The 45,770-nt window shown below is 52.9% G+C and carries 50 protein-coding genes; 25 read left to right on the top strand and 25 right to left on the bottom strand.

Annotated features, from left to right (window positions below; translation table 11 throughout):
- Window positions 1-243: 243 nt before the first annotated feature.
- The 10 genes from LMED105_RS14080 to LMED105_RS14035 all read left to right on the top strand — a co-directional run bounded on the left by LMED105_RS14080 (window position 244) and on the right by LMED105_RS14035 (window position 8,717).
- Window positions 244-1,110: a flagellin gene (locus LMED105_RS14080; RefSeq protein WP_008252527.1), complete on the top strand. Its 867-nt coding sequence runs from the start codon at window positions 244-246 to the stop codon at window positions 1,108-1,110.
- A gap of 258 nt (window positions 1,111-1,368) precedes the next feature.
- Window positions 1,369-2,232 carry a flagellin gene (locus LMED105_RS14075; protein ID WP_008253010.1) on the top strand — a complete coding sequence of 288 codons (864 nt, stop codon included), beginning with the start codon at window positions 1,369-1,371 and terminating at the stop codon, window positions 2,230-2,232.
- Window positions 2,233-2,476: 244 nt separating this feature from the next.
- Entirely contained in the window at window positions 2,477-3,343 is an 867-nt protein-coding gene (locus LMED105_RS14070; protein WP_008252525.1) for a flagellin, read from the top strand.
- A 175-nt stretch (window positions 3,344-3,518) separates the two neighbouring features.
- A complete protein-coding gene (locus LMED105_RS14065; protein ID WP_008252524.1) occupies window positions 3,519-3,863 on the top strand; it encodes a flagellar protein FlaG in 345 nt (114 codons plus the stop codon).
- 22 nt (window positions 3,864-3,885) lie between these two features.
- Window positions 3,886-5,535, top strand: coding sequence for a flagellar filament capping protein FliD (gene fliD / locus LMED105_RS14060; protein ID WP_008252523.1), 1,650 nt, complete (start codon window positions 3,886-3,888; stop codon window positions 5,533-5,535).
- Between the two features lie 98 nt (window positions 5,536-5,633).
- Entirely contained in the window at window positions 5,634-6,026 is a 393-nt protein-coding gene (fliS, locus tag LMED105_RS14055) for a flagellar export chaperone FliS (protein WP_008252521.1), read from the top strand.
- A gap of 26 nt (window positions 6,027-6,052) precedes the next feature.
- Entirely contained in the window at window positions 6,053-6,400 is a 348-nt protein-coding gene (locus LMED105_RS14050) for a flagellar protein FliT (RefSeq protein WP_008252519.1), read from the top strand.
- Window positions 6,401-6,431: 31 nt separating this feature from the next.
- Complete coding sequence (locus tag LMED105_RS14045; RefSeq protein WP_008252517.1) at window positions 6,432-7,688, top strand: flagellar hook-length control protein FliK; 1,257 nt, start codon at window positions 6,432-6,434, stop codon at window positions 7,686-7,688.
- Window positions 7,678-7,965 carry an EscU/YscU/HrcU family type III secretion system export apparatus switch protein gene (locus tag LMED105_RS14040; RefSeq protein ID WP_008252515.1) on the top strand — a complete coding sequence of 96 codons (288 nt, stop codon included), beginning with the start codon at window positions 7,678-7,680 and terminating at the stop codon, window positions 7,963-7,965. The genes LMED105_RS14045 and LMED105_RS14040 overlap by 11 nt, the downstream gene beginning before the upstream one ends.
- Window positions 7,962-8,717, top strand: a complete 756-nt coding sequence (locus LMED105_RS14035) for a flagellar brake protein (protein ID WP_008252513.1) — start codon at window positions 7,962-7,964, stop codon at window positions 8,715-8,717. Before LMED105_RS14040 ends, LMED105_RS14035 begins: the two co-directional genes overlap by 4 nt.
- 13 nt (window positions 8,718-8,730) lie before the next feature.
- Here LMED105_RS14035 and LMED105_RS14030 read toward each other — a convergent pair whose 3' ends face one another.
- Complete coding sequence (locus tag LMED105_RS14030) at window positions 8,731-10,269, bottom strand: helicase HerA-like domain-containing protein (RefSeq protein WP_008252511.1); 1,539 nt, start codon at window positions 10,267-10,269, stop codon at window positions 8,731-8,733.
- 82 nt (window positions 10,270-10,351) lie between these two features.
- Window positions 10,352-10,675, bottom strand: a complete 324-nt coding sequence (locus LMED105_RS14025) for a flagellar hook-basal body complex protein FliE (RefSeq protein ID WP_008252509.1) — start codon at window positions 10,673-10,675, stop codon at window positions 10,352-10,354.
- 224 nt (window positions 10,676-10,899) lie between these two features.
- Between LMED105_RS14025 and fliF the strand changes: the two genes are divergently transcribed.
- The 13 genes from fliF to fliR all read left to right on the top strand — a co-directional run bounded on the left by fliF (window position 10,900) and on the right by fliR (window position 22,165).
- Window positions 10,900-12,627 carry a flagellar basal-body MS-ring/collar protein FliF gene (gene fliF / locus LMED105_RS14020; protein WP_008252508.1) on the top strand — a complete coding sequence of 576 codons (1,728 nt, stop codon included), beginning with the start codon at window positions 10,900-10,902 and terminating at the stop codon, window positions 12,625-12,627.
- A 36-nt stretch (window positions 12,628-12,663) separates the two neighbouring features.
- Window positions 12,664-13,665, top strand: a complete 1,002-nt coding sequence (gene fliG / locus LMED105_RS14015) for a flagellar motor switch protein FliG (RefSeq protein ID WP_008252506.1) — start codon at window positions 12,664-12,666, stop codon at window positions 13,663-13,665.
- A complete protein-coding gene (locus LMED105_RS14010) occupies window positions 13,652-14,389 on the top strand; it encodes a FliH/SctL family protein (protein ID WP_008252504.1) in 738 nt (245 codons plus the stop codon). The genes fliG and LMED105_RS14010 overlap by 14 nt, the downstream gene beginning before the upstream one ends.
- Complete coding sequence (gene fliI / locus LMED105_RS14005; RefSeq protein ID WP_008252502.1) at window positions 14,390-15,796, top strand: flagellar protein export ATPase FliI; 1,407 nt, start codon at window positions 14,390-14,392, stop codon at window positions 15,794-15,796.
- Window positions 15,797-15,811: 15 nt separating this feature from the next.
- Window positions 15,812-16,261: a flagellar export protein FliJ gene (fliJ, locus tag LMED105_RS14000; protein WP_198006864.1), complete on the top strand. Its 450-nt coding sequence runs from the start codon at window positions 15,812-15,814 to the stop codon at window positions 16,259-16,261.
- Window positions 16,258-17,769 (top strand): flagellar hook-length control protein FliK, encoded by a 1,512-nt coding sequence (locus tag LMED105_RS13995; protein ID WP_008252498.1) that lies wholly within the window; start codon window positions 16,258-16,260, stop codon window positions 17,767-17,769. Before fliJ ends, LMED105_RS13995 begins: the two co-directional genes overlap by 4 nt.
- Before the next feature lie 106 nt (window positions 17,770-17,875).
- The gene (gene fliL / locus LMED105_RS13990) at window positions 17,876-18,394 is read left to right on the top strand and encodes a flagellar basal body-associated protein FliL (RefSeq protein ID WP_008252496.1); all 519 of its coding nucleotides are present in this window, start codon (window positions 17,876-17,878) and stop codon (window positions 18,392-18,394) included.
- Between the two features lie 16 nt (window positions 18,395-18,410).
- The gene (gene fliM, locus LMED105_RS13985; RefSeq protein ID WP_008252494.1) at window positions 18,411-19,457 is read left to right on the top strand and encodes a flagellar motor switch protein FliM; all 1,047 of its coding nucleotides are present in this window, start codon (window positions 18,411-18,413) and stop codon (window positions 19,455-19,457) included.
- A gap of 22 nt (window positions 19,458-19,479) precedes the next feature.
- The gene (fliN, locus tag LMED105_RS13980) at window positions 19,480-19,929 is read left to right on the top strand and encodes a flagellar motor switch protein FliN (RefSeq protein WP_008252492.1); all 450 of its coding nucleotides are present in this window, start codon (window positions 19,480-19,482) and stop codon (window positions 19,927-19,929) included.
- Window positions 19,930-19,992: 63 nt separating this feature from the next.
- A complete protein-coding gene (gene fliO, locus LMED105_RS13975; protein ID WP_008252490.1) occupies window positions 19,993-20,331 on the top strand; it encodes a flagellar biosynthetic protein FliO in 339 nt (112 codons plus the stop codon).
- Window positions 20,328-21,098 (top strand): flagellar type III secretion system pore protein FliP, encoded by a 771-nt coding sequence (fliP, locus tag LMED105_RS13970; protein ID WP_008252488.1) that lies wholly within the window; start codon window positions 20,328-20,330, stop codon window positions 21,096-21,098. The genes fliO and fliP overlap by 4 nt, the downstream gene beginning before the upstream one ends.
- Window positions 21,099-21,128: 30 nt before the next feature.
- Window positions 21,129-21,398: a flagellar biosynthesis protein FliQ gene (gene fliQ, locus LMED105_RS13965; RefSeq protein ID WP_008252485.1), complete on the top strand. Its 270-nt coding sequence runs from the start codon at window positions 21,129-21,131 to the stop codon at window positions 21,396-21,398.
- Window positions 21,399-21,400: 2 nt separating this feature from the next.
- Window positions 21,401-22,165: a flagellar biosynthetic protein FliR gene (fliR, locus tag LMED105_RS13960; protein ID WP_008252483.1), complete on the top strand. Its 765-nt coding sequence runs from the start codon at window positions 21,401-21,403 to the stop codon at window positions 22,163-22,165.
- Here fliR and LMED105_RS13955 read toward each other — a convergent pair whose 3' ends face one another.
- The 7 genes from LMED105_RS13955 to ectA all read right to left on the bottom strand — a co-directional run bounded on the left by LMED105_RS13955 (window position 22,166) and on the right by ectA (window position 29,389).
- Window positions 22,166-22,618, bottom strand: a complete 453-nt coding sequence (locus LMED105_RS13955) for a response regulator (RefSeq protein ID WP_040513582.1) — start codon at window positions 22,616-22,618, stop codon at window positions 22,166-22,168.
- Window positions 22,603-24,654 (bottom strand): histidine kinase dimerization/phospho-acceptor domain-containing protein, encoded by a 2,052-nt coding sequence (locus tag LMED105_RS13950; RefSeq protein WP_040513580.1) that lies wholly within the window; start codon window positions 24,652-24,654, stop codon window positions 22,603-22,605. The genes LMED105_RS13955 and LMED105_RS13950 overlap by 16 nt, the downstream gene beginning before the upstream one ends.
- A 143-nt stretch (window positions 24,655-24,797) precedes the next feature.
- Window positions 24,798-26,207 carry a sodium/proline symporter gene (locus LMED105_RS13945; protein WP_008252479.1) on the bottom strand — a complete coding sequence of 470 codons (1,410 nt, stop codon included), beginning with the start codon at window positions 26,205-26,207 and terminating at the stop codon, window positions 24,798-24,800.
- Window position 26,208: 1 nt separating this feature from the next.
- Window positions 26,209-27,123, bottom strand: coding sequence for a phytanoyl-CoA dioxygenase family protein (locus LMED105_RS13940; RefSeq protein ID WP_008252478.1), 915 nt, complete (start codon window positions 27,121-27,123; stop codon window positions 26,209-26,211).
- A 21-nt stretch (window positions 27,124-27,144) separates the two neighbouring features.
- Window positions 27,145-27,534, bottom strand: coding sequence for an ectoine synthase (locus LMED105_RS13935; RefSeq protein ID WP_008252477.1), 390 nt, complete (start codon window positions 27,532-27,534; stop codon window positions 27,145-27,147).
- Complete coding sequence (gene ectB, locus LMED105_RS13930) at window positions 27,531-28,865, bottom strand: diaminobutyrate--2-oxoglutarate transaminase (RefSeq protein ID WP_008252476.1); 1,335 nt, start codon at window positions 28,863-28,865, stop codon at window positions 27,531-27,533. The genes LMED105_RS13935 and ectB overlap by 4 nt, the downstream gene beginning before the upstream one ends.
- Complete coding sequence (gene ectA / locus LMED105_RS13925; RefSeq protein ID WP_008252475.1) at window positions 28,862-29,389, bottom strand: diaminobutyrate acetyltransferase; 528 nt, start codon at window positions 29,387-29,389, stop codon at window positions 28,862-28,864. Before ectA ends, ectB begins: the two co-directional genes overlap by 4 nt.
- A 294-nt stretch (window positions 29,390-29,683) precedes the next feature.
- On the opposite strand from ectA, the gene LMED105_RS13920 reads away from it, so the two are divergent.
- On the top strand, window positions 29,684-30,166 hold the full coding sequence (locus LMED105_RS13920; protein ID WP_008252474.1) for a MarR family winged helix-turn-helix transcriptional regulator: 483 nt from the start codon (window positions 29,684-29,686) through the stop codon (window positions 30,164-30,166).
- A 168-nt stretch (window positions 30,167-30,334) separates the two neighbouring features.
- Window positions 30,335-30,496 carry a hypothetical protein gene (locus tag LMED105_RS13915; RefSeq protein ID WP_156799708.1) on the top strand — a complete coding sequence of 54 codons (162 nt, stop codon included), beginning with the start codon at window positions 30,335-30,337 and terminating at the stop codon, window positions 30,494-30,496.
- Window positions 30,497-30,506: 10 nt separating this feature from the next.
- Here the strand turns inward: LMED105_RS13915 and LMED105_RS13910 are convergent, their stop codons facing one another.
- From LMED105_RS13910 to LMED105_RS16935, 16 genes are all read right to left on the bottom strand, one after another.
- The gene (locus LMED105_RS13910; RefSeq protein ID WP_083797218.1) at window positions 30,507-31,556 is read right to left on the bottom strand and encodes a diguanylate cyclase; all 1,050 of its coding nucleotides are present in this window, start codon (window positions 31,554-31,556) and stop codon (window positions 30,507-30,509) included.
- An 89-nt stretch (window positions 31,557-31,645) separates the two neighbouring features.
- Window positions 31,646-32,170: a chemotaxis protein CheW gene (locus tag LMED105_RS13905; RefSeq protein ID WP_008252468.1), complete on the bottom strand. Its 525-nt coding sequence runs from the start codon at window positions 32,168-32,170 to the stop codon at window positions 31,646-31,648.
- A 14-nt stretch (window positions 32,171-32,184) separates the two neighbouring features.
- Window positions 32,185-34,095 carry a methyl-accepting chemotaxis protein gene (locus LMED105_RS13900; RefSeq protein ID WP_008252467.1) on the bottom strand — a complete coding sequence of 637 codons (1,911 nt, stop codon included), beginning with the start codon at window positions 34,093-34,095 and terminating at the stop codon, window positions 32,185-32,187.
- A 20-nt stretch (window positions 34,096-34,115) separates the two neighbouring features.
- Complete coding sequence (locus tag LMED105_RS13895; RefSeq protein WP_008252466.1) at window positions 34,116-36,284, bottom strand: chemotaxis protein CheA; 2,169 nt, start codon at window positions 36,282-36,284, stop codon at window positions 34,116-34,118.
- 3 nt (window positions 36,285-36,287) lie between these two features.
- The gene (locus LMED105_RS13890) at window positions 36,288-36,632 is read right to left on the bottom strand and encodes a lipid asymmetry maintenance protein MlaB (RefSeq protein WP_198006863.1); all 345 of its coding nucleotides are present in this window, start codon (window positions 36,630-36,632) and stop codon (window positions 36,288-36,290) included.
- A 19-nt stretch (window positions 36,633-36,651) separates the two neighbouring features.
- Window positions 36,652-37,017 carry a response regulator gene (locus tag LMED105_RS13885; RefSeq protein ID WP_008252462.1) on the bottom strand — a complete coding sequence of 122 codons (366 nt, stop codon included), beginning with the start codon at window positions 37,015-37,017 and terminating at the stop codon, window positions 36,652-36,654.
- A 22-nt stretch (window positions 37,018-37,039) separates the two neighbouring features.
- Entirely contained in the window at window positions 37,040-38,233 is a 1,194-nt protein-coding gene (locus tag LMED105_RS16530) for a methyl-accepting chemotaxis protein (RefSeq protein ID WP_008252460.1), read from the bottom strand.
- Window positions 38,217-38,405 (bottom strand): hypothetical protein, encoded by a 189-nt coding sequence (locus LMED105_RS16845; RefSeq protein ID WP_156799707.1) that lies wholly within the window; start codon window positions 38,403-38,405, stop codon window positions 38,217-38,219. The genes LMED105_RS16530 and LMED105_RS16845 overlap by 17 nt, the downstream gene beginning before the upstream one ends.
- Before the next feature lie 224 nt (window positions 38,406-38,629).
- A complete protein-coding gene (locus tag LMED105_RS13870) occupies window positions 38,630-38,923 on the bottom strand; it encodes a hypothetical protein (RefSeq protein WP_008252445.1) in 294 nt (97 codons plus the stop codon).
- Window positions 38,924-38,944: 21 nt separating this feature from the next.
- The gene (locus tag LMED105_RS13865; protein WP_008252444.1) at window positions 38,945-39,931 is read right to left on the bottom strand and encodes an alpha/beta fold hydrolase; all 987 of its coding nucleotides are present in this window, start codon (window positions 39,929-39,931) and stop codon (window positions 38,945-38,947) included.
- A gap of 135 nt (window positions 39,932-40,066) precedes the next feature.
- Window positions 40,067-40,762 carry a DUF3299 domain-containing protein gene (locus LMED105_RS13860; protein ID WP_083797217.1) on the bottom strand — a complete coding sequence of 232 codons (696 nt, stop codon included), beginning with the start codon at window positions 40,760-40,762 and terminating at the stop codon, window positions 40,067-40,069.
- Between the two features lie 33 nt (window positions 40,763-40,795).
- Window positions 40,796-42,094, bottom strand: a complete 1,299-nt coding sequence (locus LMED105_RS13855; RefSeq protein WP_008252442.1) for an ABC transporter permease — start codon at window positions 42,092-42,094, stop codon at window positions 40,796-40,798.
- The gene (locus tag LMED105_RS13850) at window positions 42,091-42,774 is read right to left on the bottom strand and encodes an ABC transporter ATP-binding protein (protein ID WP_008252441.1); all 684 of its coding nucleotides are present in this window, start codon (window positions 42,772-42,774) and stop codon (window positions 42,091-42,093) included. Before LMED105_RS13850 ends, LMED105_RS13855 begins: the two co-directional genes overlap by 4 nt.
- Window positions 42,771-43,388 (bottom strand): DUF2796 domain-containing protein, encoded by a 618-nt coding sequence (locus LMED105_RS13845; protein ID WP_050771252.1) that lies wholly within the window; start codon window positions 43,386-43,388, stop codon window positions 42,771-42,773. The genes LMED105_RS13850 and LMED105_RS13845 overlap by 4 nt, the downstream gene beginning before the upstream one ends.
- Window positions 43,389-43,468: 80 nt before the next feature.
- On the bottom strand, window positions 43,469-44,284 hold the full coding sequence (locus LMED105_RS13840; RefSeq protein ID WP_008252437.1) for a mechanosensitive ion channel family protein: 816 nt from the start codon (window positions 44,282-44,284) through the stop codon (window positions 43,469-43,471).
- A 4-nt stretch (window positions 44,285-44,288) separates the two neighbouring features.
- The coding region (locus LMED105_RS16935; protein ID WP_008252435.1) for a hypothetical protein at window positions 44,289-45,770 on the bottom strand (1,482 nt) is incomplete at its 5' end.

Genomic DNA, 45,770 nt, shown 5'->3' with positions numbered 1-45,770 from the left:
ACCCCTCCTTTTTTCTTGCGTCTGTACAAAACCAGAGTGGATTATCTTTTTCTTGATTAAACAGGAAAAAGATAATCCTCTTTTTTTATTACAAATTAATAATTATTTAAAAAATATTTCCACAAAACCCTAAATATTAAAAACCGAAAGTCGATATACAATCATCGGTGAATGATTTACCGAGACGATACAGAAGAAAATCACTTCTGATTAATTTGTCTAGATCTTTTCGGAGTAATTACCATGCTAGGAATTAATACAAACGCCCCTTCACTTGGCGCACAAATGAACCTCAGCAAGTCTGCTGGTTCCCTTGAAACTTCAATCGCCCGTCTGTCTTCTGGCCTGCGTGTTAACAGCGCCAAAGACGATGCAGCTGGCCTGGCCATTGCAGAACGGATGACCGCACAAATTCGCGGCTTCGACGTGGCAGCTCGCAATGCAAACGACGGTATTTCACTGTTGCAAGTGGCCGACGGCGCACTGGGCAAAATTACCGACAACTTGCAGCGTATGCGTGAATTGGGCGTTCAGGCCAAAAACGGCACCTTGAACGACACCGACCGCGTGAACCTGAACCGTGAATTCACCGAACTGGCCAACGAAGTGGGCCGTGTTGCAACAGGCACCACATTCAACGACAACAACGTGTTCTCCGCTGCACAAAAATCCGTAGAACTGCAGATTGGCTCCGGCAACGCGGCTTCCGACACCCTGGCTGTGAACCTGACTGATGATGGTTTGGCTGCCGGTAACGACCTGCAAACCACCCTGGGTGGCGCAACACAAGCTGCAATCGTGACCGCCTTCGGTGGAGTCGATACAGCTGCCAACGCTGAAACCGCAATCGATACCATCGACACCGCGATCGATGACATCACCAACCTGCGCGCTACTGTGGGTGCTGGCTTGAGCCGACTGGAACAAGTGGTCGGTTCTCTTGAAACCACCAGCAGCAACTTGAGTTCTGCACGTGGCCGAATCATGGATGCCGACTTCGCCAAGGAAACTGCGAACCTCACCCGTTCACAGATTCTGCAACAGGCCGGTACCGCCATGCTCGCCCAGGCCAACCAGCTGCCCAACAACGTGTTGAGCTTGCTGCGTTAATGTAAGGTTTACTCCGAGCGACCCCTGGTTTGAAAGTGCAAGCAGGAATACGCACTGGATAATCAGGGGAAGTTTCGAGAGGCTGCGAATTACGGCAGCAAAAATTAAAACTTTAGGGTTCTGAAAAATTCTCTTGAGAAAGTGAATTTTTTTGCATTTTTTTCTAAAGTTCTTGTTTTTCCAAGCGTTAATGAATCATAAGGCAGCGCACAAGATGACGCAGCCAGCTTGAATCAACAAATTGCTTGGAGAATTATCATGCTAGGAATCAACACCAACGTAGCCTCACTGACCGCCCAGAAGAACCTTTCAGGCTCTGGCATGGGTTTGAACAACTCAATTGCCCGCCTGTCCTCCGGACTGCGTGTGAACAGCGCCAAAGACGACGCAGCAGGCCTGGCCATTGCCGAGCGCATGCAAGCGCAAATTCGCGGCTTTGATGTGGCGGGTCGCAACGCCAACGACGGTATCTCTTTGTTGCAAGTGGCCGACGGCGCCATGGGCAAGATCAGCGACAACCTGCAGCGTATGCGTGAGTTGGCTGTTCAAGCCAAAAACGGCACCTTGAACCCCACCGACCGTGTGAACCTGAACCGTGAGTACACGGAACTGGCCAACGAGGTGGACCGCATCGTGACTGGCAGCACATTCAACGGCAACAACCTGTTTGATGCCGCCAACCAAACACTGAGCTTCCAGGTGGGCACCGGCAACGCCGTCTCCGACACCCTGGAGCTGAACCTGACTGACGATGGCTTGAGCACGGGCAACGACCTGACCACCATCATGACCAACGGTGCGGCTGATATTCAGACCAACCTGGGCGCCATTACCGATGTGGCCAACGCCACCACGGCCATCGACACTCTGGATGCCTCGATTGACGCCATCACCGGTATTCGTGCCGTGGTGGGTGCGGGCCAAAGCCGACTGGAGCAAGTGGCAGCTTTTGCCGATGTGTCGAGCACCAACCTGCAGGCCGCACGCGGACGAATCATGGACGCTGACTTTGCCAAGGAAACGGCCAACCTGACCCGCTCGCAGATCCTGCAGCAGGCCGGCACCGCCATGCTCGCCCAGGCCAACCAGTTGCCCAACAACGTACTGAGCCTGTTGCAGTAATGATGTAAAACAATCGCTCAGAACTGAAAACTGAAGATTATCCTCCCTCCGGGGTGGATAATCTTTTTTGCATTTTCTATACCATTAAAATTGATTTAAATTATTTAATTAATTCACTTAAGTTTGACTAAAAACCTCCGTTAAACGAATTGTCAGTAAAAGAAACTGTACAAGGGTTAAATAACCCAAAGCGACATAACCCTTCACACAGGTCATGTCAATTTAAACCGCTAGGAGGTCCTAAATGTTAGGCATCAATACAAACGCCCCTTCACTGGGTGCACAAAACAACCTGAGCCGCTCTGCCGGTTCCCTTGAAACTTCGATCGCTCGCCTGTCTTCTGGCTTGCGTGTTAACAGCTCGAAAGACGATGCAGCTGGCCTGGCCATTGCAGAACGGATGACCGCACAAATTCGCGGCTTCGACGTGGCAGCTCGCAATGCAAACGACGGTATTTCACTGTTGCAAGTGGCCGACGGCGCACTGGGCAAAATTACCGACAACTTGCAGCGTATGCGTGAATTGGGTGTTCAGGCCAAAAACGGCACCTTGAACGACACCGACCGCTTGAACCTGAACCGTGAATTCACCGAACTGGCCAACGAAGTGGGCCGTGTTGCAACAGGCACCACATTCAACGACAACAACGTGTTCTCCGCTGCACAGAAGTCAGTGGAACTGCAGATCGGTTCTGGCAACGACGCAGCCGATACATTGAACGTGAACTTGACTGACGACGGCCTGGCTGCCGGTAACGACCTGCAAACCACCCTGGGTGGCGCAACACAAGCTGCAATCGTGACCGCCTTCGGTGGAGTCGATACAGCTGCCAACGCTGAAACCGCAATCGATACCATCGACACCGCGATCGATGACATCACCAACCTGCGCGCCACTGTGGGTGCTGGCTTGAGCCGACTGGAACAAGTGGTCGGTTCTCTTGAAACCACCAGCAGCAACTTGAGTTCTGCACGTGGCCGAATCATGGATGCCGACTTCGCCAAGGAAACTGCGAACCTCACCCGTTCACAGATTCTGCAACAGGCCGGCACCGCCATGTTGGCCCAGGCCAACCAGCTGCCCAACAACGTGTTGAGCTTGCTGCGTTAATTCAGACTTGGTCTGAACCCTGACAAGAATTTGCCAAAAGCAGGTTCGAATCAAACAAAAAGCCCGGTGAATCAAGCTCACCGGGCTTTTTAACGCTAAAGAAAACCCCTAAACCTGCCGTTAATCAAGACATGGGGGCTTGTCTTGCCCGCTTAGAATTCGGAAGGTGGCGAAAATGAACATTTCAAACATGGCTGATTATGCAACTGCCCTGCAAAAACCGCAGGATGCCAGCAACACAAAACCCGCACCCGGTGTGGTAGCGAAACCTTTGCTGGGCGAAAAAGCCGAACTGAGCGTGAGTGAAGTACTTGAGGTGGTTCAGAAAGCGAATGCCGCATTGACGAGCAACCAGTCGAATTTGAAGTTTCTGGTCGACACCGACAACGGCAAGCCGATTGTTCAAATCGTGGACCGGGAAACCCAGGAAGTGTTGAAACAAATTCCATCGGTTGAAATGCTGAAAATCGCAAAAGCCATCGAGAAAATGCAAGGCGTTCTAATGTCTCGCGAAGCCTAGAACGCAACAAGGGGAATAAATCATGGTAGGAATCTCATCTGCAGGCATTGGTTCAGGACTGGACATTGAGGGCATCATCAGCTCCTTGATGGCGGCTGAACGCATCCCACTGACCAAGGTGAGTCAGGAACGCACAGCGATCAACACCAAGATTTCGATTTACGGCATTATCAAAAATTCGTTTGCAGACCTGAAAGCTGCCGCGGACAAACTCAGCAGCTTGAACAACCTGAATCCCTTGAAGGCCACATCAAGCGACGAAAAAATTGTATCAGCCAGCGCCAGTGCAGCCGGCGCAAAAGGTAGCTACAGCATTGAGGTCAGCCAGCTGGCCAAGGCCCAAAGTGTAGCTGCGCAAGGCGTAGCCACCGCAGACACCACCGTGGGCACAGGCAGCCTGACGATCACCTTGGGCAGCTACGATTCCGGCACCAACACCTTCACCAACAATGCTGACAAAACCCCAGTCACGATCAACATTGGCACAGGGCAACAAACACTGGACGGCATCAAACAGGCCATCAATGATTCAGATGCCGGCGTTACTGCATCTATTGTGAACGACGGAGCAGGCTCGCGCCTGGTGCTGACCAGCAAGGAAACCGGTGCAGTCAACGGTTTCAAGCTCGAAGTAACCGATGCCGATGGCAACAACACCGACACCACCGGGCTTTCCCGATTGGCTTATGATCCCACCGCTGCGGTGGGTGCCGGCAAAAATGCCGACACCCTGCAAGTGGCACAAAACGCCAACTTCACCATCAATAATTTGCCAGTGAGCAAAGCCAGCAACACCGTGACAGACGCAGTGGCTGGCCTGACGCTGAACCTGAAAGCGCAGACCACATCGCCTGTCAATCTGGAAGTGGGCCTGGACGACACCGCATTGAAGACCACACTGGACGGGTTTGTGACTGCGTACAACAAAATACGCGGCAACCTGAAAGACCAGCAACAGAAAGACGCCACCCTGTCGCGTGAAACCACACCATCCACCCTTGAACGGGGACTTCGCAATATTCTGCGCGAACAGGTTGCCCAATACGGCATCGGTTTGAGCGATATTGGCTTGAGTTTTGACAAAGACGGCGTGTTGTCACTGAACAAAACCAAGCTGGATACCGCAGTCGCAGCCGACCCTTCCATTCTCGAGAAGGTGTTTGCCAACACAGCAACCACCACCGATGCGCGCGTGAAGTATCTGGGTGCCAACAACATGACCCAAGAGGGTACTTTTGCGGTCAATGTGAGCACCGCTTACGATGGCAGCAATACTATCGCCGGCACCATCAACGGTGTGGCAGGCACGGGAGTGGGCAATACCTTAACGGGTGCCACAGGCGATCCCAGCGAGGGCCTGCAGTTTTCGGTGGTTCAGGGAGCCAGTGGCAATATGGGCACGATCACCTTCAGCAAAGGCCTGGCCGAGCGACTGAGCGACTGGATCGGCAGCCTGACTGATGAAGGCGGAACGCTGGTGTCGAGAACCGACGGACTGACCAGCAGAAAATCTCGTCTGGACGACCAGGAAGACAGGCTCAACCTGCGACTGGAGCAGGTTGAAAAGCGATACCGCGCCCAATTCTCCGCGCTGGACTCCATGCTGGCCAGCATGCAGCAGACCAGCTCCTATTTGAGCCAACAGCTTGCCGCTCTGGCTCAACAACGGTAAGCGCAGAACTGTGCCCTAAAACCCCTGTTTTTAGTCAGATCAAACAGGGGGAACAAGCCCTACTATTTGTTTAAGACAAATCACCAAGTGAACGCACCATGATGTACGGCGCAAAAGCATACGCACAAGTAGGACTGGAAACAGGCATCAACAGTGCCTCACCCCACGGCCTCATTGTGATGCTTTACGAAGGGGCCATCGAGGCCATTCGCAAGGCCAAAATTTACCTTGAAATGCAAAACATCGAGATGAAAACAAAATCGGTGGACAAGGCCCTGCGCATCATCAAAGACGGCCTTACCGCCTCACTCGACGTGAACGCTGGCGGTGCACTGGCTCAGCAACTGCTTTCCCTGTACGACTACATTGGCAAAGAACTGATTTTGGCCAACGCCCAAAACAATCTGGAACGCATGGACACCTGCATCGATTTGCTGGATGACCTGCGCACAGCCTGGCTGGAAATTGGCCAAACCGCCACCAAACCATAACAACCTACTTAGGACCGCTCTCGACCATGATCTTTGCGACAGACAACAACGGTGCAATCATGAAGCTGTACGCCGCCATAGCGAATCAAAGCCAAGTAATGCTTGATTCGGCCAAGGCTGGCAATTGGGATGAGTTGTGTGCTGCTGAAGAACAGTGCTCAAGGCTGATCCACGAGCTCCAGGCCATCAAGGAAGCACAACAAACCGAATTGAATGAAAAGGAACGCAGTCAGCATATCGGCTATTTGAAAAAAATTCTGGCCGACGACGCCGCGATTCGCGACATCACTGAACCCCGCCTTAAGCAGTTGGAAGAATTTCTTCGCGCAGCCAACAACTCGCAGAAACTCAGCAACTCTTATGGATCCAACTAAGCCATTGCGCTAAGAGCAACGGGTGTGAGACATGACATTAACCCCGGTTAAATCGGCTCCGCCCAACGTCAACTCCGTACTTCAATCCAATCCCGGTGATCGGGTTTCGTCTGGCAAAGGCGAAATTGCGCCCGTTGTTGCCATACTGACCCGCCAACTCCCACTGCCCCAAGCGCAGCAGCTTGCTGGCCAAACCGCCTTGGTGCGTGTGGTGAAAGGTGGGCCTGGTAACGAGGCCGAGCTAGAGTTTGCCGGCCAGAATATTCAGGTCAAATTGCCGCCTGGGCGGCAACTGACTGCGGGCGAAATGGTCACCGTCGCATTTGCACTGTCCGGGAAAGGCGATGATTTGTCCGCAGGTGGCACCAGCGGCGGTAAAAAAATCGCCGATGCCCGCAACCTGCTCACCACACTGCCCACCAGCACCGACGATGGCGAAGCGCAAGACTCTCCCAGTTTCGTAGATCGACTCTCGGGCACCGCACGGTTGATCGGACTTCTTGAACGCTTGGGGCAGGGATCACCAACACAGGTGTCTACCTCGGTGATGACCAGCCTGAAACAATTAAGCACCCAGTTTCAAACACAGGCCGCCCTGCCCGGCGCCTTGCTGGCTGAATCTGACAATACAACGCCCAACGCACGCACACTTGCTCAAACCACGCCGCAAACCCAAATACAGCAAGCCCAGGGCGTTAATACTTTGAACAACAGCCTTGCTGGCGTGTTGGCCAAACAGGTTAGTGCAGCCGTGGAAAACAGCGGTTTGTTCTATGAATCGCACTTGCAGCAATGGGCCAATGGGCAACGCAGCACCGATCAAATTGCGAAAGAGCCCCAAGCCCGTTTCGGGCAAGAGCAGGTGATTTCCGAGAAAGGTTTGAACCCCGCTGCAGTTGAACAATCGGTGAAACTGGTGACCGCTCAACTGGCTGCGCTGGATAACAACCGCATTTCATTGGCGCTCAGTGGCCTGTTGGGCCACCCGGTGCAAATCGACATCGAACCCGATCAGGAAGAACCCACCGAACAGGACAAGCAAAACAATGAAGAAGCCGCACGCCCTTGGGTTGCACGACTGAAACTGGACATGGCTCATTTGGGTGAACTGAATGTTCGGGTGCGCATGATAGGTTCACAATGTGATGTACAAATTACTGGACCGGCGCGCAGCAAACAAGCCATCGACCCGCATTGGCAAAGCTTTCGGCAAGCCATGGATGACAAGGGATTGAAGCTGGTTCATGGCCAGTTCATGGTGCCCACGGGGTTTGAAATTGGCGAATAAACTAAGCCCCCAACAAGCCGTGGCTCTGGCTTACCTTGAACACTCTGGCGCACCAAAGGTAGTGGCCAAAGGTCAAGGCTTGATTGCCGAACAAATCATCCAGAAAGCCAAGGAGTCTGGGGTGTTTGTTCATGAAAGCCGCGAGCTGGTCTCGTTGCTGATGAATGTCGACCTGGACCAACAAATTCCACCTGGCCTGTATCAGGCGATTGCGGAATTGCTGGCCTGGGTGTATCAAATAGAAAACAAAGAATTCAGTACAGAGGGGAAGTCATGAGTCACAACACAAGTATTGCGCCTGAACGCGATCAAAAGCTGCTTGAGGAATTCAGTTTGAGTGCAGTGCCCACCCTGCGCAAACTACTCACCACCATCGATGAGGACGAGCACGAACTTTACGTTTATCTGCAATCTGATCACACCCAGTTTGTGACCGAAATACTGAGCATCGATTGGAGCAGTGGCTTGATATGGCTGGGCACGCCCTATGAAAAAGCGTTGAGCAGCAATTGCAATGCCTCAACATCCTATGTAATGGTGAGCTTTCCCGATGGCGTCAAAGTGCAGTTTGCGGGTGTGGGTATTTTGCAAAGCCAATACCAAGGGGCCGATGCCTTGCGCATTGCCATACCCAAAACCATTGTTCGCCTGCAACGGCGAAATTACTTCCGGGTTATGGCCGATGAGGAATTGAACTCGCAGGTCAAACTTGAAATTCCCTCAGTGAGTAGCCCGATCAGCCTGATCGACATCAGCCTTGCGGGTTGCGGTTTGTCGTTGCAAACATCACCCAGCCTTCATCAGGCTGGAGAAATCATTCCGGACGTTCGCCTGACCTTGCCCGACGGCGAAGGCAGCATGTTGGTCGAATTGGTGGTGCGAAATATCAAACCCATGGCAGACCACCCTGAAATGGTTCAACTTGGGTGCGAAATGAAAACCCTGGAGCGGGGTTCTGAACGCCGCCTGCAGCGCTTTTTGCTGGCCACAGAACGCAGACAACGCGCCAATCTGCACTCAATAGACTAAGGCAAGCACAATTTCAGCGGCGCTTGCTGCCACCCAGCAAAGAACCGAGAATGCCGCGCATTAACTCGCGACCCACTTGTGAGCCGATGCTGCGTGCCGCGCTTTTTGCCATGGTTTCTGCAACACTTTGGCGTTTGCGCCCACCTGCTCCGCTGGTGCCAAACAACATGTCGCCCAAGCCACTCAAAGTGCTTTTTTCCTCAGCGGTTTGAGTGCCTTTTGCAGCAGGTGTTTCTGCAGCATCCTGCGCAGCCATCGCCTGCTCGGTACGCGCCTTCAACATTTCGAATGCCGATTCACGGTCTACGGTTTTTTCGTAAACACCCGCAACCAACGAATTCGCAATCAATTCCTTGCATTGCTCGGGACTGGCCGGGCCAAACTTGCTGGCAGGTGGATACACCCACGCGCGAGATGTGGGGCTTGGCGTGCCTTTGGGGTCGAGAAAACTGACCAAGGCTTCACCCACACCCAACTCAGTAATGGCCGCTTCAATGTCCAAACCAGCATTTGGGCGCATGGTTTCAGCCGCCACTTTCACCGCTTTCTGGTCGCGAGGGGTGAATGCCCGCAAGGCATGCTGAACGCGATTACCAAGCTGCCCCAACACCGAATCAGGAACATCCAGCGGATTCTGGGTTACAAAATAAACACCCACGCCTTTGGAACGGATCAAGCGAACCACCAGTTCAACTTTTTCAATCAAAGGCTTTGGTGCATCCGTGAACAACAGGTGCGCCTCGTCAAAGAAAAATACCATCTTGGGTTTGTCAACATCGCCCACCTCGGGCAAGTTTTCGAACAACTCCGACAACAGCCACAACAGAAAGGTGGCGTACAGCTTCGGCGAATTCATCAACTGGTTGGCCGCCAGAATATTGACAATGCCGCGCCCGTTGGAATCGGTTTGCATCAGGTCGTCGATATTCAACATCGGCTCGCCGAAGAACTTGTCAGCGCCTTGCCCTTCCAGGGCCAACAAACCGCGCTGAATAGCGCCGACTGAGGCAGATGAAATATTGCCGTACTCGGTGGTGAACTGCTTGGCGTTTTCACCCACATACTGCAACATGACGCGCAGGTCTTTTAGATCCAGCAACAACATACCGTTGTCGTCCGCTATTTTGAACACCAGGTTCAACACGCCTTCCTGCGTATCGTTCAAACCCAGCAAGCGGCCCAACAACAAGGGCCCCATGTCTGAGATGGTGGCACGCACCGGGTGGCCCTGTTCGCCAAATACATCCCACAAGGTAACGGGGCTGCCTGCAAATTCCGGCACAGGTATGCCAGTCATCTTCATTCGTTCTTCAAACTTCGGGGAGGTTTTTCCAGGCTGTGAAATCCCGGTCAGGTCACCTTTCACATCAGCCATAAACACGGGTGTGCCAATTCGTGAAAATGCCTCGGCCAACACCTGCAAAGTGACTGTTTTACCCGTACCGGTTGCGCCCGTAATCAAACCATGCCGGTTGGCCAGCTGAGGCAACATCACCAGGTCTGTTGCGGTTTCAGCGCGGTTGTCACGGGCAATCGGGAAAGGTGCAATCATGGGCCAGGCTCCAGTTCATCAATGGGATCGATGAACTGGATTGTGCCACAGCCTGTCTGGAATTCAGAACGAATTCAGAACATTACACAGGCATGTTCATGATGTCGTTGTAGGCCTGGAGAATTTTGTTTCGGGCCTGAACCACCGCTGTGAATTGCAGCGATGAAGTATTCATGGCAATCACGGTTTCTTCAACCGAGGCAGTGGGGTCATCCATCTGCAAACGCTTGCCCAGGTCAGCAGCCTTGTCAGCCGACAGACTGGCGCTTTCCAAGGCCTTGGCGATTGCATCCGCGAACGAAGCCTGGTCCAAAGCCTGCGGCTTGCTGGTCAGCGACGGGCTCTTGATTGCATCCGTTACCGCACTGCTTAACAGGCCACTCACGGCCCCCATTTTGTCGATCATGAATTACTCCAACGCGGAATTTTTGTTTCTACCCTCTCTTTGTACAGGCAAGTGGAGCAAGCCATTGCCACAAACAAGGGGCAAAACTCCCCTTATTTTTTAAACACAACCCTCAAGTTTTTAAAATAGGTGCCGTTAAAGCCCCCTTTTTACCGAATTGCTTGCGCACCCCAGCAAGCACAATGCATGGGTAGAACAATATTTAACCCACATGCAGGTATTCCATGGCAGAAGTTCTCAGCAGCCCCGAAGTGATCGGCCCGGTTGGCAACAACCCGATTACCAATATGCAGCAGCGTTTCGCAAAACTGCCCCAGAAAAACAAAATGGGCATACTGATCGGCGTGCCATTGCTGATCGCGGTGATCGCCTCACTGCTAATGTGGGCCAACCAGACCAGCTACCGTGTGCTGTTCAGCGGCCTGAACGACCAAGACGGTGGCGCTATTGTTGAAGCACTGACACAAATGAAAGTGCCTTACGAATTCAACACCGCAGGCACTGCCATTCTGGTGCCTTCCAACAAGGTATACGACACGCGCCTGGCCCTGGCCAGCCAAGGCCTTCCCAAAGGCAGTGTGAGTGGCTTTGAAGCCATGGACAACCAGAAGCTGGGCATTACCCAGTTTCAGGAACAAGTGAATTACCAACGCGCGCTGGAAGGTGAACTGGTTCGTTCCATTCAATCCATTTCAGCAGTGCAAAGTGCACGCGTGCATTTGGCCATTCCCAAACCCTCCATTTTCATCCGCGAAAAGCAAACACCCAGCGCATCGATTGTGCTGAACCTGTTTGGCAGCCGCACTTTGTCCGAACCGCAAATCAACGGCATTGTGCATTTGGTGGCATCAAGCCTGCCAGGCATGAACCCGGAAGATGTCAGCATCGTTGACCAGTCTGGTCGCCTGCTTACCGGCAAAACACAATTGGAAAGTGGTTTGAACCCCACGCAACTGGCCTATACCAATCAAATTGAACAAAGCCTGACTAGCCGCATCGTTGACATTCTCAGCCCGGTCTTTGGCAGCGAGAACGTACGCGCCACTGTCACTGCGAACATGGACTACTCCATGTCTGAGCGCACCGATGAAATTTACAAACCCAACGGCGACACAACACAGGCCACTATTCGCAGCCAGCAAATCAGCGAATCCAACGACGGTAGCAGCAATGCCAACCCACAAGGTATACCCGGCGTGATGGCCAACACCCCCCCTGGAGAAGCAGCCGCCAACATTGGCCAAAACCCGCAACAAGCATTGGCCAACGGAGTGAACGGTGGCACCAGCACACCCACGCAAACCAACAGCAGCACCCGCAAAGACTCCACCGTCAATTATGAAGTGGACAAATCGGTGCAGTACACCAAATCACAAGTGGGCAAAATTGAACGCTTGTCCGCCGCTGTGGTGGTGAATTACAAAACAATCACCGATCCGAAAGGTGAAACACGTCAGGTGCCCCTGACACCCGAGGAAATCACCCAACTAGACAGCCTGGTGAAGCAAGCGATTGGTTTTGACGAACAACGCGGTGACGCCGTGAATGTGGTGAACCAGGCCTTCACCAAAGTGGAAGAAGAAACCATCCCCATGTGGGCCCAGCAGGAAACCATGGACCTGGCGAAATCACTGGGTATGCCAATTGGCGTTGCACTGATCGCCGCCATTCTGGTGTTTGGTGTACTGCGCCCCATGATGAAACCAGCCGAAGTCGATTTGTTCGACGAAGGACCTGAACTGCTGCCCGGGCAACGCATGCCACTTCTGGCCAACCAGGTGGGTGGCGACAACGACGCAGAGTTGCTTGAGCAACTTCAACGCGAAGGCACCCTGCCCGGCATGAATCGCCAGGAAAAAATGGAGAAGCTGCGTCAATTGGCCAAAGAACATCCACAGATTGTCGCCAGCATCGTGAAGAACTGGGTCAACGGCGAAACACAGAACGGCTAAAACCCGCCTGACAAAGCACTACGAGGAATCTACACCATGGCAGAAAGCGAACTTGGCATTCAAAAAGGCGCAATCCTGATGCTTAGCTTGGGCGAAGAAGAAGCTGCAGAAGTATTCAAGTACCTTGGCCCCAAAGAAGTTCAGAAACTGGGGCAACAAATGTCAAAAACCAAAGATGTTCCCATTGACCGCATCGAAGAAATTGCGGGCGAAGTAGTCCACATCGCGCAAAGCCAGAGTGCGTTGGGCCTTGATTCTGACGCGTATATTCGCAGCGTGCTAACCCGCGCTTTGGGTGAGGACAAAGCTGGCTTTTTGCTGGATCGTATTTTGCAAGGCAGCGACACATCTGGCATTGAAGGCCTGAAGTGGATGGACCCGGGCACAGTGGCCGAACTGATCAAAAATGAACATCCACAAATTATTGCGACTATTCTGGTTCATCTGGAACGCGACTTTGCTGCGGCCATTTTGAACCTGTTTGTTGATCGCCTTCGAAGCGATGTGGTGTTGCGCATTGCCACCATTGACGGTATTCAACCCAATGCTTTGCTGGAGTTAAATGACGTGCTGTCCAAGGTGCTGGCTGGCGGGGACAAACTGAAGAAGACGACGTTGGGTGGAGTTCGCGCTGCTGCAGAAATTTTGAACTTCGTGGGCACCACGTCGGAAAAAACCGTGCTCGACACCATTCGCGAATACGACAACGAACTCAGCCAGCGTATTCAAGATGAAATGTTCACCTTCGACAACCTGTTGGACATTGATGATCGCGGCATGCAGAGTATTCTGCGCGACGTACAAAGCGACCTGCTGGTCATCGCACTGAAAGGTGCTGACGAAGCAATTCGCGAAAAAGTATTCAAGAACATGTCCACCCGTGCGGCAGAAGCCCTGCGCGATGACCTGGAAAGTCGAGGGCCCGTTCGTCTTTCCGAAGTGGAAGCTGCACAAAAAGACGTGCTGAAAGTGGCCAGAAAGCTGGCCGATGCAGGCGAAGTTGTACTGGGCGGAGGCGGAGAAGATGCGTTCATCTAACCGCATTATTCGTGGCCTTGATGCCGCAGAACTACCGAACTGGTCGGTCGAGCTGATTGGCTCGCGCTATGAAAACCCGGTTGACCGCATGATGGCGGAAATCAACCGGCATCAAATGGAAAACAGTGCTCCACCGCCAGCCCCCACCGAAGAAGAACTGCGTTTGAAGGAGTGGGAACAGGCACTGGCCCGTCGCGAGAAACAATTGGAAGAGCTTGAGAAAGACACCCTGAAACAGGCTGAAGAACGCGGCCAGCAATTGGGCTATGAAGCGGGCTGGAATGCTGCACACAATGAGCGCGTGGTGTTGGTACAGGCTGCCAGCACCATGGAAGAAGAATTCGAGCGATTTAAAAGCGAACTGTCCGAAAAGCTGCTTGACCTGGCCGTGCTCGTTAGCAAAAAAGTGATTGGCGACACGCTTGCCATGCACCCCGAACATGCAGCAGATCTGTTGAATCAGGTTCTGGACAGCATGCAATTGCACAGCAAAGCGGTCACGCTGCGTGCGCACCCCAATACCATTCGAGTGCTCGAAGCCCAGTTCGGTGATCAGCAAATGCTGGGCAACCTGCGCATGATCGAAGACCCCAAACAACTGCAAGGTGGATTTTTACTGCAACACCCAGAAGGTGAAGTGGACGCAACACTTCAAACCCGCTGGTTACGGGCCATTGAGGCCTTGGGCCGCAACAACCCTTTAAGCCCAGAGGACACTGAATAAATGGCCGACCTGCTGGAATGGATTGACGAATGCAAGTTTCTGGTTGAACACAGCCAGCCCCAAATTGCCACCGGCAAACTCACCCGCGTGGCAGGCCTTGTGATGGAAGCAGTGGGACTGAAACTGCCGGTTGGCAGTGTATGCACCGTGGTGCAAAAAGGTGCTCCACCACTTGAAGCCGAAGTGGTTGGCTTTAACGGCGACAAACTGTTCCTGATGCCAGCCACCGATGTACATGGCATGACGCCCGGCGCCAAGGTAATTGCTCAAGAACCCCCACCTATTGCACCCAAACTGGGTGTCAAAGCCCACCCCTGGCGCAGGCCCGAAGACAAAACCAAACACCTGCCCGTGGGCGACAGCCTGTTGGGCCGCGTCGTGGACAGCAATGGCCGCCCACTGGACACCCTGGGTGAACTGAAATTCGAGAAACGCAGCCCCTTGGCTGCACGCCCAATCAACCCGCTCGAACGCGAACCCATCACCGAGCCACTCGATGTGGGCGTGCGCGCCATCAACGCACTGCTCACTGTGGGTCGAGGTCAGCGAATCGGCTTGATGGCGGGTTCCGGCGTGGGTAAATCGGTGTTGCTGGGCATGATGGCTCGTTACACGAAAGCCGACCGCGTGGTGGTCGGCCTGATCGGCGAACGTGGCCGCGAAGTGAAAGAATTCATTGAACAGATTTTGGGTGAAGAAGGCCTAAAGCGCAGTGTGGTCATTGCCGCTCCGGCCGACGTCAGCCCCCTGCTTCGGATGCAAGGCGCAGCCTACACCCAGGTGGTGGCTGAGCATTTTCGTGATCAAGGCCACAACGTGCTCATGATCATGGATTCACTGACCCGCTATGCCATGGCCCAACGTGAAATCGCTTTGGCCATTGGTGAACCACCTGCCACCAAGGGCTATCCCCCAAGCGTGTTTGCAAAACTGCCCACACTGGTTGAACGGGCTGGCAATGGCAGAAAAGGCGCAGGCTCCATTACTGCGTTTTACACTGTACTGACTGAAGGCGACGACCAGCAAGACCCCATTGCGGATTCAGCCCGCGCCATTCTCGACGGTCACATTGTTCTGTCGCGGCAACTGGCAGAAAGTGGCCACTATCCCGCCATCGATATTGAACAGTCGATTTCACGGGCCATGCACAACATTGTGCCTGCAGGCCACCTGAATGCGGCCCGCGGCTTGAAAGCTGCATTCTCCCGCGTGCAACGCAACCGTGACCTGATCACCGTGGGTGCCTACTCCCCAGGGGCAGACCCACAATTGGACCATTCTTTGGCCCTTTATCCAAAGATTGAAAACCTGCTGCAACAGTCAATGTTAGAGAGTGCAAGTTTCGATGAAGCGCTGGCAGGCCTTCAATCGCTATTTCCGAACGAATTTAAAAACGACAAACACTAAACCGCTTGGATGCCCATGAGCAATGTGCTGCAAATCCTGATTGAACAGGCCAGCGAGAAGGCCGACAACCTGGCCCGTGCGATGGCCAGCACCCAGCAAAAACTGGTTCAAGGCCAGGACAAGCTGAATATGCTGCAAACCTACCGCGATGAATGCGAGGGCGGCATGCACAACAAGGCAAGTACCGGCATGACAGGGCAGCAACTGCGCAACCAACTGGCCTTTGTCGGCAAAATTACCCAGGCAATCGAACAGCAAAGCCGTGAAATTGAATTTCTGAATACCACGCTGGCCCACCAACGCACCCAATGGCAGGAAGCGCTGGCTGAGCAACGAAAATTTGAAGCGCTGGTAGAACGGGAAAAACTCAAACAGGCGAAACTTGAAAACAAGCGCGACCAAAAAATGAACGATGAATTTGCAGCACGCATTTACCGGGTTCACACCGCTGGGGAGCCCTCATGAACACGAGTACCCAAGCCATGAACAATGTGAACAAAGTACAAACTCCCGCAGCGGGCAACAAGCCCAAGCAAGGCCAGCAAGAATCTGAATTGAACTTCACTGAACTGTTTAGTTCAGCCTTGGGCCAATCGGCACCCAAAGCACAACTCAACAGCATTGAAACCCAATTGCGGGAAAGCCTGTACCAGCAAAACAAACCCAAAAAGAACAATGAAAGCACGGCCAATGCCGAGGCTGCACAGGCTGCGCAAGCGGCTGTGTGGGCGCAACGCAACTGGATGCAGACTGCACCAGCGCAACAAGCCATGACAGTAAATTCATCGAACAGCGGTATCAAGAACGCCGAGCCCGCAAAGCAGGCACCGGCACCTGAAAGCACGCAACAGGCTGATTCAGCCAATGCATCGACCACAAGCGAGAACGGCCCGACAACCTCTCGCAATGCAGAGCAAACATCTGCACAAACTGCGGTAGAAACTGCAGACAATAATGTAGAAACCTCCACACTTGCGTCACCTGGCAGCCCTGCAAAAACCAACCCTGCTACCGAGCCCGCACTGAACAGTGCCGCCTACGGCGAACCAGGTGAACTGGCCTCAGGCCAACCACAGCCCGGCAATCAGCAAGGCAATGCCAATACACAAATTACTGTCGACACACCACTTGCCGCCGAGAAAACAGGCTTTGAGCCTAAAACCACAGCCCAGTTAAAAGCCGACTCCGCCCTGGCCAACAGCACAGTGCAAATGCGCACTGACACGGCTCCAGTCGCTGCGCCAGGCAATTCAGGCAACGCAGTGCAGGCACAACTGAACCAGCAACTGGCACCTCAAACAGCAGCTCAAATCGCCCAGCAGGCGCAAGCACTGGGTGAAGGCCTCAGTGAAAGCATCGCAGAGGAAGGTCTGAAAGTTGGCCAGAAAATTCTGGCTGCGGGCAACCTGCAATCAACTGGCACGGCCACAGGCATCACCGCAGGCACCAACGGCCTGACTGGCACAGCAGGCAGTGCGCAACAGGCCCTGATCAAAACACCGGTCAATCAACCCGGCTTTGCCAAAGAACTTGGACAGACCGTGCAATGGGCCATCGGCAAAAACCTGTCCACGGTCGACATTCGAGTGAACCCGGAAAGTTTTGGTCCCATGAACATGCGTCTGGTGCAAAAAGGCCAGCAAGTTCAGTTGGTCATTCGAACACAAGACGAAGCCTCGGCCAACCTGTTGACCCAAGCTCTTGGCGGATTGAAAGAAGTACTGGCCCAGAATGGCCTGCAATTGAACCAAGTGCAAATTCAGCACGGCAACGCCCCCACACCACAAGGCCAGGCCAACAACGGCCAGGCTCAGTTTGATCAAAACCGGAACCAGGGCCAGGGCAATGGACAGCACGCAGCTGGCGGTGACAATTCCCAGACAGAATCGGGCACACCCACCAACACCGCCACCGCCAGAACTCCAGAGGGCAAGCTCGACCTGTTTGCTGACCCACTCAGGCCTGACGAATGAATTGGGTCCAAACAACACGGCTTTTCGGGGGTTTGCTCGGAAACCTTTCAGACACAATAGAGTTTGAAAGTGACACACAACAGCAATTGAACTTACGGAGTCAAGCATGGCCAGAGTCGCCCCGGCACCCGCTGCAGTAGCCCCAGAAGCCGCAGCGCCCGAAAAAGGATCCAAGAAAAAACTGATCCTGATTCTTGCAATCGTATTGACCGTTCTGGCCGCTGGCGGTGCAGCAGCATTTTTCCTGCTGGGCAGCCAAGGTGCAGAAGGCGGCGCGGAAGAAAAAGTTGAAGAACCCGTTGGTCCGCCCACATTCGTGGTGATGGACCAGTTTGTTGTCAACCTGGCTGAGCCAGACACCACCCGTTACCTACAAATTGGCATCACCTACGAGGTGAGTGGCCCGGCACAGGCTGAAGAAATCAAAAACTTCACACCCGTGATTCGCAGCCGGATCTTGTTGGTACTGTCCGGTAAAAACGTGAGTAACCTGACCTCCATTGAAGGCAAACAACAGCTGATGGATGAATTGGTGGACCTGGCTCGCGTCACCATCAAAGGCGACCCGAAAGATCCCACACGCGGCATTCGTGATGTGCATTTTTCCAGCTTTGTGATTCAGTAACAGGACGCTCTGCACCATGCCCGGAGAATTTCTTTCACAAGACGAAGTCGATGCCCTGCTCAGGGGTGTGAACGGCGAAGAAGAAACGAAAGACGCTTCTGAAACCCATGAGGGTGTTCGCCCCTACAACCTGGCCACCCAGGAACGTATTGTGCGTGGCCGCATGCCCACGCTCGAAATCATCAACGAGCGTTTTGCGCGCCTCATCCGCATCGGCCTGTTCAACTTCATGCGTCGCAGCCCGGAAATTTCCGTAGGTCCAGTGAAAGTATTGAAGTACAACGAATTCATTCGCAACCTGGTGGTACCCACCAACTTGAACATCATGGCCATGAAGCCGCTGCGCGGCAACGCCTTGTTCATTTTTGATCCCAGCCTTGTATTTGCAGTGATCGACAATTTGTTTGGTGGCGACGGGCGTTTTCACACCCGTGTTGAGGGGCGGGATTTCACCCAAACCGAACAGCGCATCATCGCTCGCATGCTGGAAGTAATTCGCGAAGAATTTGTGAAAGCCTGGGCACCCGTGTTTCCCCTGAAACCCGAATACCTGCGCTCTGAAATGCACACCCAATTTGCCAACATTGCCACTCCGTCCGAGATCGTGGTGACCACCTCGTTCTCCATTGAACTGGGCGCCGGTGGTGGCTCGCTTCACATTTGCATCCCCTACTCCACCATGGAACCCATTCGCGATTTGCTGTACTCCAGCATGCAGGGTGACCAGGCCGAACCCGACAAACGTTGGGTCACCATGCTGAAAAAGCAGGTGCAAATGGCAGAAGTGGATTTGGTGGCAAGCCTGGCCAGCACACAGCTGACCGTGGCCGACATCATGGAACTGAGAATTGGTGACGTCATACCGATTGAAATTGACAAAGTGATTGAAGCGCGAGTGGACAATGTGCCCGTGTTCAATTGCAGCTACGGCACCAGTGGTGGCCAGTACGCACTGAAAGTTGAAGAAGTTCTGGCTGTGAGCAATGAGTCACATGCCGACGCGCTGAACCTGGAAGCCTTGCTGAGCAAGGAAACCAAACAGCCTGAAAAAACACACGAATAGCGATCAAGATAAGGAACACACCATGTCTGAACAGCAAGTAGATACAGTAACCGACGCAGCCGACGACTGGGCAGCCGCACTGGCCGAACAAGCCAGCACCACGGCCACAAGTACCAGCGACACCGACAACCTGTTTGCACAGGCCAGCGATGCAAAACCTGCCTCTGGCTTGTTCCAGCCCTTTGCCGGAAGTGTGGCTTCAGGCACGCAGAACGACATCGACATGATTCTCGACATCCCGGTTCAGTTGACTGTTGAGCTGGGTCGGACGAAGATACCGATTAAGCACATTCTGCAACTGGCCCAAGGCTCCGTGATTGAACTGGACGGCCTGGCTGGCGAACCCATGGATGTGCTTGTAAACGGCTATCTCATTGCGCAGGGCGAAGTGGTGGTAGTCAACGACAAATTTGGTATCCGATTGACCGACATCATCACGCCATCCGAGCGTTTGAGAAAACTCAACCGTTGATACCCTTTTGCAGTACAAAGGCATGCAACTACAACAAAAAAACAAAAATGCGGTGGGACATTCATGACAGGCCATTTGCTGCAAACCACGCTGGGCCTGCTGTTTGTGGTGGGCTTGCTGCTCGCCTTGGTGTGGTTACTCAAACGCATGGGCATTGGCAACCAACAACGCCGTGGCGGTTTTTACAAGGTACTGGCCACCTCGGCTCTGGGGCCACGTGAAAAAATAGTGCTAGTTGAAATCGGTGACACCTGGCTGGTGCTTGGCATGACCAGCAATAGCATCAACACCCTGCACAGCATGCCTGCAGGCAGCATAACGCTGGACGAAATACAAAACCCCGCGGTGAATTTTGCAAAAATGCTTGAACGCGTGAAAGCAGGCAAGGCGAAATCATCATGAACACCCTGCGCGCAAACACCAGCAAATTCACCGCATTGGGCCTGTTGCTCATGCTGCTGCTTTGGGCTTTGCCCGACGCGCAGGCCCAGCAAGTGCTACCCGGCGTCACAGCCACACCTGGCGCCAACGGCACCACCAACTACAGCGTGCCCATTCAAACGCTGCTGTTTTTTACTTTCCTCAGTTTTTTACCTGCATTGCTGTTGATGATGACGGGCTTTACCCGCATCGTGATTGTCATGTCGCTGCTGCGCATGGCCTTGGGTACGCAAAACTCACCACCCAATCAGGTCATCATCGGCCTGAGCATGTTCCTGACCTTTTTCATCATGGCACCGGTGTTTGACCGCGTGTACGAAAACGCCTACCTGCCGTTTTCCAACAATGAAATCGAGTTCCAGGAAATGACCGAAAGGGCCAGCGTGCCGATGAAAGACTTCATGCTCAAGCAAACCCGCGAACCCGATCTGGCACTTTTCATGCGACTGGGCAAAGTAGAGAACGTCGAGAATCCCGAAGACGTGCCCCTGCGCGTCCTGATTCCGGCTTTCGTCACCAGCGAACTGAAAACCGCGTTTCAGATCGGTTTCATGATTTTTTTACCATTCTTGGTGATCGACCTGATTGTGGCCAGTGTGTTGATGTCCATGGGCATGATGATGCTGTCGCCCATGCTGATCTCCTTGCCATTCAAGATCATGTTGTTTGTACTGGTCGATGGATGGACCTTGCTGGTTGGCTCGCTGGTGGCCAGCTTCGAGACCTAAACTGAACTGAACTGAATTGAGCGTACAAACATGAACAGCCAAACCGTGTTGAATTTGGGCCAGTCTGCACTGGAAGTGATGTTGATGGTATCGGGCCCGCTGTTGGTGGTGGCCTTGGTGGTGGGTTTGCTGGTCAGCATTTTGCAGGCCGCCACGCAAATCAATGAAATGACCTTGTCTTTCATTCCGAAAATTCTGGGCATTTTTGCCACCTTGCTATTGCTTGGTCCCTGGATGTTGGCCACCCTGGTGGACTACACCCAACGTTTGATCATGAGCATCCCCACCGTGATCGGCTAAGCATGGTCCCCATCAACGGCGAACAACTTGAAATCTGGATCGCCTCGTTCTTGTGGCCCTTCATTCGCATTCTGGCCATACTGGCCACAGCGCCCGTGTTCGACAACCGCACCGTGCAACGCCGCACTCGCGTAGGGCTAGCCGCCTTGATTGCGATTCTCATGATGCCCCTGTTGCCCGCCCCCCCGGTGCTCAGTTCAGCACAAGCCATCCCGGTTCTGATTCAGCAAATTCTGATTGGTGTGGCCATGGGCTTTTCCATGCGCCTGGTGTTTGCAGCATTCGAAATGGCGGGCGATTTGCTGGGCCTGCAAATGGGTTTGGCATTTGCACAGTTCATTGACCCAGCGCGTGGCACACAAACGCCACTCATCGGCAGTTTTTTGGGTGTACTGGCCATGCTGACCTTTCTGGTCATTGATGGTCACTTGCTGGTCATCGCCGCAGTAGTTCAAAGTTTTGAGTTGATTCCGATCAGTGCAAACCTTGCTGTGGTCAATAGCCAAAGCATTGCCATGGCCGGCAGCATCATGTTCATGCTTGCCCTGCAAATTTCATTGCCAGTCATGGCAGCTGTGCTAATCAGCAATATTGTGCTGGGCATTTTGGCGCGCGCAGCACCGCAACTGAACGTGATGTCGATCGGTTTTTCGATCACCATTGGTGTGGGTCTGTGGATTCTCTGGGTCAGCCTGCCCTACTTCATCGCTGGAATTGACGGCGCCATTGGCCGTCTCTTGAGTATTTCCGTGTTGAACACGGGCTGATCATTCCAGAAAAAAGTCGGTGTCTACCGTGCAGTCCTTGCCAGTCAGCGGGTCGCTTTTGCGGCCTGTGGAATGCGACAAATGGTAGCGAATCACATCCATCAGCTGCTCCACTTCAAACGGTTTAATCAAGTAATCATTCGCCCCCAATGCAAAGGCCTGTTGCAAGTCGCTGGCATCACTGCGGGCACTCAACAACACAAAGGGCAACTTTTTGAAGAGTGCGTCTCCGCGTATGGCACGCAGCAAATCAAAGCCGTCCATATTGGGCATCATCAAGTCGCTCACAATCATTCTGGGCAAAGCAGCGCCGTGCACCCGACACTCGAGCAACAAGCGCAAGGCCTCTTGTCCATCGTGGGCCTCCATCACATCCAGCCCGCTCAATTGCAGCAACTGCGAAAGATTACTCAGGATGGTCAAGTCATCCTCTACGATCATGACGCGCGGCATGCTTCCTCCTTCAGGGATGGCAAATCAACACACAACCAGTGGCGGTTGCGGCGGTTCTTGATCATGATGCGCCCATTGATCAAACGGATCACCCGCTTGGTCAACAGCAAAGTGAATGGCAAACACTCCCCCTTGAAGGGCACCACGGTTTCTTCATCGTGCGCAGGCTCGAGCTGTCCACCCTTGATCATCCAGGCGGGCCACTCCAGCAACTCAATGCACAAATTCAAAGTGTGATCAGTGGGCATCTTGATAGTCAATTTGCCAGCATGTGACTCTTTGCTTTCCGCAAACGACAACATTTGCCGCATGGCTTGGGTAAACACATACTCATCGGAGTAAAACACAAACCTGTCCAGGCTGGGGTGCAGCTCATACTCCAGCCAGTGCTGACCATGCCTTCGGCGCTGCTCAAACGAAGAAAACTGGCAAAACACTTTTCGTACATCTAGCTGTGCAATGTTTAAATGGTTGCGTGTGAAATTGGCACCCATGAACATCAGGGTTTCATCCACCAAGGCACGCAACGAACGCAAAGCACCACCAATTTGATCGATGTAATGCAAGGCCGTTTCCATGTTCACCGGGTCTTTCTGAAGTGAACTTTCCAGCAATGCTTTGGCTGATCCAATCACCGTCATCGGCGTTCGAATTTCATGCGAGAGATAGGATACAAACTGGGATTTTCGGGAAGACAACAAGGACTCCTCATTCAACTCCTCCCGAATGGAAAGCTCCAGGTCCATTTCCTCAGTTCGATCGTGAATAATACCCACAGCTTTGCTGGGCAATCCGTATGCATTCTTCACAGCCACCAAGTGAATTTCAAGCTTCAACAAAGAACCATACACAGTGGCATAACGCACCTGTACTGCTGTGCTGGGCAAGTTGGCCGTGAGGCAAGCCTGTAGGGCTGAATCCAGGCCCTTGATGTCTTCGCTTAGGATGCCAGATCGCCAGGCCGTAGCCGAGATTGCAGACTGCGCCTGCTCATCAAAACCAAACAAACGTCGCCAGGTTGAACTGAACACCACAATTTCCTGTTCAATGTCCCACTCAAACACACCATCTTCAAGCGTGGCCACTGCAGCCACCAAACTGTCAACCGACATTTCATGGTCCTGCTGAACCGTTTCAATTGATTTTTCCAGCTGTTCAATGCGGGTTCGTTCCAATTCCAGTTTCTCGGAGGCATTGGCCACTTGCTCCAAGGCGTCTTGCTTCATGACCTGCAGTTTTTGGTTGTCAGCACGCAAAACCTGCACTGATTTGTCGAGCAGCACATAGACGTAGCACATCAAGACTGAAATCATCAGCAAAGCAAAAAAACTGACGAAAATCTCAAAACCTGCCCAGCCTGTCCACAAACCATACCAAGCCGCATGTTCGGGGCCATCGTTCACGTGCACAAAACCAATCAGACTGAGTGCAATCATCTGGTTCAAACCCACAATCCCGAAAATGTAAATCATCCGGCTTTGAAGTGGCTTTGACTTGCCCACCGAGGTTTCGTGGGCAAACCGGCTAAGCAAGCCCATGCACACAAAAAGAAACAGGTACATGGCGATCAAACCCGGCCAACGCACCTGCATAACCTGGTGATTGTTTGGAATAAAAATGAATGCCATGTGGATCAAAAACTGAATCAGAATGCCCAGCGACGTGAACAAAAACATGAAGAGTTTGGCTGCGCCCTTGGCCGCCTGAACCAGATAATCCACATACAAAAACACCGCAATACACACCACAAAGGTAAGCACAGTGCCGGAAATGCTGAACAGGGCGTCTTTGGCGGAAGGCAGGGTTAAGCCCACAAACGCCGAGGCAAAAAACATGGAAATTACATAAAGGGAGATGAGCACCCCTCTGCGAATCAGGTAATGGCTGTTTGCGATCAAAGGGGGATTTTTGATTCGGACTTCAACACCCACTGTCATGGCCAACAGGGATGCGAAAAAGCCAAAGGCCAATCCGGACAGATGGGCTTCTGAGATTGCAGCTGCTGCGAATGCAAAATCCTCCACTAGCCAATTCATGAAATGCACCGCCCCTGATTCGATGGTTTCAGCTTGCTGCTGATCTATTTATTGATTGATTAGTGATACCCAACAAGAACTTGCAAGGCATTCACACAATTTAACAAGTTGGGGTGATGCTCCTATCCCCCCAATCGGGGTAGCTAAGGGTGAATCCGGCTGCGGATACTACTTATAGTGAAAACTGCACCCAAAACAAAGGCGCAAAACATGCCCACCGCGCCTTCGTAAACAGTATTTGGAAAGCCAAAAAACTTCCAGGCCACTGTGGTCAACACACCGGTACTTGACATGCACAGCATGGCCCACGAGTTCAGTTTGGCCCCCAATACCTGCCAAATCAAAATGGGCACAAACGCGGCTCCCAGTGTACCCCAGGCCCACACCACGAGTGAGAACACACTTTGCTCGCTCCACAAGCCAATACCCAAGGCAAAAAGCGTGGTGAAGCCCGTGGCAGCTTTCAGCAACCATCGGTTCTCGGATGGATTTCGGGGTAAATCTTGTGTCAGGGCTGAAGAACAGGACAGCACCAGCGAATCGGCCGTGGACATGGTGGCTGCGAAAATACCCGCCAACATCAACCCGGCCAACCAGGGTGGCAACAAATCCCGCGCCATATTGGGCAAAGCCATTTCAGGATCGAAACCCGTGCTTTCACCAAAATAAAGACGACTGAGCAAGCCCACTGCGGTTGCAAAACAATAGAACAAAAGGTAGTAGCTGTAGTACCACCACCGCACCTGGTTCATTTGACGGGTGTTTTGCAAAGCCAGAAAACGGCTGACGATGTGTGGTTGGCCCAAGGCGGCAGCCCCAGCAAACATCCAGCCCACCACAAAAGCCAGAGGGCCAATGAAACCCGGTACATCGAGGTTGGTGGGGCTTGGATTCAAAAAGCCATCAATGGCACCTGCTTGCTGAAACACAGCCTGCAAACCACCCAAATGATTCACCGCTGCAATCAGCAACACCACCATCGACACCACCATCAACAGCGATTGCACCGCATCTGTCCAAATTGAGGCGCGCATACCGCCTGCGATGCTGTAGGCAATCACCACCAAGGCCACCATGCCCATGCCAATGGCCATGGGAATATCCAGCATGCCTTCAAGCGCTTTGCCACCTGCTGAAATTTGGGCGGCCGCATAAGTGCACAAAAAAGCCACACTGACGAGCGCAGCCAATATTTGCCAACTCCGGTTGCGGGTGTCGCCCCAACGGGCCAACAAACTGATAATGCCATTGGCATGCACGCGTTCAGCTTCATCGCGCATGCGTTCATGTGCAACTTTCGAGCCGATCAAATCGCCTGCAATCCAGCCGACCATCAACCACACCGATTGAATACCCACCGCGTAGGTATAGCCGATCAGGCCGATGAACATGTAACCGGAATTGTTGGTGGCCACCGCCGACAGGCCGACCAGCCATGGGGGCACACTGCGACTGGCCACGAAGTAATCGGCCGCGCTTGCCTTGGCCTGGCGTGCTGAACTTAAACCGATCAGCAACACCAGGGCAAGGCAAATGAAAAAGCTTGCGCCCAAATTAAGCGGGCACCTGCAAGGTCAATGGCTCAATGTGTCGAGCGGCCAGAAATTCTGGCCGTGGAGCACCTGCCGCGTACGGCGAGTTCAGCGCGTTGCCGACTGCGTTGTACACATAAAACAGGTTGGCACGCAAATGGTCGCTGGTGTTTTTGCCGGCACCGTGCATCACATTGCAATCAAACAGCAACACCGAACCCGCTGGTGCAACCACTTCCTGCACACCACCGTTTTCTTCCAGCAAGTCGAGGAACAATGCAGGCGGCTTACCCACTGCCTGTTTTTTGAATGCCTCCCGATAACCTTGGGTGTCAGGTGTTTCGCCAGGGCAAGCCACGAAAGTCTTGTGGCTGCGTGGCATAAACTTCAAAGAACCGTCGGCAGAAATTTCGTCGGTCAACAGCACGGTGGCACTAATGGCGCGCATGCCGGGCATGCCGTCCTCTGCATGCCAGGTTTCAAAATCACTGTGCCATTCAAAGCCGCTTCCATATTGCGGGCTCTTGAAGTTCAAGCGCGACTGGTGAATGTAAACAGAGTCGTTCAACAGAAACTGCACCACTTCCAGCATGCGCTGGTTACTTGCCGTGTCTTTCAGCAAACCTTCCATGCCGTGAATACCAAACAAGGTACGCAGTTGCTCACTGTCCGTTTCCTTGATCAACTGGCCAGCGTGGGTTTGCGCACAGTTCTTGCTGACACGCTCGGCGGCTGCGCGCAGCTCATCCAGTTCATGTGCTGAAAATACATCGGTCAACACCAGGTAACCATCGCGTTCAAACTGCTCCACCTGCGCCTGGCTTAAGGGCGAGTCTTCAGTCCACTCGCCGTGAACCACTGGCTCAGTGCGTCGAATCAAGGCACCCTCAGACTTGTCACGTGTGGGGTATGGATCTCTTACGGCTGAAACAATCATTGTGTTTTGCCTCCTTTGTCTTTATTCGGCCAGCGCAGGATACGCGCCGGTTTCGTCGTGAACTTCCGCACCAGTCACGGGTGGGTTGAACACGCAGGCCATGATCATGGGCTCGTCGAATGCACGCAGAATATGCGGGTCGTGCAAGTTCAAGGCGTACATGGTGCCCGCCTCAATCGGGTACACCTTGCCATCAATCTTGCTTTCAATTTCGCCCTTGCCACTGACGCAATACACGCTCTCGAGATGGTTCTTGTAATGCATGTGCAATTCCGCCTTGGCGTGAATGGTCGTGATGTGAAAGGAAAAGCCCATTTTGTCGTCACGCAGCAGCATGCGGACACTGTCCCAACCCTTGGAATGAATGTGCTTTTCCGTGCCTTGTACTTCGCTGAGTTTTCGGACAATCATGCTTTCACCTTTTTGCTGTTGGCTTCTTTCTCGGCCTTGGCACTAATCACCGCCACGGCTTTTTCCAGAATGGTCAAACCTTTTTTCAGGTCTTCCATTTCGATATTCAGGGCGGCAAACACTTTCACCACCTGCCCATCGTTGCCACAGGTTTCAATAATCATGTGGTGCTTGAAACATTCAGCCACCACCTCGTCGGCCAAGGTACCGTTTTGCATTTCAATGCCCTGCATCATGCCGCGGCCTTTGACTTGCACGGTGATGTTGTCGTTCGCCTTCAAAATACGGTTCAAACTTTGGTTCACCACCTCGGCACGCTGCGCAATGCCACGCTCGAATGCCGGGTTGGCCCAGTACTTTTCAAGTGATGCTGCAGCAGTAATAAATGCATGGTTGTTGCCGCGGAAAGTGCCGTTGTGCTCACCGGGCTTCCAGAAATCAAGGTCGGGGCGAATCAAGGTCACAGCCATGGGCAGGCCCATGCCTGACAATGATTTGGACAGGCAGATCAAATCGGGCTCAATGCCCGCTTCCTCAAAGCTGAAGAAAGAACCTGCGCGGCCAACACCGGCCTGAATTTCATCCAGAATCAACATGGAACCCGCCTTGCGAGTCACCTTGGCCAGATTTTTCAGCCACTTCATGGAGGCCGGGTTCAAACCACCCTCGCCCTGTACGCCTTCTACAATCACTGCAGCCGGTGCGTCTTGGCCACTCGACTTGTCGGTCAGCATTTTTTCAAGGTACTCGGTGGTGTCTACACCTTCACCCATGTAACCGTCATAAGGATAACGGTCTACGCCACACAGCGTTGAAGCCGATGGGCTGCGGTGGTGGGTGTTGGCCGTACAGGCCAGTGCGCCCTGGGTCACACCATGGAAACCGTTGGTAAAGGCAATCACCTGCTTGCGCCCGGTAATTTTGCGGGCCAGTTTGATTGCTGCCTCAACCGAGTTGGTGCCTGTGGGGCCAGTAAACTGAATGCGGTACTGCATGCCACGTGGCTTCAAAATGTGGCGGTTAAACGCATCAATGAACTTGGCTTTTGCAGCGCTGTGCATATCCAGACTGTGGCCAATGCCGTCGTCCGCAATGTAGTCAAGCAATGCCGATTTCATCTCTGGATCGTTGTGCCCGTAGTTCAACGAGCCTGCCCCAGACAGGAAATCGAGATAATCCTGACCATTCATGTCGGTCATGTAGCTGCCCTTGGCCCGCACAAACAAAGTTGGAAAGCTGCGGCAATAGCTGCGCGCTTCCGACTCGTTTTTCTGGAATGTGCGAATTTTGCTCAGGGTTTGAAAGTCGATTGACTTGCTTGAGTCACTCATTGTTGTACTCCTTGAGTTTGTAGGAATGTCGCCAGAGGCGATGTTGGCAAGGCGATTTCCACCAGTACTTCGGTGTTGTGTCGACCGCCAAAGTGAGACTGTTCTTCAAACCAGTCTCGTGAAGACAAATCGCTGCCCCAATCGCGGGCCAGTGATTTGAAAAGTCCCCAAGACGCCGCATTGTCAGGCGTAATGGATGTGTGAATTTTTGCGATTCCGCTTTGCTGGGCCACCACCCAATTGATCAAGCGTTTGCCCAAGCCAAGGCCACGGGCTTTTTCGCCCACAGCGACTTGCCACACAAAAAACGTGTCCGCTTGTTTGGGTGGAATGTAGCCAGAAACCCATGCCACCACCTCGCCATGCAAGGTGGCCACCACGCAAGTGGGCGCAAAATGACTGCATTGCAGCAGGTATAAATAATGGGAATTCAGGTCGAGGGGTTTGCAAGCATCCACAAGATCGAACACGGCAGTACCGTCCTCAAGCACGGGGTGTCGCAAAACGACATCGTCTTTAGACATTTGGATGAGATGGCTCTGTTATTGGCAGACCCATTTGTTATTAACAAATAAACTACTTCTCATCCTTTCGTAAAAGCTCATCATTACAAATCAATGCGATGAAGAGTTTTTATGAAAGAACAATCCAATAATAGTTTACTTTATGAATTAATGCAAACCTTGATCAGATCGAAGTCAAAACCTCCAAAAACGTTAAATTTGGTGGGATTGCTCTAAGCGTAGGAAATTCCAACTCACCAGGCCGGTTAATCACTACAATTCATCAAAATGAATTAAATCACCGGGTTAGCGAGCATGGACAGCACCTTACAAGATTCACTTATTTCGCTTCGCCGCATTATTCGCGCCACCGAATCGGGCGCCCGAGAACTGGCCAAGAAAGCCGATATGGCCACCTCTGAATTGCTGACCCTGCAATCAGTGGCGGACAACCCCGGCATCTCTCCCGGCGAACTGGCCAAATCGCTTAGCCTCTCTCCGGTGACCTCCACGGTCATTCTTCAAAAACTGGAAAGCCGCGGCTTGATCGAGAAAATTCGCAGCACGGTGGACAAGCGCAGGCTTGAGGTTGTACTGACGGAGAAAGGCAAACACGAGGTCAATGACGCACCATCCAGTCTGCAAACCCGTTTCGCGGAACGCTTCGGACAACTTCAAAGTTGGGAGCAGCATTTAATTGCTTCCGTGCTGGGCCGGGTGACTACCTTGCTGGGTGCAGAGGCCATCGATGCCTCGCCTATTCTTGATGTGGGTGAGATTGACAAGCCTGCGAAATAAACGGGACCAGGCTGTCAAATAAGAATTGACTTATTGTTTAATATTTTTAATAATTGTTTCTAATTTACAACAATTAACACTTTCTGGGTTTGACCGGTTTACATGTTTGATTTAAGCGCATTTTTTAGACGTAACAGGAAAGTATTGTGGTTCGTCATTGCAGCATTCATGGGAACCTTCATTTCAATACAAATCAGCAAAGCCTTGGCCACGCGCGATTCCAACTACGGCGAGATCGCGGAATGCACCTACGTGCACCAGGCTCCCGAGCTTCAAACCCCAGCCAATCCACAAAAGCTGAGCAGCACCTACTGCCCAACGAAAGGCTGATCATTTGAAGTCACAGTGTTGCAACCAACACCTGGTTTTTCCCGGTTTTCTTGGCCTGGTACATCAGTTGGTCGGCCCGGGCCAACAGCTTTTCAAGGCTGACGTCCTCAAAAGCAAGCACCTGCAGCACACCCACGCTGGCTGACACCGGCAAATCGGGGCAAGTGTAATCAATTGCTTCGGCAATTGCTGCCCGAATACGCTGCCCTAAATTTTCAGCCATTTCCTGCCGACTGTTGCCCAAACTTAGCACCACGAACTCATCACCAGACAGACGATATACCTTGTCCTCGGCTCGCAACCGAACCGACAGCTTTGTGCTGATGCGTTTGAGCAACTTGTCGCCCACGGCATGGCCAAGGGTGTCATTGACCATTTTGAAATTGTCGAGATCAAGAAAAGACAGCACAAACGGGTCTTTGGCATTGAGCATGCGCCACACGGCGGCCTCCAGCGCTTTGCGATTCAAGCTGCGGGTCAAGGGGTCGGTCAGGTTTTCCTGACGTAGCGATTTTGAGCTGGCCTGAATTTTTACACTCACCCCGTAAAACTGAACGGGCAACACCAGCAACAAAAAGAGATTGGCATACACCAGCTCAAGGTGGCCCTGCCAGTAGGGCACAAACAAGGTCAGGCCCAACACAATCGCGACACCCAAGCCAATATGGCAAGCCAACATACAAGGGCCGTATCGAATGCCTCGGATTAAAGCCACAACAGCAATCAAGGGGGACACTGGCGCCAGGAATTCAGCAGCAACCGCCAGACCCCAACCAATCAGTGGAAGGTCGATGCAGTAACTGGGTAGCTCGATTTTCTCCCAGTGTCGTTCGCGATTGGAAATTAACCAGGATTGCACCCAGGCCAGGTGAAAATAAACACCCAGAGCAATCATGAACACCATGCGGGCACTGCTGCCGACAATGGCACCGCCTGGCGCAAGAAAGAATACGATGAGAAAGGAAAGCCCGGCGAAAGCCATTCTCTGCCGGGCGCGAGAGGCACTGTCTGAGATATCGAGGACGTATTTTAGTTTTAACATGCGGTTGAGATATCTCATGGTGTCCCACTGGAAGAATATCCCCCCAGTGGGTGTGTCAGCTCATGATCTCAGTGACGCATCAATACCTTCCAGTTCCAAGAAGTTGCTTAGGCGACTGCTGCCGCAGCGGCTTCTTCCAGGTCGGTGGGAATATCGAAATCCAACAAACGCTCGACATTCAACACCAGCACAAACTCGTCGTCTACCTTGCCAATACCGCGCAAGAAGTCGGTTTTCACACCCGCACCGAACTGCGGTGGTGGTGCAATAAACTCGGCTCCAATGTCGACCACGGCATTCACCGCATCCACCATGAAGCCAACCACTTGCGTTTCCTCGGCCATTTGCGATTCGAGAATCACAATACAAGTGCGGCGGTTGATGGTGGTTTTGCCTTGCCCAAACCGGGCACTCAAATCCACCACTGGCACCACAGAGCCGCGCAGGTTGATCACACCACTGATGCATTGCTGCATCATAGGCACCACGGTGATTCGTCCAAATTCGATAATCTCTTTGATCCGGAGAATTTCCACCGCCAGCTTTTGCCCATGTACCTGAAAGGTCAGGTACTGGTGGCTGGCGCTGTCACTCTCCATGGCCTTGGCCAATTGCTCATTGACATTGCTCATGGTGAATGCCCCTATTAAAAGTCGTCGAAACTGTCGAAACCGTTTGCTCCGCTCGGGCTGCTGGCCTTACCTGGCGCTGGCTTGCGCTCGGCATGGCTGGCACCACGGGCGGTTGATCGGCCTGTGCCTGTGTCAAAGAAACTCATGGCTGTGTTCAACATGCTGGCTTGGCCACTCATTTCCTCGGCTGTGGCAGCCAGCTCTTCAGAAGCCGCTGCATTCTGCTGGGTTTGCTGATTCAAGCTCATCATGGCCTGGTTAATTTGCGCCACTCCATTGGTTTGCTCGTTCGATGCAGCCGTAATTTCCTGCACCAGGTCCGAGGTGCGGTTAATCGCGGGCACCATTTCCTGCAACAGGCTGCCAGCACGTTCGGCCTGTTTCACGCTACTGCTGGCCAGGTCGCCAATTTCCTGTGCAGCCACCTGACTGCGCTCAGCCAACTTGCGAACTTCCGCCGCAACCACTGCAAAACCTTTGCCGTGTTCGCCGGCTCGGGCTGCTTCAATGGCCGCGTTCAAGGCCAACAGGTTAGTTTGGTACGCAATGTCATCCACAATGCCAATTTTGTCGGCAATCGCTTTCATGGCATTCACGGTTTCAGTCACCGCGCGACCACCCTCTTTCGCCTCTTCAGCGGCCTTGGTCGCAATTTGATCGGTCACTCGGCTGTTCTCGCTGTTTTGCTTGATTGAGCCCGCCATTTCTTCAATGCTGGCAGATACCTCTTCAACACCGGCAGCCTGGCTGCTGGCGCCTTGCGACAAGCTTTGTGAAGTTTTGGAAATCTCGCGTGCGGCATTGGTCAGTGAATCCGCATTGCCACGCACTTCCTGAATCACATCGCTCAAACGATCAATGGTGGTGTTCACATCGTCTTTCAACTCACCGAACAGGCCTTTGTAATTCGCAGTGATTTTTTGGGTCATATTGCCGTTGGCCAGCAACTTCAGCACGCGGCCCACGTCTTCCATGCCACTTGATGTGGTGCTCAACAAACCATTGACGCTCAACGCCAGATTCTTGAAGAAACCTTCCTTGTCATTCTCGCGAATGCGTTCGCTGAAGTCGCCGTCACAGGCGCGGCTTACGATTTCGGAAATCTCATTCTGAATAGCCACTTCTGCGGTTCGGTCTTTCCATTCCACAACATAGCCAAGACGCGTTCCGTTGTCGTCATCGATCGGATTAACAATCAAATCAAATGTGCGGCCACCCACTTTCAGCTGAGTCTTGTGGGTACTCTTCAGGTTACCCAGCATGCCGCGCTGATGCGCAGGGTTCTTGTGGAATACATCGATGTTGGTGCCAATAATTTTGCCCGCATTGAAATTGGGCAAGTCTTTCCGAATGTCGGATTCAGCACGACGCAACATGTCAGTCAAAGACGCATTGCCATACACAATGTTGAATCCAGCATCGGCCAACATCACGTTCACCTCTACGTTTTCCAGGCCGCCCAGGGCACGTCTGTTGAATGTGGCACGCAATGTCGCTTGTGTAATGTCTGTTGCAAACTTGACCACTTTGAAGGGTTTGCCGCTCTGATCCATGATGGGGTTATAACTGGCTTCAATCCAGATCTCTTTGCCGCCCTTGCCAATGCGTTTGTACTGGCCTGCATCGTATTCACCACGGCCAAGTTTGTCCCAGAAGTGGCGGTACTCAATCGTGCTGCTGACTCCAGGCTCAGCAAACATGCTGTGATGCTTGCCCTTGATTTCATCCAGTGTGTAACCCACAGCCCTCAAGAAGTTTTCATTGGCATGAATGATCGTGCCGTCCAGCTTGAATTCAATCATCGCCTGGACTTTACTCACTGCCGTCAGCACCGACTCCGCCTCACTTAATTTCTTCTGCAAGACCTCTACAGCCTCGGCCTGCTCTGTTAATTGTTTTTTATTGAAAAGATCAAAAGCGCCCATGTTCGTTTTCCTTTGTAAAATTACGCGTCGGCCTGCTCAAGGCTTTGGCTTGGAACTGCCGGTTGTTCAATGGCCTGCCGGCTGAATTCCAGCTCCGCCGTTTTTGTTGAAATGCTGCTTACTTCCGTGATCAATTTCGGTACATCAATGATCAGGGCCACGTCACCGTTGCCCATGATGGTGGCCCCGCTGATTGCCCTGTTTTGTTCGAACAGATTGCCCAAGGGCTTGATCACTGTTTGTGATTCCCCGTGCAGGTAATCGGCCACGATGCCTGCCCGCACACCACCAAAACTCACCACAATGATGTTCTCGCGTTTTGGGCGTTTTGCATTGGGGTGAAATACTTTGCGAAGTCGTACACACGGCAGGAATTCGCCGCGAAGATCGTAGTGAATGTCCATGCGGTCCTCGGTACCCAAGGCATCGACGGGCAGTTCAAGGCATTCACGCACATACGAAAGCGGAATCACGTACACCGATCCGCCAACGCCGATCATGAAACCATCGATTATCGCCAAGGTCAGCGGCAATCGAATCTCGAACGTACAACCATTGCCTGGCCGTGAACGCACCTGCACTGAACCGCGCAGGGCTTCAATGTTTCGCTTCACCACATCCATGCCGACACCACGACCGGAAATGTCGGTCACCTTGTCTGCAGTGGAAAATCCCGGTGCAAAGATCAGCATGTTGACTTCGGTATCGCTCAGCGTTTGGTCGGGCGTAACGATGCCCTTCTCAATCGCTTTCTTTAAAATTTTCTCGCGTGCCAGCCCACGGCCATCGTCATTCACTTCAATCACAATGTGTCCACTGTCGTGATACGCATTCAATTGCAGCCGGCCTGTGGCAGGTTTGCCAGCGGCCACACGCTCTTCCGGTGTTTCAAGCCCATGGTCCAGTGCGTTGCGCACCAAGTGCATCAGAGGGTCGCCAATTTTTTCAACCACTGACTTGTCCAGCTCGGTGTCTTCACCTGAAATTTCCAGTTGAATCTGCTTGCCCAAGCCCATGGCAGTGTCGCGAACCACACGTTGAAAACGCTGGAAGGTTTCGCCAATTTGCACCATGCGCAGGCCGAGTGCACCATCGCGAATTTCTTCAATCAAACCAGCCACGGCACTGGTTGATTCCAGCATGGCAGTGTGGTTCAAATGTTTGGCTTGTTCTACAGTGCCGGCGTTGGCAATCACCAACTCGCCCACGAGATTGATCAACGCATCCAGCTTGTCGGAAGGCACTCGAATAAAGGAACTCACCGGTGTGGCCTTGCCTGTTGCCTTCGACTTTCCAGAAGCTGTGGTAACCGCATTGCCTGTGACTTCCATCACTTCAGGCAACGCTTCTTCCTGTGGTCTCGGAAAGCCTGCTTCCTGCAACAATTCAGCAGCGCGTGCTGCACCTTCAGGCAGTGCACTGACCAGCGCGTCCCATTGCTCAGGGGTGCAACTGTGGGAAAGAATGCGAACCCGGCTTTCTTCAGTCAAGAACTCAAACGCATCTTCGATACCAGCCTGACCTTTGTCGGTCACAAAGCGCAGTTCAAACCCCAGGTAACACGACTCTGCATCTAAGTCAGCAAAACTGGGTAGCGCGTCCAGCACAGGGATTACGGCTTGTAACTCGCCGTACGTTTCCATGTATGAAAAAATGGGTGCAGGATCAAAGCCATCGCACAAAGTGCTGCGCCCCAGCCGTACCGATACATGCCAGGTTTGCTCGGTGTTATTCACCTCAAGCGGCCTTGATGGCTGGATAGCGTCTGGTTGGTCTTCTTGCAAAAGGTAGGCTTTTAAACGGGCAGTCAAGCCCGCCTGCGCAACAGCCATGTCGGGGCTGACATGCTCAGCATCGCCACCGGCCTCTATACAATCCACCAGTTCTGAAATGTGATCGCGACACTCCAACACCAGCGTGCTCATGTTCGCGTCAAATCCGATTTCTGAATTGCGCACGCGATCCAGCACGGTTTCAAGGTCGTGCACAAAGTGCGTAATCACCAGCAGGCCAAAAACTCCTGCACTGCCTTTGATGGTGTGCGCAGCACGGAAGGCCGCATTCAGCACTTCGGTGTCGTTGGGGTTTTGCTCCAGCTGTAGCACATAGCTTTCTACTTCAGCCAGCAACTGCCGTGCTTCGGTGAAAAATATGCCGCGCGAGGCATCAAGGTCCAATTCAAAGGCCATGCCTCAGTTCTCCAAAAAACCAGCGTTGATCCAGGACTGAACACCCAGGCGCGCAGCCTTCATGGCCACTACCTCGGACGGTTTGGTCCAATGCACACGCAAGTTCACTGCGGGGTCGTTTTGAATGGTCACCAACATTTGCATACCCGCCGTGTCCACTTCCTGGCAATTGCTCAAATCAAGCACCACTGAAATTCCTTGATTCAAGGACTGACGAATCACCTCAACCAGGCCCGCACAGTCTGCAATCGTCAAAGTGTCCAAAGCCACTTGCGTGTGCTTACACGTTGCGATGCTGTTTTCCATGTCGTTCTCAAGTTCTTCTTGCATGATCAGTTCGCTGTGCATGTACATTCTCCCTGTGGCTTCACGCCACCAATTTGTTCACTGCTGCAATCATCTGTTCCGGTTTGAACGGCTTCACCATCCATGCTTTCAGGCCTGCGGCCTGCCCTTCACTTTTCAGCTTGTCATCCGATTCCGTGGTCAGCATGATGATGGGCACGAACTTGTAGGCCGCCATCTTTTTGACTTCGCGTACAAAGGTCAAACCGTCCATGTTCGGCATATTCAAGTCGCTCACGATCAGGTTGATTTTTCGACCATCCAGCTTGGTCAATGCGTCTTTGCCATCACATCCCTCCACCACATCAAAGCCCTGACTTTTCAGGGTCATCGATACCACTTGGCGCAGGGAGGTGGAGTCGTCCACAATCAATACGGTTTTGCTCATACAGGTTCTCGTTCTCTGATGTTTAGAAAAAAGTCAGTTCATCGCTGCTGGCAGCGGGCTTGGCAGTAGCGCTGGCGCTGCCTTTGCCGCTGTGGTTCACACGCTCTTCGGCCATGGTGTATTTGCGTTCAAGTTCATGCATCAGCGCGGCCACGTTCAAGGCCTCCAGGCCCGTATTCAATTGGCTTTTCACCTGGCTCAAGCTGTCTTGCACATGCCCAAGAATTTGAGACACACGGTCTTGAAACTGAAAATGCACCACTGCGTTGTTCAAACTGGAGGAAACCTGATTGGTGTTGGCGATAATCTGCTCGCTGGCTTGGTGCAGAGGTACGGTGACTTGCTCGAATTGCTCCACTACACCACTCAAGGTTTCACTGGCCTGGCTGAGTACCTTTTCATCACTGCTTTCCATGCGCGCGGCACCGTCGCCCGCTTTTTTTGCAGCAGAGGCAATCAGTTGCACCCGCTCGCGAATCTTCACACCGGTTTCAGCAGACAACATCGAGAGCTTGCGAACTTCGTCGGCAACAATCGAAAAGCCTCGGCCATCTTCACCGGCCCGGGCTGCCTCAATGGCGGCATTCAGCGCCAGCAGATTGGTGCGCGCAGCCAGGTTCTCGACGGATGCAGCCATCTTGGCCAACTCTTCTGTCGAGGAAATAAAGCCTTTCACCTCTTGCATGATGGTGGCCTTCTCATCGAATGAATTTCGAATGCTGCTCAACATGCCATTGAGGCTTTGTGCCACGTGATCCGCCAAACCATTGCCGCTGGAGGTGTTACCCAAAACATGCGCGGCACCTGCAGCCACGCTCACGGTGTCATTCAGCTTGCTGTGAATTTCGGAGAAGGCTTCGGCCAGGTTCACAATGCCCATTTCCATCTGCGAATTCGCAGTGCTCAGCTGGCTGTTCAGCGTGGGCACCCACATGTCAGCCAAATGACCCAACTCTGCTTTTTCAACGTCTGTTTTGCTCAACTCGGTCACTGTTGAAGACAAGGCATCAATTTCTGCCTGCAAGGCAAGTTGCTGCTTCTTGCCCATTTCATGAATGGCCAACGCACACAACAACAGCGCGGCGCTGCCAAAGGCCAGCGGCCACACACTGTTTTGAATGAATGCACCCAACACCAGAATTCCGACTGATGCGGCAATCAAGCCCATGGGCACCAAAGCCTGGTAGTGCAGTGCATTTTTATTGTGTTTTTTCATGAACAGAAATTCCTATCAGTTGTTTGACTGGGCACACTGCGGGTTCAATGGGTGCGGGGGAAGACTCGAATGCCTCATACCATCCATTGCAAAAAGCGCCATGAACAGTGAGGTAAGCGGTGGCCACCCAGTGATGGAGAACTTGCAGGAATTCGATCAGGGTGCTGCGCATAAAGGCCTCCATAGGACCACTTTGTTAAACGCAGTGAACTTGAATATTTCACGCTTAAATAAAGTTTGCGCTGATACCCATGTGGGCAATAGGGAGAAAAGAAACGGAAAAGGGGGCCAATATTGGGTTAATGCACTTGGGGGAATGCTAAAAAAGGTGAACTGTGTGAACAAATGTAAAAAACCCGCTGCAGGAGCGGGTTTGGGGGAAATTCGCTGAGAACTTTATTGGGCTGCGGAAGGCCTTAATGTCATACCAAGGGGCCCTTTTATGGTGCCGTCCTCATTCAGATCGTAAATAGTGGTTTCACCATCGCTGGTGATTTTCACTTTTTTGTCTTCAACCACATAAGCAGCTTCGCGGGTTACACCCATGGTAGACACATATACCGTGCCGTTACCCTGAAACTCATATTTCTGCAAACCCAGGTCATCTTTGTAAACACCATCCAGGTTGTTACCACATGCCGTCAACAAACCGAGCAAACCCAGCATGATGCAAGCTTTATGAATGTTCATGCTTCAAATCCCCTATCTAGATCAAGCCGTCCAAAACTCCTGCAAGGCCTTGGCCGTGCGGATCGGAATTTCAACCATGGGCAAGTGCCCCACGCCGTCAAAAAGTAACACATCCGCATGAGGAATAATGGCCTGGTAGGTATAAGCGCCGGTGTAATGTACAAGTCGGTCTTCTTTGCCCCACATGATCAAGGTAGGCGCCTGTGTGGCGGACATGCCTGGACCATTGGGGTTGGGCGCGTTCACGAACATTTGATGAAACAGGTGTCGGTTGACATGGCGGCGATTAATCAGGTCTTGCGCCATGACAGGGGCCAGGGCCAGTGCAATGGCTCGGTTGTGGATGGCCAGGCTCATCAGTGTGTGTGCACCAGCCAGGCTTTCAACAATCATAGGGTTACGACCTTCTTTCAAGCCAGCCTCGAATCGGGTGTGGTCACTGCCCTTGCCGCCCGCCGGGTTCATCAAGCACAAGGTTTGAACCAGATTCGCATGCCGGCCCGCCAACAAGGCAGACACCAAACCCCCCACGGAGTTACCTACCACATGGGCTTTGCCCGGCACATGGTTTTCAATCCAGGAAGCCACACGGGCCACTTGGTCGTCCAGCCCATAGGGCACGTTGGCATTGAACTGGCTTTCTCCCCAGCCCGGCAAATCCAGAACAAACAAACGGTGCTGTTTCAACAGAAAGGGCACCAGTGACAACCAGTTTTCCTTATTCGATGCAAAACCATGCAGCAACACCACGGGTGTTCCTTCGGGGTTACCGCCCTCCAGCCACACCAGTTCATGATCAAGTACGGTGGCCTGCTGGCGTTTAAGGCCAGATAAACCGGCATGCAGCCTATTGATCAAAGGTACCGCACTGCGGTTTTTCCATTGGCGAATCTTCAGGCCATGTGGCGGACGAGCCAGGCTCAGGTACTTCGGAGCAACATCGTCTAGAAATGCAAGCTCAAGATGGTGCATTCCGGCGAACTCCGTGCCAGTGCTTACATTGCCCATGAATCATAACCTCCGGTGTAAATCAAACGTTTGTTTGTTTTATCGACTGTAACATCGAGTGATGTAAAGGTATGGGCATGATGCCGCGCTGTCAACGATAAAAATAGAGGGGTTTTTACTAATTCAGCGGCGAATTCAGTCTTCGTAGGGCTGTATGCCTGTGGCGTTCAGTAAATAGGCTGCGTCGCCAAGTTCGCTGCTGAACTTGCTTGCAGTCAACTCGCCCCAAACCCAGTAAGCCTGCATTGCGCCCACTGCAGGCTGAGGTTCGCTCAATTTGACATGAATGATCTGGTTGGCTGGTGGCGGCGGTGTGTGAATGCAGGCGCCAAAATACGGCACCAGCAAAAGTTCATCCACGCCCTTCTCGCTTTGCTCGATCGGGATGGCAAACCCAGGGATGCGCACCTTTTTTCCGGTGTAGGCAGGGTTTACCGGGGCATCATTCCAGGCCTTGCGCATTTTGTCGAGGGCCTCTTGGGCTTTGGGGTCGTTGTCCTGCAACTCAGCGATGTTCATGCCACGAAATGCAGCCATGGGGTCCCAATCGGCGGGCATCAAATTGTCCCACTGCAATTCGGGAAATGCGGGGTCGAATACTGCAGCTTTCTTTCCGCCTTTGTCGGCACTGCCAGTGAGCCGGTCTCCAACAGCGTATTCGCTGTCAGTCGAGGCTGTTTCGCTTGAAAGTTGGGCCAGTGTTTGCTCCAGTTGGGTAGCACCTTCCGCATTTTGGGCAGGTTTGCCCAGAAACCAGGAGGCAAGGCCATAGCCCAGCGCGGTCAGTACCACCACCGCAACAACCATCACAATCACTTTGCCAATTTTCATGAACAACACACCTGCAAATTACTTGATTTCGAATCAATTTGTTTTGGGGTTTAACCCATCTTGCAACTGGTTTCGATAAGCCTGAAATGCAGGCACCAGTCCTAACAGGCTGCCAAAAGCAGCAAAGGCAACGACCGCCAACAAACCCGCGCCAAGTTCACCCACGCTCACGAGTTGCAAACCAAATTGTGCCTGAACCCAGGGCGCAAGTGCAGCACCGCACAGCGCAAGTGCCAATACACCCAAGGCAACCCCCACCCACATCACCAAAGCGCTTTCAAGAAACAACAAACCAAACACCGTGCGCGGCCCGGCACCCGTTGAACGCAACACGGCCAGTTCGCGCCTGCGCTGCCCGAGAGTCACCAGCATCACACTGGTCAGCCCCAATGCACTAACCACAGCCACCAGCGCTGCCACAAACAACAACACCCGCTCAACCACACCCACGGTTTGCCACAAGGTGCTCAAGGCCACGCCTGGCAAAATCGCGCTAAGCGCAGCATCGGGCCTGTTTTCAAGTTCACGCTGCATGCGAAAAACACCCGCCCGGTTGTTCAAACCAATCAACACTGCGGTAACCGACTTGGGCTGCAAATTGAACTTGGTTACATATTCAGCCGGAATTTCAGCACCTGGTACTGGTACGCCAGCGGCCCAATCCACGTGAATGGCCTCCATGCCCGCCAGGCTGATGTGAACACTTTGATCCACCGGGGTGCCAGTGGCTTGCAACACACCCACCACAGTAAAAGGTTTGTCCGCATGACTGGGATCAGTTTGTTGAATTTGCATGCCGTGGCTTAATGCGATTTTGTCGCCCACCTTGTGATTCAAGCGTTTGGCTACCTCGGCGCCCAATACGGCTTCAAACAATACGGCGGCTGGTTTTCCAACGGTGTAGTCTTCAAAAGCCCGGCCCTGTGCAAATTGCAGATTTTGCCGTGCGCCGTACAAAAACCGATCGAAATAAACGGCCTTGGTGCCCACCACGGCAAACCCTTGGTAAGAATCGCCCAGCGCAATCGGCAACGCCGACTTCACGCGGGGGTCTTGTTCCAACCGCTCGAACTCGGCATAAGGCACATTGCGCGTGGCCTGGCCAATTCGAAACACGCTGTAGAGCAACAGAGAAACCGGGCTTGTTTGCGCACCGACAATCAAATCAGTGCCTGCCACTGCATTCGAAAAACTGGCCTTGGCACTTTGCCGGGCCAAATCAATGCCCAGCAACAGACAAGTCGAAGTGATCACACTGAGCAACAACAGCAACAGGCTGCCCTTGCGGCTCCAGGCGCTTCGACTGGCCAACAAAAAGAGTGTTTGAATCATGCTTGCCACTGCCCCATGTGCTGGCGTTTTGCGCAGTGCTGCGCCAAATTGGGATCGTGACTGACCAACAATACGGCCGTGTTTTGTTCAGCGGCCTGTGCTAGCAACAATTGAACAAACTGGGCTTGGTGGCCGGCATCCAGTGCTGAAGTGGGTTCGTCGGCAATAATCAGATCGGGCTGGCCGATCAAGGCTCGGGCAGCGGCCACGCGCTGCTGCTGCCCAACCGACAAGGTAGACACGGGTTGATCCAGATACTTGCCCATGCCCAGGCCGTTCAACAACCGCTCAGCGGCCTGCCGCACAGTGCCAGCTTGCGCCATGGCGTTTTGCTTGCGGCGCTTTGAAAACTTGCAGGGCAAAGTGACGTTGTCCAGCACACTCAAATAACTCAACAAATTGAATTGCTGAAACAGAAAACCAATGTGATCCACCCGAAGCGAATCGCATCGGCTGGCGGACAAAGCGCTTAGGTTTTGACCCATCAAACTGACATGGCCGCTTTGTGGCAACAACACGCCTGCCATCAAGTTCAGCAATGTGCTTTTTCCACTGCCACTGTTACCTTCCAGAAACACAGTGTCCCCGGCCTGCATGGAAAACTCTGGAATTCTTAGTTCAAATCCGCTGCTTGCGTATTTGAATACAAGGTTGTTGCAGTGGAGTACTGCCAAGGTCATTGCACCACCAATGTGCTCTGTTTGGGGGTGAGGCTTGCGCCAACCTGTCCCTTCGGAAACAAGGCCTGCACTTCAATTTTTTCGAATCCGGAAAACTGTCGAAAGACGCGCACATCGATCACCTTGAGTTTGGCAGGCTGCTCGCATTCGAATTCATAAGAGGCCCGAAAGTCGGAATGCCCGCTGGCATCCTCGTGATGCTGATGATCATCTGCCGCACCATGGGAGTGGGGATTCAGAATTTCAGAGTACAACTTGTGACCAGTGCGTTTGCACTGTGCTTCGGGTGAAAAGGCAAACAGGCCATTGGCTTTCAGCAATGAAACTACCCGACGGGCCTTCACCTTCTCAGCATCTGTTTTGGGCGCTCGTTCAAACCCCAACACATTTTCAAGCGGGGAAGACAGGCTGATGAACAGGCCGTTGCCATCCTGAACAATTTCAAGTTCGCCCTGGCCATGTACATGTGCAGCATCATTGTGTCGACTGCTGGCCTTTCCATGATCGTGCGAATGGCCATCGCTGCCATGCGCCATGGCAGTGGTAGCAAACAACGCGGCTACGGCAGTAGCGGCAAGTTTGCCCCACACGGATCGAACTTCGAACTTTGTCATGAGTGTCCCTTCGTTGTATTTCATAGTCTCGCCCAATAGACTCACCACCGCTGCAAGAGGTTCCCGAATCCAACACCAGCCTACACGGGGCCGAACTCGCGCCAAAAACCCTTGTAAATTGCCTGCTCTGCATCGCCACGCTTTTCGAGCGGACAAGCCAGGCGAACAATCATTTTGTGGGCAAGTTCATTGTAGGCCTGCCAAAACACCTCGGGTTTTGCACTGGGCAAATCGACGAATTCCGACACTTCGATGCGGTCGAAATACTGGTCTGCCTCTTCCACCCAACTGGCGGAAACAGCATTGGCCACTTCCAATGCAACTTGCTCAGCCCGGGCCGTGTCGGCCTTAAAAGGCAAAATAATTTCAATCGTGTACAAGCTGAACTTGCCCAGCATCGACAAATGCTTGATGGTTTGGGTCAACACCAGTGCATTGGGCACCGCAAGGCGGCGGCCAGTGTATTTACCAGACATACCGATTTCAAACAGCTTGGTGCTGAGCAAATCAATATCAATCACCCGGCCGTTTTGCGTGCCTATTTCAATGTAGTCGCCAATTCTGAATGGCTTGGACAGTGAAATATTCACATAGCCCAACAGGCTGAGCACCACTTCCTTGCCGGTAATAATCAGCGCGCCGGCAATGGCCACCACACTGAGAAACGCACCCGTAATTTGCGAGGCCCACACCGAAATCAACAAGAAAAACACAGCCATTCGAACCAGGTTTTTCAGGAAAACCAGTTGGGAACGCGCTTTTTCAGGGTGATAGGGGTGAAGTTTGCGAAGTGACCAGGACAGCGCCCGGTTCACAAAAAAACCGCTGGCCATCAACCCGAAGGTGATGGCCAATTTGAACAAAAACAAAGCGGTGGGGTCTTTGAGTAATTCCATCCCGCTATGGTAACAGGGGAAGGCCTCCAATCAAGGGCAGACCACCGCCCGAGGTGTTGCCCTCTTGGCAGGCATCGGCGTTTTCATAGCTTGAATCAATGACCTGATCAATCCACTGGCTGATCAATGCCACGCCCTCGGTGTGTACCACGCTGCGTGCCAAAGGCGGCATTTTCGCAGCAAGTTCAACGGCCTCTGGACCCATGCGGTACGGCACGATGGAGTCGCTCGACATGGCTGGGTGAATGTCGTAGGTGCGGGTACCCCGCCCTTCTGAACCACTGGCAGTCGGCTTTTTACAAATGCCGTAGGTGCTGTCCACTGCCCGGAACACATCCACATAAAAACCGGTGTTGGAGGCCTGACCATTCACGTTGTGGCAATGCGCACAATTCACTTCAAGGTAAGCGCGTGCACGGGCTTCAATGTCGCCTTTTGAATTGGCGGGCATGCCTGAATCACCCGGGTTGTTGAACTTCGGAATGTGGTTCACATTGGTGGCCACCTGCCGCTGATCCAGATTAAAACTACTGGGGCAACCATTCATCAAGCCGGTTTCACACATGAACTTCAACTGGTTTTTACCATTGACCGGGTGTTGGGCCTGCCCTGTGAACATGGGCGACTCATTCAGATAAGCCCGGTTCAAATTGCGTGGTTTGGGGCCAATGGGTGCTGAGCCTGGGTCCACATCGTTGTTGCTGTGACAAATGGCGCACTGGCTGGCATTCGGGAACATGTAGGCGGCCGTGCTGCCGGTTTGGCGTTTCCCAGAATCCACGTCCACATAATCCCAGCTAGCCGCAGCACTGCCGCCAAACTGGGTGAGCACCGCCTTGCGTTTGCCATTGCCAGCATCTTGCCAAATGTACTCCAGCGCCTCCCAATAGTTTTGCCCATCGGTGCGCTGGCGTTTGATCAACAAGCGGGTTTCATAAGGGGTTTCGCGTGCAGCGGGTTGATCCACAAACGAGAAGGTTTTGGCAATGATGGTGCCAACCGGGAATTCAATGGTGGAATTCACGCGGCTTTCCTCATCCTCCAGGAAGCGGGCCTGCTTGCCTTCCGGAATAAACATCACCCTGTGTTTGATGGAATAATCACTGAACAGTTTGCTGTTCAGGACATACGGCATGCCCTGCCCGTTGGGTCTGCTGGCAGGGTCCTGGTCATTTGCAAACAGGTTGTACTGCGCCAGGTCGGGGCAGTTCACCTGGGCTGCGGCTTCATTCACCACACCGGCTTTCAGGGGCACTTCACACAAGGCCTTAACTGCTTCGGCCGTGGGTTCGGGCGCAAACTGGCCACTGGGCACAAAAGGCTCGAATTCAAAATCGGGCAAGCGCGGCAGGTCGGCGCCAAAACGGGCCATGCAATCGTGTTTGCTTACATCGAATTCGCTGGGCAACAGCGGAATACCGGTGGCAATCGACTGAATGTATTCAAGCGACAAATTGGCAGTGGGGTCGCTGGTGTTCAGGTTGAT

This window comes from Limnobacter sp. MED105 (assembly GCF_000170915.1).
Lineage (GTDB): Bacteria > Pseudomonadota > Gammaproteobacteria > Burkholderiales > Burkholderiaceae_B > Limnobacter.
The sequence above is the reverse complement of the archived record's forward strand: the minus strand, read 5'-3'. Positions and strand labels throughout refer to the sequence as shown.

Excerpts from the sequence above, each read along its gene's own strand:
- LMED105_RS14080 (WP_008252527.1), top strand. The coding sequence starts at position 244 with ATGCTAGGAATTAATACAAACGCCCCTTCACTTGGCGCACAAATGAAC.
- LMED105_RS14075 (WP_008253010.1), top strand. The coding sequence starts at position 1,369 with ATGCTAGGAATCAACACCAACGTAGCCTCACTGACCGCCCAGAAGAAC.
- LMED105_RS14070 (WP_008252525.1), top strand. The coding sequence starts at position 2,477 with ATGTTAGGCATCAATACAAACGCCCCTTCACTGGGTGCACAAAACAAC.
- LMED105_RS14065 (WP_008252524.1), top strand. The coding sequence starts at position 3,519 with ATGAACATTTCAAACATGGCTGATTATGCAACTGCCCTGCAAAAACCG.
- fliD (WP_008252523.1), top strand. The coding sequence starts at position 3,886 with ATGGTAGGAATCTCATCTGCAGGCATTGGTTCAGGACTGGACATTGAG.
- fliS (WP_008252521.1), top strand. The coding sequence starts at position 5,634 with ATGATGTACGGCGCAAAAGCATACGCACAAGTAGGACTGGAAACAGGC.
- LMED105_RS14050 (WP_008252519.1), top strand. The coding sequence starts at position 6,053 with ATGATCTTTGCGACAGACAACAACGGTGCAATCATGAAGCTGTACGCC.
- LMED105_RS14045 (WP_008252517.1), top strand. The coding sequence starts at position 6,432 with ATGACATTAACCCCGGTTAAATCGGCTCCGCCCAACGTCAACTCCGTA.
- LMED105_RS14035 (WP_008252513.1), top strand. The coding sequence starts at position 7,962 with ATGAGTCACAACACAAGTATTGCGCCTGAACGCGATCAAAAGCTGCTT.
- LMED105_RS14030 (WP_008252511.1), bottom strand. The coding sequence starts at position 10,269 with ATGATTGCACCTTTCCCGATTGCCCGTGACAACCGCGCTGAAACCGCA.
- LMED105_RS14025 (WP_008252509.1), bottom strand. The coding sequence starts at position 10,675 with ATGATCGACAAAATGGGGGCCGTGAGTGGCCTGTTAAGCAGTGCGGTA.
- fliF (WP_008252508.1), top strand. The coding sequence starts at position 10,900 with ATGGCAGAAGTTCTCAGCAGCCCCGAAGTGATCGGCCCGGTTGGCAAC.
- fliG (WP_008252506.1), top strand. The coding sequence starts at position 12,664 with ATGGCAGAAAGCGAACTTGGCATTCAAAAAGGCGCAATCCTGATGCTT.
- LMED105_RS14010 (WP_008252504.1), top strand. The coding sequence starts at position 13,652 with ATGCGTTCATCTAACCGCATTATTCGTGGCCTTGATGCCGCAGAACTA.
- fliI (WP_008252502.1), top strand. The coding sequence starts at position 14,390 with ATGGCCGACCTGCTGGAATGGATTGACGAATGCAAGTTTCTGGTTGAA.
- fliJ (WP_198006864.1), top strand. The coding sequence starts at position 15,812 with ATGAGCAATGTGCTGCAAATCCTGATTGAACAGGCCAGCGAGAAGGCC.
- LMED105_RS13995 (WP_008252498.1), top strand. The coding sequence starts at position 16,258 with ATGAACACGAGTACCCAAGCCATGAACAATGTGAACAAAGTACAAACT.
- fliL (WP_008252496.1), top strand. The coding sequence starts at position 17,876 with ATGGCCAGAGTCGCCCCGGCACCCGCTGCAGTAGCCCCAGAAGCCGCA.
- fliM (WP_008252494.1), top strand. The coding sequence starts at position 18,411 with ATGCCCGGAGAATTTCTTTCACAAGACGAAGTCGATGCCCTGCTCAGG.
- fliN (WP_008252492.1), top strand. The coding sequence starts at position 19,480 with ATGTCTGAACAGCAAGTAGATACAGTAACCGACGCAGCCGACGACTGG.
- fliO (WP_008252490.1), top strand. The coding sequence starts at position 19,993 with ATGACAGGCCATTTGCTGCAAACCACGCTGGGCCTGCTGTTTGTGGTG.
- fliP (WP_008252488.1), top strand. The coding sequence starts at position 20,328 with ATGAACACCCTGCGCGCAAACACCAGCAAATTCACCGCATTGGGCCTG.
- fliQ (WP_008252485.1), top strand. The coding sequence starts at position 21,129 with ATGAACAGCCAAACCGTGTTGAATTTGGGCCAGTCTGCACTGGAAGTG.
- fliR (WP_008252483.1), top strand. The coding sequence starts at position 21,401 with ATGGTCCCCATCAACGGCGAACAACTTGAAATCTGGATCGCCTCGTTC.
- LMED105_RS13955 (WP_040513582.1), bottom strand. The coding sequence starts at position 22,618 with ATGCCGCGCGTCATGATCGTAGAGGATGACTTGACCATCCTGAGTAAT.
- LMED105_RS13950 (WP_040513580.1), bottom strand. The coding sequence starts at position 24,654 with ATGAATTGGCTAGTGGAGGATTTTGCATTCGCAGCAGCTGCAATCTCA.
- LMED105_RS13940 (WP_008252478.1), bottom strand. The coding sequence starts at position 27,123 with ATGATTGTTTCAGCCGTAAGAGATCCATACCCCACACGTGACAAGTCT.
- LMED105_RS13935 (WP_008252477.1), bottom strand. The coding sequence starts at position 27,534 with ATGATTGTCCGAAAACTCAGCGAAGTACAAGGCACGGAAAAGCACATT.
- ectB (WP_008252476.1), bottom strand. The coding sequence starts at position 28,865 with ATGAGTGACTCAAGCAAGTCAATCGACTTTCAAACCCTGAGCAAAATT.
- ectA (WP_008252475.1), bottom strand. The coding sequence starts at position 29,389 with ATGTCTAAAGACGATGTCGTTTTGCGACACCCCGTGCTTGAGGACGGT.
- LMED105_RS13920 (WP_008252474.1), top strand. The coding sequence starts at position 29,684 with ATGGACAGCACCTTACAAGATTCACTTATTTCGCTTCGCCGCATTATT.
- LMED105_RS13915 (WP_156799708.1), top strand. The coding sequence starts at position 30,335 with ATGGGAACCTTCATTTCAATACAAATCAGCAAAGCCTTGGCCACGCGC.
- LMED105_RS13910 (WP_083797218.1), bottom strand. The coding sequence starts at position 31,556 with ATGAGATATCTCAACCGCATGTTAAAACTAAAATACGTCCTCGATATC.
- LMED105_RS13905 (WP_008252468.1), bottom strand. The coding sequence starts at position 32,170 with ATGAGCAATGTCAATGAGCAATTGGCCAAGGCCATGGAGAGTGACAGC.
- LMED105_RS13900 (WP_008252467.1), bottom strand. The coding sequence starts at position 34,095 with ATGGGCGCTTTTGATCTTTTCAATAAAAAACAATTAACAGAGCAGGCC.
- LMED105_RS13895 (WP_008252466.1), bottom strand. The coding sequence starts at position 36,284 with ATGGCCTTTGAATTGGACCTTGATGCCTCGCGCGGCATATTTTTCACC.
- LMED105_RS13890 (WP_198006863.1), bottom strand. The coding sequence starts at position 36,632 with ATGCACAGCGAACTGATCATGCAAGAAGAACTTGAGAACGACATGGAA.
- LMED105_RS13885 (WP_008252462.1), bottom strand. The coding sequence starts at position 37,017 with ATGAGCAAAACCGTATTGATTGTGGACGACTCCACCTCCCTGCGCCAA.
- LMED105_RS16530 (WP_008252460.1), bottom strand. The coding sequence starts at position 38,233 with ATGAAAAAACACAATAAAAATGCACTGCACTACCAGGCTTTGGTGCCC.
- LMED105_RS16845 (WP_156799707.1), bottom strand. The coding sequence starts at position 38,405 with ATGCGCAGCACCCTGATCGAATTCCTGCAAGTTCTCCATCACTGGGTG.
- LMED105_RS13870 (WP_008252445.1), bottom strand. The coding sequence starts at position 38,923 with ATGAACATTCATAAAGCTTGCATCATGCTGGGTTTGCTCGGTTTGTTG.
- LMED105_RS13865 (WP_008252444.1), bottom strand. The coding sequence starts at position 39,931 with ATGGGCAATGTAAGCACTGGCACGGAGTTCGCCGGAATGCACCATCTT.
- LMED105_RS13860 (WP_083797217.1), bottom strand. The coding sequence starts at position 40,762 with ATGAAAATTGGCAAAGTGATTGTGATGGTTGTTGCGGTGGTGGTACTG.
- LMED105_RS13855 (WP_008252442.1), bottom strand. The coding sequence starts at position 42,094 with ATGATTCAAACACTCTTTTTGTTGGCCAGTCGAAGCGCCTGGAGCCGC.
- LMED105_RS13850 (WP_008252441.1), bottom strand. The coding sequence starts at position 42,774 with ATGACCTTGGCAGTACTCCACTGCAACAACCTTGTATTCAAATACGCA.
- LMED105_RS13845 (WP_050771252.1), bottom strand. The coding sequence starts at position 43,388 with ATGACAAAGTTCGAAGTTCGATCCGTGTGGGGCAAACTTGCCGCTACT.
- LMED105_RS13840 (WP_008252437.1), bottom strand. The coding sequence starts at position 44,284 with ATGGAATTACTCAAAGACCCCACCGCTTTGTTTTTGTTCAAATTGGCC.